Source organism: Gemmiger sp. (genome assembly GCF_057431175.1).
Window position 1 is genome coordinate 113,302 of record NZ_DBMDDV010000001.1, and the last position, 57,671, is coordinate 170,972.

A 57,671-nucleotide genomic window follows, 5' to 3' on the forward strand; every position below is an offset into this window, starting at 1 on the left:
TAGGCGCCGCCCAGCAGCGTGCCGGTGACAAACAGCCAGCTGGCGGGTTTGTCCTTGTAGCGGTAGAGCAGCTGTGTGACCAGCGCGATGGCGAGGCCCCACACGATAGAAAACGGGCCCCACACCACACTGGAACGGCTCATCCACTCGCCGCCCGTGACGCGGCAGAAAATGGTCTCGGTGATATCGCCCAAGAACGCGCCGATGAAGAACAGCAGAATGATTTTATAGGGGCTGCACCCGGCGGCAAAGGTGCCACTTTGCTGCCGTTCGGGGCGGGCAAAGGTCAGGGCCGGGTGGGCTTTGGCCATACGGCGCTCCACACGATCCAGGATCCACATACCGCCGCGCACCGTCATGTTGGCAAGGCGGTTTTCGATGGCCTTGGCGGCGGGCCACTTGTAGCGCAGGCCCGCCATAGCCAGCAGTGTGCCGACCAGATCAATGCCCAGCACCACCAGCGATGCCCACAGCACTACGGCGGCCAGGCCATGGGGAATCAGGCTGAACAGCGCCAGCAAAAGCGGGTTGCCCCACTTGAGCAGCACAACGCCCAGCACGCCCCAGGTGGCCGATGCACCCAGGCAGATGTAACCGTCCAGGCTGAACGGCATAGTGCTGTAATCCCACCAGCGGGTGTGGGAGGTGCGCTCCAAAATGTGCCCGCCGATCCACTCAATGACGGTGGCGTAGACGGCGCTGAACACAAAGAGGAAGAACCAGCCGTCGCGGCTCATATCCCCCAAAGCAAACGTGATGACCAGACCGCCGATGCCGTACAAAATGCACAGCGGGCCGCTCAGAACGCCCCGGTCCTGGTACTTGCGGCGGACCGCCGCCGTAAAGACGACCTCTCCCACCCAGCCCAGAAACGAGTAAGTGAAAAATAGAAATGCGATTTGGTAGAATGTCATAAAGGTAACTCCTGTTTAGGGGATAACGTTTGCAGGGGCGGAGGGACGTTCTCTTTCTTTTTTGCTGAATACACACCCGCAGTAATCCTGCCGGTACAACCCATACGCGGCGCTCAACTGTAAACTGCGCTTGTAGCCGTCCTTTTTGCGGAACTCACTGGGCAAAAACGGCACGCCGTACTGCTTGCCCAGTTCGGTGCCCAGGTCGTTCAGGCGGATGGGGTCCTTCATGGGCGAGATGGACAGCGTCGTGCAGTACCAGTCAAAGCCGTGCGCGGCGGCATAGCGGGCGGCCTGTTCCAGCCGAAGCCGGTAGCAGACCGTGCAGCGTGCGCCCTTCTCCGGCTCGCTCTCCAGCCCCTTCACGGCGGTGTAAAACTCCTGCGGGTCGTAGGGCAGCTCCACCACCGGGTAGTGGTAGCCCGCCTCCTCCACAAAGCGTTCCAGCTCGGCCTCCCGGCGGTGGTACTCCTCCGGCGGGTAGATGTTGGGGTTGTAGTATAAGATCGTGATGTCGAAATGCGCGGCCAGGCGTTCCAACGTTGCGCTGGAACAGGGCGCACAGCAGGCGTGCAGCAAGAGCTTTGGCCGCGTGCCGTCCAGTGTGCGCAGGACCTTTTCCATTTCCAGCTGATAGTTGATGCGGTTTGGCATGAAGAAACCTCGTTTTTACACGGTGACGGCCACGCGGCGCTTGCGGCGGGCGAACACACTGTACCCCACCGTGCCCAGCAGGCTCAAGGCGGAAATGACCTCGAACACGCGCCAGAAGCCGGGGGCCTGGTACCAGACACGCACAGTGCCGGTGTAGTTGGCGGGGATCGTAAGCACAATACGCTCGTTCTCGCCGCTGGTGATGGTAAAGGGTTGGCCGTTTTCGTCGGCCGCGTAGTAGTTGCCGTAGTTAAAGATAGGCAGCGAAATGGTTGCCTCGCCGCCGTCGTTCTGTACGCTTACGTAGGCGACGCCTTGCTTTTTCTCATAGCTGACCAGGTGCAGCTCATCGCTGCCCGGCTTGGGCTGCGCCCAGATCGTCTCGTAGGAGCTGGTGCCGTCGATGAGGTACTCCCCCACGCCGATGCAGCTCGTCGGGTTTTCGTAGCTGAACACATTGTAGCTGACCTCGCGTTGGCCGTTGAGCATCTGCGCCTGCATGGCCCCGGTCATAAACAGGGCGGCAGCGGCCAGCACTACGGTGGCGGTCAGCCCCAGGCGGCGGTCACGCGCCGTCAGCAGCTTGACGGCCATAATGACCGCCAGGCAGAGCAGCACCGTCGCCAGCGAGAGGAAACGCCACGGATACTGGAACAGCCCGGCCAGCTTGCCCGCCGTGCGGCCCAGCGTGGTCTGCACGTAATCCCAGGGGAAGATGTGCAGCGCCAAAAACACCGTCAGCGCAAAGAACCCGGCGGCCGTCGTCAGGATGGACGCGGCCTGGCCCTGGGCGTCGCGGCGGCGCAGCAGGCAGAACACGACCAGCCCCAGCCCCAGAATCAGCGGCAGCCCCAGCGAGAGCATCATGTCGGGGTTCGTGCCCGCATCCGCGCCCGCAAAGCCGTTATAGAAGGGGTTGAACAGCTGTATCAGGTAGAGGCCCTGGAACTGAATTTTGCCGATCAGAGGGCCATTGACCATGAAGGGAATCGACGAAGTGGAGAGGAAGAACGGCACCAGATACCACGCGCTCAACCCCACGGCCAGCAGTGCGGCCTTGACCCAGGCCAGCAGCCGCGCGGGGCGCAGCGTCTCCCGCAGGCGCAGCAGGCAGAAGAGGATGAGCAGCAGCGCCGTCAACTCGCAGGAGAGCAGATGGCTCTGCACCATGGCCGCCATGCCCAGCGACATGGGCAGCCAATCGGCAAAGCGGGGCTTGTCCCTGGTGTAGATGCCGTACAGGCCCGCCAGCACCAGCGGGAAGAAGGCCATGGCCGTGAATTCGCCCGCAGCGGCGCGGGTGTAGACGCAGACGAGCCGGTAGCAGGACAGGGTGTAAAGCAGTGCCCCCAGCAGGCCCAGGCGGCGGCTGGCCGCGATTTTGGCAAAGCTGTAATAGGCAATGGCGCAGGTGACCAGCGTCACAGCAAACAGGTAGATTTGGTAGCAGGTGCGCAGCGGCAGCCACAGGTTGTACAGCAGCGCGGGCAATAGCAAAAACAGCTCGCAGTAGCACAGCGGGTTCGCGTAGCCGTAGCCGTTCAGCGTCGTGGTGGTGAACCGCACCGGGAACTGGCCATAGGACAGCTCCGCCGCCATGGCAGAAATGCGCTGCAGGTGGTAGTCCATATCGTGGCCGAAGTAGAGATAATTGCTGAACAGCGGCAGGCAGGCAAACGCCGTGATGGCGATGAGCGCCAGCGGCAGCCGCAGGGCACGGCGGCTGGCAGCGCCCTCCTCCCCTGTTTTGGCAAACAGCAGCCAGAGCAGGAAGTCCACGACCGCGAAGAACAGCGCAAAGCCCAGCAGCCGGGTGACGCGGTAGATGGGCTGCTCGGTCAGGGTGATGGCGTAGAGATAGAGCTGGCCCTGGCCGTTGTAGTGCAGCGTGGCGGTCAAATCGTTGAGCCGTGCGCCGCTGCTGACCCACAGCCGGGTAGTCAGGGTGCGGTGGCAGTCATCCAGCCGCAGGGTGTCGGCGCTGACCGCCGAGGGAACCATGGCGCTGGAAAAGCTCAATGTACCGGCGGAGTTGAGCATATTGAAGGTGGGCGCGTCGGGCGTCTGGCAGGAGAAATACTGCACCGTCACCTCATACGCGCCGGACCGCACCGTCTGCCCGGCAGAAGGGAAATCCAGCGGGTCACTGGTCTGGAAGTTCGTCTGGTTCCACACCTGGAAGTGATCCCCCTCGTTGGAGGCAATGTCCGGGAAGGGGTTCTCGAACAGGTCGGGGGTCATCGTCAGCTTGTAAGGCGCACCGAACAGACCGGCCGCCAGCACGCAGAGCACGGCCAGCTCCACCGCCAACAGGGCAGCGAACAGCCGGTTGCGCTTGCAGAAAGCAAAGAAATGTTTCATCCGTAAATCCTCTTTTAGTTAGCCGTCCCAGATCATGAGCTTGGCATTCACGATACCGCTGTCCTCCACGGTGGCAAGGTAGTCGCCGTTGGCGTCCCGCGGGGTCTGGGTACAGTCCAGCAGGCAGATGGCGCGGGCTTCCTCGGTGCCGTCGGCCAGGCGGACTTTGTACTTGATGACTGCATTATCGGGCACGCAGGCGCTCTGCACATAAACCTGCACGCCGTCCATCAGGTCACTGTCGGCGCTTTGCAGCCTGCCGCACCAGGCCAGGTCGTACCCGCCGTACTTGCGGTAGGTCTGGTAGGCGTAGGTGTTCCCGGCGGGGGCATCGTAGGTCGTGCCCAGCACGGCAGCGTGCAAGTCGCGCCCGGTGAACCGGCTGAAAAAGGCCGTCTCGGCGTCGGCGTTGCTGTCCCAGACATTCTCATTGCAGAGAATGAGATCCCCGGGCTGGACGGCATCTGCCAGGCCGGATTGGATGGTGCGCACAAAGAACTGGTAGTTATCCAGATTCTCGGCGTGGTGAGTGCGCACGACGCCCCGCAGGTAGGAGCCGTTCAGGCAAAGCCCGGCGGCCAGCGCGGCGGTCAGGCCCAGCCGCGCCAGAATGGACAAAATTTGGGGCAGCTTGCGGCAGGCACCCGCCAGCGCAGCCAGCAGCACGGCCACCACCAGCGCAAAGCCGATGGAGCTCGCGGCGGCGGGGATGTAGCCCCACTTCCAGGTGATGGCCCCGGGAGCCTGGTAGCGGGCAGACAGCGCCAGCAGCAGTGCGGGCAGTGCCCAGACCGCCAGGCCAAACCCGGCGGCGGCGCCCAACATTTTGCGGTTCAGTTTTTCGCGCGGCACGGCGAAGAAAAGCAGCAGTCCGGCCAGCACGCCCAGCACCAGCGGCCACAGTCGGTCGCCGTTGGAGAGTACGCCGCAATCCTCCTGCAAAATGCGGGAGTTCAGCCCGGGGATGGACGCAGCCATCTGCTGCACCAGCACGCGCAGCACCTGGGGGATATCCAGTGAGACCTGATTGCCGGTGCCGCCGCTGCGACCGCACAGCATATGGAATATGAGCGCCACGCCCATGCCGCCCAGCGCGGGGGCGGTGTTGAACAGCCCGGCTTTGACGCTGCGGGCACGCAGGCACCAAACCACAAAGGCCAGCGCCGCGAACATATAGCCAATTTCATAAGTACCGCAGGCGACGAAGGAGAGCAGCGCTGCCGCTGCAGCCCAGCCGCGGCGGTGGGAATTCTCCCACCCAAACAGGCAGAGCCAGGCCGCCATGGCCCAGAACAGCGCCCGCTGGGGCACGGCGTAGTAGCTGTACATACCCTCGTTCCAGATGGGGGCCGCCGCCATGGCCAGCGTAAAGCCGCCCAGCGCCAGGGCATCCCCGCTGCCGAACCGCGCGGCCACCCGGCTGACCAGGAACGCCGCCGCCCCGGTCCAGGCAATGATGTAGAGCCGGTAATGGCTCAAACTGCCGTAAAACAGCAGCGCTACCGCGTTGGGGTAGTGGAACGGAAAGAACCGAACCTCCTGCAGGGTGAAATACCGCAGCCGCCCCTGCAAGTCCTGCAATAGGTATTGCCAGAAGGGCATCCGCTGGAAGTCGTACATCCAACGGTTCAGCGTTAATTTGTCGTCCCCTTCCGGCGGGATGCTGATGGTGACGCGCAGATACAGCACGCCCACCGCAAACACCAGCAGATAGGCCGCCGCTAAAAATAACCAGCGGTACCGCCGGTAAAACGTCTTGACCTGTTCCATGGGGGTAAAGGCCTCCTCTTTTTGACACACATATATTCATAGTATAGCATAAACCCCCGCTGCACGCAACGCACAGCGGGGGTGGAAAGCGGATATTCTGCGGCAGGAACGAAGAAAACGAAAATTTACGACTTCACAGGCTTCTTCAGCATACCGACCAACAATGTGGTCAGCAGACTGCCAGCCGCCAGGGCAGCCAAAAAGCCCAGCGGATTGCCTATGACGGCAAGCAGGAACAATCCGCCGTGGGGCGCAGGGCAGCCGCAGCCAAACAGTACGGTCAGGAACCCGGCCAGCGCACTGCCTGCCATGCAGGAGGGTACGACCCGCAGCGGGTCGCGCAGGGCAAAGGGCAGCGCACCCTCGGTCACAAAGGACGCGCCCATCACAAGGTTCTGCGGCACGGTGCGGCGCTCGGCCTTGGTGAACCGCGTCGGGAACAGCAGGCAGGCCAGTGCCAGCCCCAGCGGGGGGGATCATACCGCCCGCCATGACGGCGGCCATGAGGTCATATTGGCTGTTGGTCATAGCCAGCGTGCCGGTGACGTAGGCCGCCTTGTTGATGGGCCCGCCGTAGTCGGTGGCCATCAGCGCACCCAGCACGGCACCCAGCACCAGGCGGCTGCCGCCCTGCAGCTTGGCAAGCGCCAGCGACATCCAGCGGTTGAACCGCCCCAGCGGCGGGTTGACGACCATAAGCATCAGCCAGCCGACAAAAAGCAAGCTCAACAGCGGCACCAGCAGCCCGGTCTTGATGTGGTCCAGATCCTGGGGGATGCGGCGGAACAGTCGGTTCAGCAGGCGTACCACCAGCCCGGCGGCAAAGCCCGCAATGAGGCCCCCCCAGAACCCGCTGGGGATCCAGCTGAGTTTGGTGGCCGTTGTCATGCCGGTCTGGGCCAGGTAGCCGCCCATCAGGCCGGGCATCAGGCCGGGCCGGTCGGCAATGCTGTACGCGATGAACGCGGACAGAATCGGGTACATCATGGCGAGCGCGGCGTTGCCGACGTTCGTCATCATCGTGGACCAGTTCGCCGGGCCGCCAAGGTGCTGCAAAAGCAGCGAGAGCGCCAGCATCACGCCACCCGCCACCACAAAGGGCAGCATATGGGAGATGCCGCTCATCAGGTGGCCGTAGTACTCGCGGCCCAGCTCCTTCCAGTCGTTGGTGCGGAAAGCGTGGCCGCCGCGGTAGATGGATGCTTTGCCGGAGACGGCCTTTTCCAGCAGGGCATCCGCGTTGCGCACGGCCTCCCCTGCCGAGGTGTAGACCAGCCGCTTGCCCACAAACCGCGCCAGTGAGATCGAGCGGTCTACCGCCACGATGATGCAGTCGGCGGCCTGGATCTCGTCCTCGGTCAGTTCATTGCCCACGCCGCCCGCGCCGTTCGTCTCCACTTTGATGGTCAGGCCCCGGGTCTGGGCGGCCTGCTGTAAGGCCTCGGCCGCCAGGTAGGTGTGGGCAATGCCGGTGGGGCAGGCCGTCACACCCAGCAGCCGGTAGCCCGGCTCGTTGGTGGGCGTCGGCGGGGGCGCGGCCGGGTCGTCCTGGGCTTCGCGCCGGGCAATGGCACGGCAGAAGGCCTCGGGCGTCTCACTCTGGCGCAGACTGGCGCAGAAATCGGTATCCAAAAACAGCGTTGCCAGCTCGGCCAACACCTGCACATGCAGGTCGTTGGCCTCGGCGGGGGCAGCGATGAGGAACAGCATCTCCAACGGCTGGCCGTCGGGCGTATCGCAGGGCAGCGGCGGATCCAGCGTCAATGCGGCCAGCTGCAATTTTTCCACCGCGGTGCTCTTGGCGTGGGGGATCGCCAGTCCATTGCCCACGCAGACGCCGCCCAGTTCCAGCCGGGCGCGGACATCTGCCGCAAAGACTGCCGTGTCCGTCAGGACTTTGGCCCCATCCAGCAGCGCCACAAGCTGCTGCACCGCGCCCTGCAGGGAATCCGCCCGCTGGCGCAGTGCGACACAATCCGGCCGCAGGTAGTTGGCAATGCGCATCGTCGTTCCTCCGTTTACTAAAAAAGCGGTTCCGCCGCAACGGAACCGCTATGAGAGCTTGAAGAATTAGTTGAGCAGGGTCTTCTCGGTCTCGGGATCGAACAGATGGATCTTGTGGGTGTCCATGGCAACGGTGATCTTGTCGCCGCGGCGAGACTTGGAAGTGGGGGCAACACGAGCCATCAGGTTCTGGCCCTGATAGGTCAGGTACAGGTAGATCTCAGCGCCCATCAGCTCGGAAACCTCAACCTCAGCGCCAATGTGGCTGTTGGGATGCTTGTCCAGGAATTCCTCATCGTCCTTGATATCCTCGGGACGGATGCCAACCTTCAGGGTCTTGCCAACGTAAGCGTCCAGCTTGCCGTCAGCGGTCTTTTCCTTCGGCAGAGGAATGTCGGTGCCAGCCAGATCAACGGTGAACTGGTCGCCGTTCTTCTTCAGGGTGCCGTCCAGGAAGTTCATCTGGGGGCTGCCGATGAAGCCTGCGACGAAGATGTTGCAGGGATAATCGTACAGGTTCTGCGGGGTATCGACCTGCTGGATCATGCCGTCCTTCATGACGACGATGCGGTCGCCCATGGTCATGGCCTCGGTCTGGTCATGGGTAACATAGATGAAGGTGGTAGCCAGCTTCTTGTGCAGCTTGATGATCTCGGTACGCATGCTGGTACGCAGCTTAGCATCCAGGTTGGACAGAGGCTCGTCGAGCAGGAAGACCGCCGGGTTACGGACCATTGCACGGCCCAGGGCAACACGCTGGCGCTGACCACCAGACAGAGCCTTCGGCTTACGGTCGAGCAGGTGCTCGATCTCCAGGATCTTAGCAGCCTCGCGGACGCGCTTGTCGATCTCGTCCTTGGGCATCTTGCGCAGCTCCAGACCGAAAGCCATGTTCTTGTAAACGGTCATGTGCGGGTACAGAGCGTAGTTCTGGAAGACCATCGCGATGTCGCGGTCTTTCGGGGGAACGTCGTTGATCAGACGGTCGCCGATGTACATCTCGCCGCCAGAGATCTCCTCCAGGCCAGCGATCATACGCAGGGTGGTGGACTTACCACAGCCGGAAGGACCGACGAAAACGATAAACTCCTTATCCGCGATTTCCAGGCTGAAATCGGGAACAGCGGTAACATTGCCGGGGTAAACTTTCTTGACGTGACGGCAGCTAATGGAAGCCATAATGCTCATCCTCCATAAAATTCAGTGGTATTCAGCCCATGTAGAGGGGGCTGTTTCTGTTGACATGATTATAATAACAGGTTATAATCTATTTGAAAATAGCATTTTATTGATATCGAGGTGCCGAAATTGATATTTGACCCAGAAATTTACTGCAATGCTGCCGAGAACGCCGAGCTGGACGGCAGTACCCCCCTGACCCTGGCCGGGAACGGCTTGTGGGTGGGGGTACTCTCCCGCGGGGAATGCCTGCTGGACGGCTTTGACCGCCCAGGCCAGAGCGGCGATATCCTGCTGGGGCCTGCCCCCCTGACGCTGACGCCCCAAGCGGACTGCCACCTGCTGGCTGTGCGGCTGACCGGCCACTGCACGGACGCCTACCTATTACAGTCGGGTGCGGCCCGCTGGGCTGACGGCGCGGCCTGCCCCGGCGCGGCCGAGCTGATTGCCCAGCTGCACGGTATCCACACGGCGGCGATGGCCTATGCGCTGCTCTGCGCCGTGGGCAAGGCTGACGAGACGGCCCGTCCCCTGCCCCCGCTGGTGGCCGAGGCTGTGGCGGCCATCCGGCAAAACTACATGGCCCTCTACGGCGTGGAGGAACTGAGCGAGCAGCTCGGCGTGACGAAGAGCCATCTGGTGCGGGTGTTCAAGCAGGAAATCGGTATCCCACCCGGAAAGTACATGACGAATGTGCGCATCGAGGCCGTGAAGGCGCTGCTGCTCAGCGATGAGTATAACCTGGATATGATTGCGGGCCTGACCGGGTTTTCCGGCGCAAACTACCTCTGCCGCGTGTTCAAGCGGGAGGTGGGCCTCTCCCCTGCCGCCTGGCGTGCCGCCGCTGCGCCGCTGCCCGCCGTGCCCAAACTGCCGCCGCGCAGTCAGGAAATGTATGTGTAAAAGAATATGGCAGGAGCAGTAGGGGCCGGACATGTCCGGCCCGCAGTCTTCCCGCAAGCTTCCGTTTGCCATACACACCCGGGCCGGGCATGCCCGGCCCCTACTGCGCGATGACATAAAAAACCTCCCGATGCAAGAGCATCAGGAGGCTTTTTTATGCAGTTTTATTTCGCGGTCTTATACCCATCGGGGTTGTGGCTCTGCCAGTTCCAGCTGTGGGCGCACATTTCCTCAATGCCGTACTGGGCCTCCCAGCCCAGCTCGCGCTTGGCCTTGCTGGGGTCGCACCAGCACTCGGCAATGTCGCCGGGGCGGCGCGGGTCGATGACGTAGGGAATCTCCTTGCCGCAGGCCTTGCAGAAGGCGTGGATGACGTCCAGCACGCTGTAACCGTGGCCGGTGCCCAGGTTGCAGATGAACAGGCCGGGCTTCTCTTCCAGCTTCTTGATGGCTGCCACATGACCGCGGGCCAGGTCAACGACATGGATGTAGTCACGCACGCCGGTGCCGTCGGGCGTCGGGTAGTCGTTGCCAAAGACATGGACCTTCTCGAGCTTGCCGACAGCGACCTTGGCGATGTAAGGCACCAGGTTGTTGGGGATGCCGTTGGGATCCTCGCCAATCAGGCCGGACGGATGGGCACCGATGGGGTTGAAGTAACGCAGCAGCGCAACATTCAACTCGGGATCCGCCTTGCAGCAGTCGGTCAGGATCTGCTCGGTGAACACCTTGGTTGTGCCGTAGGGGTTCGTGGTGCCGCCCACGGGGAAATCCTCGCGGATGGGCACGCTGGCGGGGTCGCCGTAGACCGTGGCAGAGGAAGAGAAGATGATGTTGTGGCAGTTGTGGCGGCGCATGACATCCAGGATGTTCAGCGTGCAGGCCAGGTTGTTGGAGTAGTACTCGATGGGCTTGGAAACGCTCTCGCCCACGGCCTTGTAGGCGGCGAACTGGATGACGCAGTCAATGTCCTCGTTCTCAGCAAAAATCTTCTCCACGGCGGCCTTGTCGGTCATGTCGGCCTCGACAAAGCGGAAGTCCTTGCCGGCAATCTTCTTGACGCGGGCCAGGGCCTCGGGGCAGGAGTTGTAGTAGTTATCGGCCACGACGATGTCGTACCCTGCGGCCAGAAGTTCCACACAGGTGTGGCTGCCGATGTAACCGGCGCCACCGCTAACCAAAATTGCCATAACAGTCGTCTCCTTATATTTATGCTTTTGTTGCCTGTGGGCGGGCGCTCTGCCTGCCCTTTGTCACTATTTTACTTTTTCTGCGGTGATTCTGCAATAGAGGTTTTAGATTCTGCTTTATCTTTTTGTTGCCTGTTTTGCCGCTTAGCGGGCAGCCCCTGCTGGATGCGCCGGTAGGCCGACGGTGTGTGGCCTGTGGCTGCGCGGAATTTCTGGCTGAAATACGCGCCCGAGCAGTAGCCCATCTGGGCCGCGACCTCGCCGGGGGATGCCCCGCGTGCCAGCAGCTGGGCCGCATACTCGATGCGCATGGCGGAAAATTCCTCCATGGCCGTGCGGCGCAGCCGGGCGCGGAAGGCCTGCTGCAGCTGGGGCCGGGTGCAGCCCAGGGCCTCGCAGACCTCGTCCACTTTCAACTCCCGTTCCAGGTTTTCGACAAAATAGGCGCGGGCATCCTCCACCAGGGCATTCTGGCGGCGCTCCCGCCGGACGCGGGCCACGGGGCGGCGCAGGCGGCGGCAGCGCCGGGCCAGCAGGATCAACAGGTTTTCCAGGTGGATGATGAACTGCTGCATCGCGCCGAAGGGCAGCTCCTCTTTTACGACGGGCCGCCCGCCCGGTATGGGCGCGGCGTCGAACAGCTCGTTGGCGGCGTTGGCCAGCCAGTTCAAATCGTGCTGCTCGGCGGGCTCGGCATGGAGCATCGCACCCCGGAACCGATCCATGGCCGCGCCGGTGCAGTAAAAATCGATGCGCAGCGTCTCGGGCGGGACCTCCCCCACCGTCGTCATGGCGAACACCTCGCCGGGCTGGTGGAACAGAAGCCCGCCCGCCCGCAGCAGCACATGGCGGTCGTCGCAGCGTTCCTCAATGGTGCCGCTGCGCACAAAAATCAGCTGCCAGGCCTCGGTCTCGCTAGGCAGAAAGGAGTCGTCGGCGCGCCATTCGGTGGTGTGGGCGGCGGGGACCGCCTCGACCCGCAGCGGAAAATCATCGTTCAGCATGGGGCCTCCTTATGCCGCCACGGCTCCCGGCCAGGCGTCGGCGGTTTCATCAGATGTGTCTGCCGTCAATTCACGCCGGAACACCCCCGGCTCGACCTGGGTCAGCAGCGGGAACTGTTCCAGCTCCGGGCAGGTGTCGGTCAGGCCCAGGCAGTAGGCCGTCAGCGGGCTGATCTCCTTCGTGATTACGTCAAACCGGCTCGTGCCGTCGTCCTCGTAGGTGCTTACCATGATGTCGTCGGGGTAAGTCTCGGCCACGTAGTCTATCAATGCGCGGTCCACATAGGGGTCGCCGCTGCCCTCGTAGAGGTCAGGTGCTCCGAACAGGTGCAGGATCTCGTGGGCGTAGGTCGCCGGGCTTTCCCGCTCACCGTCGGTGTAGGCGTCGTGGCGGTACAGGCAGCTGTACTCGTAGTAGAAATACTCGCCGTCGTCGGCATAGTGTGCCATTGTGAAGGACGTGCCGCTGATGGGTAGGTAGAACAGAAACCCGATGTGCCGCGTGCCGTAGACCGCCAGGCGGCTGTCCGCGGCCAGCGACTCACACAGGGCGTCCATTTCCTCAATGAAGGCGGTGCTCTCGTCGGAATCCTCGCCCCCGCGCATGGCAGACTGCACAAGATAGCTGCGGGTCAGGGCGGCGTTGCTGCCATCCTCGGTGCGGTCACAGATTAAATCCGGCATCACGCCGTAGCTTTCGGCTTGGGCTGTGATCCAATCCACGGCCATCCGGGTTTGCTGCACGGCGGCGGTGCGGTCGGCCTCGTCCCAGGTCAGGCCGTGGGCGGCGTCGTTCAAAAAGACACTGATCAGCACCGTCGGCTCACTCAATAGGGACGCGCTGCCGTATTTTTTTTGCTCCTCGGTAAAGGTGGGCGTCGGTTCCGGCGTCGGCGTGGCGGCGGGGCTTTCGGCCTTCGGCAGCTCGGCCGGGATGCGCTGCACCGTCACTTGGGCCGCGCAGCCGCAGAGCAGCGCCACGGCCAGCAGCAGGGCGGCCATTTTTTTGTACATGGCGGGCCTCAAATTTCCAGAACGGCCTTACCGTCGTGGTCGGCCAGTTCCAGCGTGACCTCGCGGCCATCCAGTCGGCCATCCACCAGCGCCTCGGAGACCGGGTCCTCGATGGTCTTGCGGATGGTGCGGCGCAGTTCACGCGCACCGTACTTGGTGGAGCTTTCGGCTACGATGTCCGCCAACGCGGGCTGGCCGTAGTGCAGCGTGATACCGTGGGCGGCCAGGCCGGGCTTGTACTCGTCCAGCATCAGCGCGGTGATTTTTTCAAGGTTTTCTTCGCTCAGTGGGTGGAAGGTGATGATCTCGTCCACGCGGCCGATGAACTCGGGGCGCAGGAACTCCTGCAGCGCCTTCATGCTGCGGTCCGCGCTGGCGACCTCTGCCTTTTTGCCAAAGCCTGTTGCCCCGGCTGTGTCGGTGGAGCCTGCGTTGGACGTCATGCAGATGACCGTGTTGGAAAAGTCCACCGTGCGGCCCTGGGCGTCGTTGATCTTGCCCTCGTCCAAAATTTGCAGCAAGATATTCATGACGTCAGGATGCGCTTTTTCGATTTCGTCAAACAGCACGACGCTGTACGGATGGCGGCGCACCTTCTCGGTCAGCTGCCCGGCCTCGTCGTAGCCGACATAGCCCGGAGGCGAGCCGATCAGGCGGGACACCGCGTACTTTTCCATATACTCGCTCATGTCGATAGAGATAAGCGGGTCAACCGTGTCAAACAGCTGGTTTGCCAGCTGCTTGACCAGCTCGGTTTTGCCGACGCCGGTGGGGCCGACGAAGATGAAACTTGCCGGGCGGTGGCGGCCGGACAGGTCCGCCCGGGCGCGTTTGATGGCCCCGGCCACGGCATGGACGGCCTCGTCCTGGCCGATGATGTGGGCTTTCAGGGCATCTTCCAGCCCTTGCAGGCGGCCGTACTCGGTCTCCTTGATCTTCACGGCAGGCACACCGGTCCACAGCTCAATGACCTGGGCCACGTCGTCCATCGTGACTTCAATTTCAGCCACTTTCAGCTGCAGGGCGGGGAGCTTTTCGCGCTGCTTCGCCAAATCGGTCTTGACCTGGGCCAGCGCCTCGTAGTCGATGGCGGCGTCCTGGCCGTTCTGCGGCTCGGGGTTTTCCAGCTCGTGCTCGCGGGCTTCCAGGTCGGCCACGGTGCGCTGCGTCTCGATCAGTTCGGTGATTTCGGGGTGGCGCAGGTTGCAGCAGGCGCAGGCCTCGTCCAACAGGTCAATGGCCTTGTCGGGCAGGAAACGGTCGGTGATGTACCGCTCGGACAGCTTGACGATGCTCGTCACGATGGGATCCGGCACGCGGACGCAATGGTGCTTCTCGTAGTAAACGCGGATGCCCTTGATGACCTCGATGGTGTCCAGCAGCGACGGCTCCTCGACCTTGACGGGCTGAAAACGGCGTTCCAGCGCGGAGTCTTTCTCGATATATTTGCGGTACTCGGCAAAGGTCGTCGCGCCGATGACTTGCATCTGCCCGCGGGAGAGCGCGGGCTTCATGATGTTGGCAGCATTCATCGAGCCGTCCGAATCACCGGCACCCACGATGGAGTGAATCTCATCGATGAACAAAATGATGTTGCCGGCGGCCTTGACCTCGCTGATAAGGCCCTTGACGCGCTGTTCAAACTGGCCGCGGAACTGGGTGCCTGCGACGAGGGAGGTCATATCCAGCAGGAAAATCTCCTTGTCCTGCAAACGCGCAGGGACTTTGCCCTCGGCAATGCGCTGGGCAATGCCCTCGGCAATGGCAGTCTTGCCGACACCGGCCTCGCCGATGAGGCAGGGGTTGTTCTTCTGGCGGCGGCAAAGAATTTGGATCGTGCGGTAAATTTCGCGGTCGCGGCCAATGATGCGGTCGGTTTTGCCGTCGCGGGCCTTCTGGGTCAAGTTCTCGCAGTAGGTATCCAGGAACTTGCGGCGGGGAGCCTTGTCCTTCTTGCCGTTTTTGCCCTTGGCGTCGTCAGTTTTCTGCTGGCGCGCACCAAAGCCGAAGGGAAAAACCGGGCTGCCGCCGGGGACAAAATCGTCCTGCGGGGCGTTCTCGTCGCCGCCGTCGGTCATATCGCCGCCCATCATGGGGGCCATCATGCCGGAGTCGGCGGCCTCCTGCAAAAAGCTGGACATACGCTCTTCCATGCTCTCCAGGTCCTGGTCGGACATACCGAACTGTTTCATCAGGTCATCCACCGGCTGGATGTGCATAGCACGCGCGCAGGTCAGGCAGTAGCCCTCCTGGATGGCCTTGCCGTTTTCCAGCCGCTGCACAAAGACGACGGCCGGGCGTTTCTGGCATTTAACACAAAGCATATACTTCACCTCTATGGAAAGTGCCGCATGGGCACGTGGGATTGCTGAAAATTTGTGGGGCGTCCTCGACGCCCTGCGGCGGCATATGGGCATGACCACCCCGCCGTACCACCTTATTACTATTATCAAGCAAACCCTGCCAAAATGCAAGTTTTGGCGGGGTTTGTTCAAAAAATGTTTAATAATGGACTAAAAACGGATTGAACGCGCCAAAAAAGCTGTACCCGACGCTGCGCTGCAATACGGCGGTGTTCAGCCAGTCCAGCCCGCCCGCGGTGACGCTGACGAGGAACCAGAGCACCAGAGCCAGCAGCCAGCAGTCCAGCGCGCCGGTGCACAAGCCCAGTGCCAGGCCCAGCAGGCGGTTGACGCCGCCTACCAGCGGCACGCCGTTGATGCCGCGCAGCAGACGTACCAGCAGGGCGAACACCCACCGTACCACGACGCAGAGCAGCACGAACAGAACGACCTGCACCAGCGGCAGGAAAAGCGGCTCCAGCAGTGCGGTGATTTTTTCCGGCAGCTGGTCGCCTGCGGTTTGCAGCCCGGCGGCCACGGCAGTGCGCAGGCTTTCCGGTAAAAAGTCCAGCCCCTGCACGGCAGCGGCCATGTCCCCGCCCGACTGTGCCACGGCCTGGTCCACCTTGTTGGCGATGGCGTCGCTGAAGAAGCGCTGGTAAATTTCCGGGGCCAGCGTGCGGCTGCCCCATACGGCAATGCCCACGCCAAGCACCGCGCCAATCAGCTCAGCCAGCCCGGCAAGAAATCCCTTCTGCCAGCTTTTGACCGCGGCGAAGGAAAACACGATAAGGAAGAGAATATCATAGAGAATAGCGGGAGAAAATGACATAGATGGGTACTTCTTTCTGTGTAAATGTTTTGGGGTGCGAATGGCTTCCCCCAAGGGGGAAGGCTTTTAGTTCGGTGCCTCCAGCACGCTGGCCCTGCTCCCGGTAAACACCAGCGTCTGGGCGGCGTCCAGCACGGCCAGAGGGCGGGCATCGAGGCTGCTCTGCACCCACTTTTGCACGCCGTCGTAGCCGAAGCACTCCACAGCGTTGGGGCACAGTAAATAGATATCCGTGTCGGTGGCCGACACGCCAAACGCCTGCCGGGCGGGAATTTCCGCCATGGCAGCCAGGTTTTCATCCAGCGTGACCAGGCTGTTGCCGCCGCGCACATTCAGCAGCAGCGCGGTCTGGCGGCGGCCCGGTGCGGCACTTTGCAGCGTGGCACCGCCAAAATCATACCGCGCGGTCTCGGTGCCGGTGCGGGGGTCCAGCACGGCAATGTAGGTGTCAAACACCGCCATGACGCGGCTCTCGCTCTGCCAGTCCAGCCGCAGCAGCATACTCCCCTGCTGGGCCGTGTAGACCGGACCTTCGGTGTCGGCGTCGGTGTTCATAAAATAGACCGAACAGCTCAACTGGCCATCGCGGGCGGCCAGCATCCCGGCGGCGAATTTGCGGCTGTCGGGGGCAAAATCCACCGCGATGGGGGTGCCGTCGGACTGGGTCATCTCCCAGCTGTACGTCTGCCGCATCGAGGGGTCATAGATGCGTACCTGGGCGGCGTAGCGGCCCGACTCGGTCACAACGGCCAGAGAGTTATTGTTGGACATGGCGCAGAGCAGGATGCCGCTGTCAAAATTCTGGGAGTAGAGCGTGCGGGTGCGGCTGCACACGGTCAGCTCGTTGCCCGCGCGGTTGTACACGGCAAAGCGGGTACCGCCCACGGCCAGCACCGGCCGCGCGTAGGATGGCTGCAAGCTGAGGATTTTGGATCCGTAGGCCGAGTAGACGAGCACGTCCTCGGCCCCCAGCTCCACAAAGCCCCCGGCCAGCGGCTCGATTTGCAGCGGGTCGGTGATACCGGTGGTGGCGGGCCAGCCGCCGTCGGTGCGGTCGATGTACAAAATGGCGCTGTCGATGGTATCGCCCAGCAGCGCCAGCGACGCGGAGAGCGTACCGGTCATGACCACGACGGCCACGGCCAGCGCGGCGATAACGACAGCGAAAAACACCCGCCGCCGATGCTGCCGCTGCTTGTAGAGCGGTGTCAGGGACTTGAGCCGCGCGGCGGTCTCCCCTGCTGCGGGGTCAGGCGTTTTGGGCGGGGGCGCACCGCGCCGCACCGGCTTAGGCACGCGCAGGCTAATATCCCCGCTGGTGCCGCGGATACCGGCTTCGGGGGCTTGCCCCTGTTCCCGCGCCAGCATCCGCTGCCGCCGCGCCAACCGTTCTTTTTCCGATTTGTTCATAGGGCGGGCCTCCTTTCGTTACGGTATCGCATTGTAGGGCAAGCAGGAGCTTGCGGGAAAGCTGCGGGCGGGGCACGCCCCGCCCCTGCATACAGAATCCGTGGGGGCGCATTCCATAGGCGCCCGCGGGGCGTCGAAGACGCCGCCCCTACAAAACGGCGTTCAGCCTCGGATACTCTACCTTCTCCAAAAATAGCCCCTTTGCGGGCAGCGTCGGCCCGGCCTGGCGGCGGTCGCGGCTTTCCAGCAGGGGCGGGATGCTTTCCGGCGTGCGCTTGTGCAGCCCGGCGTCCACCAGCGTGCCCGCCAGGATGCGCACCATATTATACAGGTAGCCGTCCGCCGTGACGGAAATGACAATTTGGCTGCCACTTTGTATAACAGTACAATCTGTAATTGTCCGCACTGTGTCGCCGTGGGCGGCGGCGCTGGAACCTGACGCACAGAGCGCTGAGAAATCATGCGTGCCTACGAACTGTTTTGCGGCAGCCTGCATGGCGGTCACGTCCAGCGGCGGGCCGACCCGGTAACAGGTGTCGAAGGTGAAGGGGTCATCGACCCGCGCATTTAAAATATAGTAGTGGTAGGTCTTGGCGTGGGCGGCGTACCGCGCGTGGAAGTCGTCCGGCACAGGCTGGATGTCTACCGCGCGGATATCCGGCGGCAGATGCGCGTTGAGCGCGGGCACCAGCTTTGCCATGGGCACCTTGCCAGTATAGCAGAAGCTGAGCGCGAAACGCCGCGCATGGACGCCGGAATCGGTGCGGGAGCAGCCTTTTACATCGGGCCGCTGGCCCAGCACCGCCTGCATGGCGTCCTGCAAGACCGCGCACACCGTCGGTGCGTTGGGCTGCACCTGGAAACCGGCGTAGCGGGTGCCTTTGTAGCTTATCCAGAGTAGATAATTCATAGTAAGAACTGTGTAGGGGCCGGGTATGCCCGGCCCGGTCGTGTAAGAAAAGCAGGTACTTGCGGGAAAGCTGCGGGCCGGACATATCCGGCCCCTACAGGGCGGCAAAATCTTACGCCAACCCCGGCACAAACAACCGTGTGCAGGCAATGACTACCAACGCCACCGCGATTACCACCAGGCAGCGGAAATCCTCGCTCGTGAATTTCAGCTGCTTCAGCCGGGTGCGGCCCTCGCCGCCGTGGTAGCAGCGGCATTCCATAGCCATGGCCAGCTCGTCCGCGCGGCGGAACGCCGAGATGAACAGCGGAATCAGAATGGGCACCAGCGCCTTGATGCGCTGGGTGAAGGTGCCGCTGTCCAGCATGGCACCGCGGGCCTTCTGGGCGTTCATGATTTTTTCCGTCTCTTCGATCAAAGTCGGGATGAACCGCAGCGCGATCGTCATCATCATCGCCAGCTCATGCACGGGAAAATGCAGTTTCGCCAGCGGGCGCAGCAGGCTCTCGATGGCATCGGTCAGCACAATCGGGCTGGTCGTGTAGGTCAACAGGCTCGTGCCCGCGATCAGTGCGCAGACGCGTACCGCCAGCAGGATCGCGTACTTGACACCCTCAATATAAATGTTCAAAACCCAGAAGTGTACCAGCGGCTCCCCCTGCCCCGTGACGAAGAACAGGTTCAGCACCGCCGTAAAAATAACGATGGGCACGATGGGCTTTAAGCTCTTCAAAATCATCTTGCCGGGAATCTGCGCGATTTTGTACAGCGCCGCCAAAAGCGCAATGGACAGCGCCAGCCCCAGCGGATTCGGCGCAACAAACAGCACGACGATGTAGGCAATCGTGGCGACCAGCTTTAACCGCGGGTCGCAGCGGTGCAGCACAGAATGCCCGGGAAAATGCTGACCGATCGTGATATCTTTAAGCATTTACTGCACCTCCCCTGCCTGCTTGGCGGCCAGCGCCTTTTGGATGGTCTTGACCGCATAGGGTATCGTGTAGACGTCTGCGGGGATGTCAAGCCCCATCTGGCGCAGCTTTAAGAAAATCTGCGTGACCTGCGGCACAGACAGCCCCAGCTCCAGCAATTCCTGTGCGCGGGCAAAGACGTTTTCTACCGTGTCATACATGGCGATTTTGGCGCGGTGCATGACCAGCACGCGGTTGGCGTACTTGGCAATATCTTCCATCGAGTGGCTGACCAGCAAAACCGTGATGCCGGTTTTTTTGTGGTAGTCCTTGATCTGGCTCAAAATCGTGTCGCGGCCCTCGGGGTCCAGGCCCGCGGCGGGTTCGTCCAGCACCAGCACGCGGGGGTGCATGGCCATAACGCCCGCAATCGCAACGCGGCGCTTCTGCCCACCCGAAAGCTCGAAGGGGCTTTTTTCCAGCAGCTCATCCGATAAACCGACGAAGGCGGCGGCCTCCTTGATACGGCGCTGGATCTCGGCCTCGTCAAGGCCCATGTTGCGCGGGCCGTAGGCGATATCCTTGGCGCAGGTTTCCTCGAACAGCTGGTACTCAGGGTACTGCATGACCAGACCGACGAGAAAACGGAAGCTGCGCAGGTCAGCGCCCTGTTCCCACAGGTCTTTGCCGTCCACAAGGACGCGGCCCGACGTGGGGCGGTTCAGGCCGTTGAAATGGCTGATCAGCGTAGACTTGCCGCTGCCGGTGGAGCCGATGATGCCGACAAAATCGCCTTCCTCGACGGTGAAAGACACGTCGTCCAGCGCCTTGGTAGCGTCGGGCATCCCCAGGTTGTAGATGTAGCTTAAGTTTTCTACACGAATGATTTCGGACATAGTGATTCCTTTCCCGCCGGATACAGCCCGGGTGTGGTGCCGTTCCGGCATACGTGGGATGTTTCTGAACGAAAGGCTTCCCCCATCGGGGGAAGCAGTCAGCGGCTTGCCCGCTGACTGATGAGGGGCAGGTATGCGGATATTGCCCGTGAGCGGGATATCTCCGTGAGGCCGCCCCCCATCCGACCTCGCTTCGCTCGGCCACCTTCCCCCTCGGGGGAAGGCAGGGGTTACTTCAGCAGCTTAAACAGTTCCTCCGCGCACGCCTCCGGCGTAATCACGTTCTCCGGCATCGGGATCCCGGCCTTGACCAGCTCGTCGCGCAGTTCGGCGGCCTGGGGTACATCCAGATGGTAACTGTGCAGCTTCTCGGTCTGGCTGAACACCTGCTCGGGCGTGCCCTCCATTACGATGCGGCCCCGGCTCATGACCAGCACGCGGTCAGCCTGGGCGGCTTCCTCCATATAGTGGGTGATGGACACGATGGTGATGCCCGCCGCCCGCAGCTGGTGGATGGTTTTCATGACCTGGGCGCGGCCGTGGGGATCCAGCATGGCGGTGGACTCATCCAGCACCAGGCAGTCGGGCCGCATGGCGATAACGCCCGCGATGGCGACGCGCTGCTTTTGGCCGCCGCTCAACTTATACGGCGCAGCATCGCGTTTTTCGTAGATGCCGGCCAGCTTCATGGCCTCGTCGATGCGGGTGCGGATCTCCTCCGGCGGTACGCCGAGGTTTTCCGGCGCAAAGGCCACGTCCTCTTCAACGATGGTCGCTACGATCTGGTTGTCGGGGTTCTGGAACACCATGCCGACCTTCTGACGTACATCGTAGAGGTGGTCCTCGTTGCGGGTGTCCATGCCCTCCACGAGGACAGTTCCGGCCTCGGGCAGCAGAATCGCGTTGAAATGCTTTGCCAGCGTGGATTTGCCGCAGCCGTTCGCGCCCAGCACGGCCACGAACTCACCGCGGCGGATGTCCAGTGTCACGCCGTCCACAGCGTACTTGGGCTGCTCCGGATCATAGCGGAAGTGTACGTTCTGCGCCTGTAAAATCGATTCCTGATTTGGCATAATTACTTCTCCCAAATAGCCGTTGCGCCGCAGGGCACGACGCCGCCGGTGGCGGAGACCGGCAGGCCAATCTCATCACAGTGGGTGTGGCCGCCCTGGATGGGGCAGAGCGTCGTCTTGACGATGTACTCCATGACCGCCGGGCTAAGTCCTTCGGTGTAGGAGTTGATGGCGAAAAACAGCGGGTCGTCGCTCAGCACCTGCTCGGTCAGGGTGATGAGGTCGTAGACGTTGTCCTCCAGCTTCCAGATTTCGCCGCCCGGGCCGCGGCCATAGCTCGGCGGGTCCATGATGACGGCATCGTACCTGCTGCCGCGGCGGATTTCCCGCTGTACGAACTTGACGCAGTCGTCAACGATCCAGCGGCAGGGGCGGTCAGCCAGGTTACTGGCGGCAGCATTCTCACGCGCCCAGGCCACCATGCCTTTGCTGGCATCCACATGGGTGACGGAGGCACCCGCAGCCAGACAGGCCAGCGTCGCACCGCCCGTGTAGCCGAAGAGGTTCAGCACACGGATAGGGCGGCCAGCGGCCTTGATCTTTTCCTGGTACCAGGCCCAGTTCACGGCCTGCTCCGGGAAAACGCCGGTGTGCTTGAAGCCGGTGGGGCTGACGATGAGGGTCAGGTCATTCCAATGGATCTGCCATTTCTGGGGCAGCTTTTTGTGGTAATTCCACTGGCCGCCGCCCTTGGCGGAGCGGTAGTAGACGGCATCGGCCTTGGCCCACAGCGGGCTGGTCTCGTCGTTTTTCCAGATGACCTGCGGGTCGGGACGAATGAGCAGGGTCTGGCCCCAGCGCTCCAATCGGTTGTGGTTGGTGGCATCCAGCAGCTCATAATCCCGCCAGGTATCAGCAGGGCGCATAAGCAAATCTCCTTTATCTATTCAACAGGTTAAAACATACTCGTCTGGCCGCTGTCCTCTTCGTCGAAGCGCTTGGGCACGGCCATATGCAGGTGTTCGTAGGCAAGGCGGGTCACGCAGCGGCCGCGCGGGGTGCGGGTCAGCATGCCCATCTGCATCAGGTAGGGTTCGCAGACATCGTAGAGCGTGACGCTCTCCTCGCCCAGCACGGCGGCCAGGGTATCCAGGCCAACCGGTCCGCCGTTGTACATTTCGATGATGGCGCGGAGCAGGCTGCGGTCCAGCTCGTCCAGGCCCAACTCGTCAATGTCCATCCATTTGCGGGCGGCAATGGCGGTCTCCCCGTCGATGGTGCCGTCGCCCTGCACGGTGGCAAAGTCGCGGGCACGCTTGAGCATACGGTTGGCGATGCGCGGCGTGCCGCGGGCGCAGCGGGCCAGTTCCAGTGCACCTTCCTCGGTGATGGGCACGCCCAGGATGCCGGCGCTGCGCATGATGATACGGCCCAGCTCCTTCGGGCTGTACAGCTCGAGCTTGAGCAGGATGCCGAATCGGTCACGCAAGGGCCCTGTCAGCTGGCCCGCGCGGGTCGTGGCACCCACCAGCGTAAAGCGCGGCAGATTGATACGGATGCTTTGTGCGCTCGGGCCTTTGCCAATCATGATATCCAGCGCGAAATCTTCCAGCGCCGGGTACAAAACTTCCTCAACCTGGCGGGATAGGCGGTGAATCTCGTCGATGAAGAGAATGTCGCCCTCCTGCAGGTTCGTCAGCAGGGCGGCCAGGTCGCCGGGTTTCTCGATGGCGGGGCCGGAGGTAATGCGAATCTGCACGCCCATCTCCTGTGCCACGATGCCGGCCAGCGTGGTTTTGCCCAGACCCGGCGGGCCGTAGAGCAGGATGTGGTCCATCGGCTCGCCGCGCTGCTGCGCCGCCCGCAGGTAGACTTTCAGGTTGCCCTTGGCCTTCTCCTGGCCGACGTAATCGTCCAACGTTTTCGGGCGCAGGCTGATTTCCTCGGCGTCGGCGGCGCTCATATCGGGGCTGACGAGGCGGCTGGGGTCAACGGTATATTCCTGGTTCAATTCGGCACTCCCCTTCTGTTACACGCGCGACAGGCTGCGCAGCGCAATGGTGATGATCTCCTGCACGGAGAGCGTTTCGTCCACGCGGGCCACAGCGGCAGCGGCGTCGCTGGCCGAGTAGCCCAGGCTGACGAGGGCGGCCACGGCCTGGGCCGGGGCGCTGGAGGGCGCGGGGGTCGCAATATTGCCGGAGAAGCCGGTACCGGCAGCCAGCCCCTTGCCAACCTTGTCTTTCAGCTCCAGGGCGATGCGCTGGGCCAGCTTCGGCCCGACGCCGGACGCCTTGGTGAAGGCCTTGTGGTCGCCGCTGGACGCCGCGAGGGCGACTTTTTCCGGCGTCATGATGGACAAAATCGACAGCCCGGCCTTGGGGCCGACGCCGGTGACGCCGGTCAGCATCTTGAAACAGTCGCGCTGTTCCTCGGTGGCAAAGCCGTAAAGCGAGACGTCATTCTCGGTCACGTTCATGATGGTGTAAACGGTGCCCTCCTGCCCGGCGGGGGGCATGGCTTCGCCGGTGGTGGCGGGTATCTGGACAAAATAGCCGACCCCGGCGCAGCTTATGACGACGGAATCCAGCGATTTTTTAATGATTTTTCCAGTCAGACAGTAAATCATGGTTGATCCTTCTTTTATAGGGGGATTTGTTACCGCACGGGTGTGCCCATCAGGCGGCTGCGGCTGCAATGGCAGTGGGCAATCGCCATGCCCAGGGCGTCGGCGGTGTCGTCGGGCTTGGGGATGGTTTCCAGATGGAGCATCATGCGGGTCATTTCCTGAATCTGCTTTTTCACAGCCTTGCCATACCCGGTGATAGCCTGCTTGACCTGCATGGGGGTGTACTCATAGATCGGCACGCCGCACTGGGCAGCCGCCAGCAGAATGACGCCGCGGGCCTCAGCCACGCCGATGACGGTGGTCTGGTTGTGCTGGTAGTACAGCTTTTCGATAGAGAGGGCTTCGGGCTGGTAGCGCTTGCAGATATCCAGCACACCCTCGTAAATTTCGACGAGCCGCTGTTCAAAGGGTGTGTCTTTTTCGGTGATGACCGCGCCGTACCCGATGGGGGCAAAGCGGTTGCCGATGTATTCCACAACGCCCCAGCCCACAATAGCATACCCAGGGTCGATGCCTAAAACGCGCATGGTCCTATACCTCCCCACTATAACTGATATAGTATAGCATAAAATCGGGGGTACGTCCACTGCCTGCAAATAAAAAAGGCTTCCCCTTTGGGGAAGCTGTCCGCAGCGCGGACTGATAAAGGGCGACTAACGCTATTGCCTCTTCACGGGTTACTGTGGCACACGCGCCCCTCATCCGGCCCTGCGGGGCCACCTTCCCCCAAGGGGGAAGGCAAAGAACTACCACCCAATCTGCCTTTTCGCCGCCCTCAGCGCTTTCCGCAGCGGGCGGTACAGCACCAGCATGATGGCAAAATTGCCGACGCCGTGCATGGCGTCGTAGCTTAACCGACTCAGCCACCAGCTCAAGGCAAAGGCGGGGGCTTTACTGCCTTACTCCTTCATTTGCTCCTTATGATATTGCAGCGTATACAGCTGGTAATACCGCCCATGCTTTGCCAGCAGCGCCTGGTGGCTGCCCTGCTCCAGAATCTTGCCGTGGGACAATACAATGATATTGTCCGCGTGCTGGATGGTGGAAAGCCGGTGCGCCACGATCAGCATCGTGCCGACAGAACGCATTTTTTCCAAACTATCCTGAATCAACAGCTCGGTCTCGGTGTCGATATTCGCCGTGGCTTCGTCCAATATCATGACGCTGGGTTTGTGGATGATGGTCCGCGCAAAGCTCAGCAGCTGCCGCTGACCAGCCGAGAAATTGTTGCCGCGCTCGCGGACCTCCTCGTCGAGGCCGTGGTCCAGCTTGTCAATGAACTTGTCGGCGTTGACATAACGGCAGACCTGCATGATCTCCTCGTCGGGGATGCCTTCTTCCCGTAGGACGATATTGCTGCGGATCGTGCCCGAGAAGAGGAACACATCCTGCAGCATCTGGCCGAAGTGGCGGCGCAGCGACGAAATTTTGATTTTGCGGATGTCGATGCCGTCAATTAAAATCTCGCCCTTCTGGAACTCATAGTTGCGGCAGATCAGCGACAAAATCGTGCTCTTGCCCGAGCCGGTGGAGCCGACAAAGGCCACCGTCTCCCGGGGGTTCACGTGGAACGACACGCCCTGCAAGACCCACTCGCCGGGGATGTAGCTGAACCAGACGTCGCGGAACTCAATGTCGCCCTTCACCTCGTCCAACTCAACGGCGTCGGGTGCGTCCACCATCTTGGGCTGAATGTCCATGATGGAGAACACCTTCTCCGACGAGGCCAGCGCCGATTGCAGCCAGTTGAACTGCTCGGCCAGATTCTGGATGGGGGTGAAGAACTTGGAGATATACATATAAAAGGTAACGATGGTTCCGCCGGAAATCGTCTGCCCCAAAAACGTCGCGCCGGTCAGGTGGCCCATGCCGCCCAGGTAAAACAGACACAGGATCGAGCAGATGTACAGCATATACACCAGCGGCCGGAACACGCCGAAGACAAAAATCTGCTCCTGGTTGGCCTTGGCAAGCCGCTGGCTTTTCTCGCGGAACTCCGCCATTTTTTCATCCTCGCGGCCGAAAATCTGCGTGACCTTGATACCGGAAAGATTCTCCGACAGGTAGGTGTTGATATCCGTCGTCGCGTCCTTGACCTTGCGGTAGGCGCGGCGGGAAAATTTGCGGAAAATCACCGTGAAAATCACGATGAACGGCACAAAGCACAGCACCATCAGCGTCAGCTCATAGTTGAGGGACAGCATGGCGATGAGAATGCCGAGGATGACGAAGATGTTCTTGGCCAGCGTGACCAGCAGGTTCGTGAACATCATCGAGATAGCGTTCGTGTCGTTGGTCACGCGGGTGACGAGCTTGCCGACCGGGATTTCGTTCAGCTGCTCGTGGGCCAGCGACTCAATGTGGGTGAACAGATCTTCGCGCAGGTCGGAGATAATGCGCTGGCCGACGCGCTGCAAAATGACGGCCTGGAAGTAGGTGCTTGCCATCGAAAACACCAGCACGCCCGCATAGACGGCCACGCCCGCAAAGAGGCGCGGCAGCGCAAACTCCCCGGCCACCAGTTCTTCCAGCGCACCGACGATGAGGGGCGAGATAATGTCGTAGGCAATCGAGAACAGCATCAGGAACAGCACAACGACAAATTTTGCCCAGTAAGGCTTGGCGTACCCGGCCAGGCGGCGCAGGATTTCGCCGTCCTTCATCGTACGCTCAAAGCCCATCGTCTCCTTTTTGTCCTTGACAAGGGCGTAGGCAAAAATCAAAATGGCCGTGACCGTGCCGATGACGCCCCCGACGAGAAGCAGCGGATTCAGGTTAGTCATTGCCGTCACCTCCCACTTCATCTTCCAGCTTTTGCAGGTCTACCATGCGGCGGTATTCGTTGCAGGTACGGTACAATTCGTCGTGCGGGCCTACGGCCTCCACCCTGCCGTCCTCGATAAAGATGATTTTGTCCAGCTGCTCCACCGTGGAAATACGGTGGGCAATCAGCAGGGTGGTCTTGCCAGTGCGGCTCGTTTTCAGGTTGTCGAGGATGATGCGCTCGGTGCGGGTATCGACTGCCGAGACCGAGTCGTCCAGAATCAAAATCGGCGCGTTTTTCAGCAGTGCCCGGGCAATCGAAATGCGCTGCTTCTGCCCGCCGGAAACGGTCACGCCGCGCTCGCCGAGGACGGTTTCGTAGCCATCTTTAAAGTCCACGATGTTGTCCCGCACATCGGCCAGCGCGGCGGCGCGGTCAATGTCCTCCCGGCTGGCGTCGTCCACGCCGAAGCCGATGTTGTGGGCAATCGTGTCCGAGAACAGGAAGTTATCCTGCGGCACATAGGCGCAGGCGTTGCGCACCGAATGGATGGACACGGTGTTCACGTCCTGCCCATCCACAAACAGCGTGCCGTCGGGCACATTGTAGGTGCGCAGCAGCAGATCTACCAGCGCGGTTTTGCCCGCGCCGGTCTTGCCCACGATACCGACGCTCTCCCCTGGTGCGATGGTAAAGGAAATATCCTTCAAAACATCGTACTCGCCGTCCGGGTAGCGGAAGTTCAGATGGCGGAACTCGATGCCGCCGCGGGGATTTTTCAAATCGGCCACGCCGTCACGGTCGGCCACATCGATGGGCGCGTCCAGCAGCTCGGTAATGCGGTTCAGCGATGCTTTGCCGCGGGCGGTCTTTTCAATCAGCATCGAAATCGCCATGATGGGCCAGACGATGGCCTCAAAGTAGCCGATGTACTCCACCAGCTGGCCCGCGTTGAACTGGCCCCGGTAGACGAGCCAGCCGCCGTAACCGAGGATAACGCAGATGACCGATTCAACAAACAGGGTGACGAGGACCTCCAACAGTGTGGCAATTTTTGTATAGGTAACGTTGATTTCCTCGTTTTCCTTGTTTAACTTGCGGAACGCCATCAGCTCTTTCAGCTCTTTGACAAACGCCTTGATGACCGCAATGCCGGAGAAATTTTCCTGCGCAAAGTCCGATAGGTCGGAAAATGCCTGCTGGCGTTCCTCCCAACGCTTGGTCATGACCTGGCTCATCACGGTGCCAATGGCGAACATGACCGCCGCCGGGATCAGGGCCAGCAGCGTGAGTTTGATGTCCATGCGCCACATTTTGACCAGCGCCAGAATGCCCAGCACCGACGCATCAAAGAACATGAGGATACCGTCGCCGAAGCACTCTTGGATGGTGTCCAGGTCGTTGGTATACAGGCTCATCAGGTTGCCCACTTTGTTGACCTGGTAATACTGCTGGGACAGCTGGCGGCTGTGGTCAAACATCTGCTCCCGCAGGTCGGCCGCCACCCGGACCGCCGAGCCGAAGAAACAAACGCGCCACAGAAAACGCCCGATGACCATGAGCACCACAATGTAGATCATGGGCAGGCAGATGTGTTGGAACAGCACTTCTTTGGTGAAGGCCATCGTCTGGCCGTCCACCACCACCTGCCCCAGGTTTACACCGTTGATGACCAGCCGGTACAGCTCCGGGATGAGAAGCTGGATATAATCCACCGTCAGCAGCGACAGAATACCCAAAAGCAGTACAGGCGCGTGCTTGAGGTAGTAGCGGTTGATATACTTGCCGAAAATCACGGCGGTTCTCCCTCCTTTTATACACACATTGCGGCCAGAGCCGTAAATACTTAGTATATCGTACCAGCGCGGATTCGTCAAGCGTCGCACAAAGAAAAGCGCCCTGTGCCGAACAATGGCACAGAGCGCGGAGAAGGCAGCGTGTTTTACGCGCCGAACACCTTGGTGTAGTCGGCCTTAAACTTCTCAATGCCGGCATCCGTCAGCGGGTGGTGGAGCATCTGCTCGATAACTTTGTAAGGCACCGTGGCAATGTCCGCCCCGGCCAGGGCGCAGTCCGTCACATGGATGGGGTTGCGCACGCTGGCGGCAATGATCTGAGTCTCGATATCGGGATAGTTGAGGAACATATCGTGGATCGTCTCGACCAGCTCGATGCCCGGCTGGCCGATATCGTCAAGACGGCCCAGGAAGGGGCTGACGTAAGCTGCCCCCGCGCGGGCGGCCAGCAATGCCTGGTTGGCACTGAAAATCAGCGTACAGTTGGTGGGGATGCCCTCGGCGGACAGCACCTTGATGGCCTTTAACCCCTCGGCAGTCATGGGGATTTTTACCACCATGTGCTTCGGGTCCAGCGCGTAGATGGCGCGGCCCTCGGCGATCATGCCTTCGGCGTCGGTGGTGGTAGCCTTGACCTCGCCGGAGATGGGGCCGTCCACGATGGTGGCAATCTCCTTCAGCGTCTCGGCGTAGTCGCGGCCCTCCTTGGCAATCAGGCTCGGGTTGGTGGTGACACCGGCGATAATGCCCATGTCGTTGGCCTTGCGAATCTCGTCCACATTGGCGGTATCAATGTAGAATTTCATAAGACAAACCTCCTTATTCCTGCCCATAATAGGCATTCGGCCCATGCTTGCGCATAAAATGCTTGTCCAACACGTGCTGCGGTGCGGGATGGGCGTTGGGGTCGATGGTCAGGGTCAGGATCGCCATCTTTGCCACTTCTTCCAACACAACCGCGTGATAGACGGCCTGGGCCGCATCCTTGCCCCAGGTGAACGGCCCATGGCTGGCGCAGAGCACGCCGGGCACGTGTACCGGGTCGATGCCGCGCTCTGTAAACGTCTCGATGATGACCTTGCCGGTGTTCTTCTCGTAGTCCTCGTCGATTTCCTCCGGCGTCAGCTCCCGCGTGCAGGGCACCGGGCCGTAAAAGTAGTCAGCATGGGTCGTGCCAAAGGCAGGCAGGTCGCGCCGCGCCTGGGCAAAGGCCACCGCGTGGGTGGAATGGGTGTGTACGATGCCGCCCAGCTGCGGGAAAGCTTTGTACAGTTCCAAATGTGTTTTCGTGTCGCTGCTGGGGTTCAGATCGCCCTCGACCTTGTTGCCGTCCAGGTCCATGACAACGAGCATTTCCGACGTAAGCTCGTCATATTCAACGCCGGAGGGCTTGATGACGAACAGGCCGCGCTCCCGGTCAATGCCCGAGACATTCCCCCAGGTGTAGGTCACAAGGCTCCTGCGGGGCAGTTCCATATTGGCTTCATAAACTTGCTGCTTTAATGCTTCCAGCATAGGTTATCCTTTCAATTTCCACGCTAAATCGTTCAAGAACAGCTGCTGTTCCAGACTTTCCACCGTGGTATCTTTTGTGATATGGACAAATTCAATACCCATCATGTTGGCCCAGTCCTTCATCTGGTCGGCGGTCACATCGTAGGTCAGTGTCGTGTGGTGTGCGCCGCCCGCCGTGATCCAGCATTCCAGCCCGGTGGTCAGATCAGGCATAGCCTGCCACATGACGCGGGCCACCGGCAGGTTGGGCATGGGTAGAATCGGCTTGACGCAGTGGATGTCCTGGCAAATCAGCCGCAGGCGGCCGCCCATGTCGATGAGGCTCACGACGATGGCGTCACCCTCGTGGCCCTCAAACACCAGGCGGGCAGGCGGCTCACGGTCGCCGATGCCCAGGGGGTGAACCTCCACGCGGGGCCTGGCGGCGGCCACGGACGGGCAGACTTCCAGCATATGGGCACCCAGGCTGTACATGGCCCCGGGCACGAGGTTGTAGGTGTAATCCTCCATAAAGGCGGTGCCGCCGGTCTTGCCCTCGGCCATTGCCTTTATTATAGCAGTCATTGCGGCAACTTTCCAGTCCCCTTCGCCGCCGTAGCCATAGCCCCGAGCCATCAGATGCTGGCTGGCGATGCCCGGCAGCTGGCGCATACCGTACAAGTCCTGGAAAGTATTGGAAAATGCCTTGCACCCTTCGGCGTCCAGCATTTTCTTCATGGCGATTTCCTCGCGGGCCTGGTAGCGCACGGTCTCGATAAAGTCCGTGTCCTCGCTGGCAAAATCGTAGGCGGCGCGGTATTCATCCATCAGGGCGTCAATTTCCGCATCGGTCACGGCGTTCATCGTGTCCACCAGCTGTCCCACGGGCCAAGTGTTGACCTGCCAGCCGAGCTTTGCCTGCACTTCGACCTTGTCGCCCTCGGTCACAGCGACCTCGCGCATATTGTCACCGAAACGCATGACCTTCAATTCTCTCGAGACCGCCACACCCACGGCGGCACGCATCCAATCACCCAGGCGCTTCTGCACGTCCTCGTCCTGCCAGTAGCCCGCAATGACCTTGCGGGGCATCCGCAGGCGGGCGGCGATAAAGCCGTGCTCGCGGTCGCCGTGGGCGGCCTGGTTCAGATTCATGAAGTCCATGTCGATCTCTTCATTGGGGATCTCGCGGTTGTACTGGGTGGCAAAGTGGCAGTAGGGCTTTTGCAGGTTGGCAAAGCCGTTGATCCACATTTTGCTGGGGCTGAAGGTGTGGCACCAGGTGATGATGCCCGCGCAGTGCTTGTCGTAGTTGGCCTCGCGCACCACGTCGGAGATCTCGGTGTTGGTCTTGGCGGTAACTTTGTAGACGATTTTGCAGGGCAGATTGCCGGAGGCGTTCAGCTTATCGGCCATCTCCGCCGCGCGGGCGGCGACGGTCTCGAGGACTTCAGGGCCGTACAAAAACTGACTGCCCACGACGAACCAAAATTCATAGGTATGCAACATAAAAGTTTCCTCCTTCTTTTAAATAACCAGTGCCTGCAGTACTCGGTAGGGGCCGGATATGTCCGGCCCGCAACTTTCCCGGAAGCGCACACTTGCCTTACACGACCGGGCCGGGCATGCCCGGCCCCTACGGCAGGAAAATTTTTCAGGACACCACCGCCCGCTCGGCGTTCAGCGCATTTTTATATTCGATCAGGAACTTCGCGAACCCATCCGTATCGTCGGCATCCGGGGCCAGCGTTACGCTTCTGGCACCGGCGAACACGCAGCGGTTCAGATACGCCGCCAGCGTCTCTCCTGCCCTGCGGTACAGGCGGTAGGCCGCCAACAGCGCCATGCCGTAAGGGCCGCCCTCGCCCGCGGTTTCCATGCAGGTGACGGGCGCGCCTGCTGCAGCGGCCAGATACCGCTGCGCCACACCCGGCGTTTTGAAAATGCCGCCGTGGCCCAGCAGTGTATCCAACGCCACGTGCTCCTGCTTCAAAATGTTTAGCCCCAACGCCAGTGTGGCAAAGGCCGAATAGATATTGGCCCGCATAAAGTTCGCCAGCGTAAAATCACTGTTTGGGCGGCGCAGCAGCAGCGGCAGACCCGCATCAAAGTGGGTCACGCTCTCACCGGAGATATAGTTGATGGGCACCACGCCGCCGCAGTCGGGCGCACCCTTCAAAGACTCGTTGAACAGCCGGGTGAACAACGCGCCCTTGTCGATGCCAGCCCCGCAGAGCGCCGCGCTCTCGGCCAGCAGATCGACCCAGGCGTTCAGGTCGCTGGTGCAGTTGTTGCAGTGAACCATGGCCACCGCCGCACCGTCGGGGGTCGTGACCATGTCGATTTCCGGGTAGACCTTGGAAAGTGGCTTTTCCAGCACGACCATGGCAAAAATACTCGTGCCTGCGCTGACATTTCCGGCGCGCGGGGCCACACTGTTCGTGGCGGCCATGCCGGTGCCTGCGTCGCCTTCGGGTGGGCAGAACGGCACGCCGGGCTGCAAAACGCCGGTGGGGTCCAGCAGCTTCGCGCCCTCGGCGGTCAGCGTGCCCGCGTCCTCACCTGCGGGCAAAACGGTGGGCAGCAGACTGGCAAGGTCCATAGGATAGCCCTGCTTTGCCGCCAACGCGTTGAATTTTTCCAGCATGGCAGCGTTATACCCGCCGGTGGCGCTGTCAATCGGGAACATACCGCTGGCGTCGCCAACGCCCAGCACCTTGCGCCCGGTCAGCTGCCAGTGTACATACCCGGCCAGCGTTGTGAAGAAATCCAGCTGCGTCAGGTGCGGCTCGCGGTTCAGCATGGCCTGGTACAGGTGCGCTACGCTCCACCGCTGGGGGATGTTGAACCCGAACGCCGCGGTCAGCGCTTCCGCCGCTTGGCCAGTCATCGTGTTGCGCCAGGTGCGGAACGGCACGAGCAGATTGCCCGCCGCGTCAAAAGGCAGATAGCCGTGCATCATGGCCGAAATGCCGATGCAGCCCACCGTGGTCAGCGGCTGGCCGTACCGGGCCTGCACATCAGCGGCTAGGGCGGCGTAGGCGGCCTGCACACCACGCCAGACTTCGTCCAGCGGGTAGGTCCAGACACCGTTTTCCAGCCGATTCTCCCAGGTAAAGTCACCCTGAGCGACCGGCTTGCAGGCATCGTCCACCAGCACCGCTTTAATGCGGGTGGAGCCGAACTCAATGCCGAGGGTACAATTTCGTAAGGTAAGCATGGATTTCCTCCTTGACAAGTGGAGCTTTGTTTTCTATGATGAAACTGTCTGGATGTTCAAAATGAAGGGGGCGACCTATGGGAACGGTTTTCAATAAGGAAGAAATGCTGGTTTTGTTGCAGGATTTCCACCGCCTGACCGGGCTGCGCACCGTGGTGTTTGACACCTACGGCATGGATATCCTCTCTTACCCGCCGGAGCTGCCTGCCTACTGCAAGCTGGTGCGCGGCGTGCCGGAAGGGGTCATCGGCTGCCATCTGTGCGACCAAAACGCCTGCCGCAACGCCACGCGGCGGAAAGAGACGGTCATCTACACCTGCCACGCCGGGCTGATCGAGGTCATCACGCCGATTTTGATAGACGGCGCGGCGGTGGGATTTCTGCTGCTAAGCCATATCGTGCAAGGCGCGGACGAGGCGGCCGAGTGGGCCGTGGCCAAGGAGCGCTGCGCACCCTACGGCATCGACGAAGCGGCACTGCACAGCGCCTACGATGCCCTGCCCCGCACGCCCTACCCGACGCTGAAATCGGCATCGGACCTGCTGGCGCTGGCGGCGTCCGCGCTGTACCAACAGGGTTTGGCGCGGCTGAACCCCGGCAGCAGCGAGGCACGGCTGGGCCAATATCTGAGCGACCACCTGGCAGAGGAACTGACCAGCGAAAAGATCTGCCGGGCGCTGTCCTTGAGCCGCACCGGGCTGTATTATCTCTCCCGCCAGACCTACGGCTGCGGCATCAATGAGCAGATCACCCGGCTGCGGGTGCAGCGGGCCATGGAACTGCTGGCCACAACGTCCCTGTCCAACGTGGAGATCAGCCGCCTGACCGGGTTTTCGGACTATAACTATTTTTACCGTGTGTTCCGCCGCCAGACCGGCCTGACCCCGCGCCGCTACCGTACCTCTATGGTAGCAGATACCTAGCCGCCAGAATAGGAACATCTGTTTTAAAAATTGGATTTTTGTTCAAAAAAATGCCCGGCTGCACCTTGCAGCCGGGCGTTTATAATGGCGGGACTCGAAGCGTTCACCCGCCGTAATTGCACTCTAAAAGAAAAATCCCCACCGTAAATCGGTGGGGATTTTTAGAGTGCGCGGTACAGGACTCGAACCTGTGACCTCCTGCACGTCAAGCAGATGCTCTACCAGCTGAGCTAACCGCGCATAGTTGCGCCGCCTGTTGGCGACGCATATTAGTATAGCAGATTGCTTTACAAATTGCAAGCCCTTTTGGCAAAAAAATTCAACTTTTTCAGTCCAGAATGCGCCCATCGGTGGAAATCGTCACGACCTGCCATGGAATGAACTTGCCGGACGCCTGCAACGCACGCTTGGCGGCGTTTTCCAGCCCGCCGCAGCAGGGCACTTCCATCCGCACGATGGTGACTTCCTTAATATCGTTGTTGCGGATGATGGCGGTCAGCTTTTCGCTGTAATCCACATCGTCCAGCTTGGGGCAACCCACCAGCGTGATGTGCCCGCGGATGAACCGTTCGTGGAACGCGGCGTAGGCGTAGGCCGTGCAGTCGGCGGCAATCAGCAGCTTGGCACCGGCAAAGTAGGGCGCGTTGATGGGCACCAGCCTGATCTGTACCGGCCACTGGCGCAGCTGGCTTGGGGCCATCGTGGGGGCGGTGCTCTCCCCTGCCGCGTCGGCGGGGTGCAGGGCCTTGGCCATGCTGCCCGGGCAGACGTGCATTGTTTTGGGGGCACTGCCGGGGCAGCTGTGGGGCGCGTGGGCGGCCTTGTGTGCCTTGGCGGCCTGGACGGCGGCCTCGTTGTAGGGCGCAGCCTCGCGCTGCTCAAACGTGATGGCCCCGGTCGGACAGTGGGGCAGGCAGTCGCCCATGCCGTCGCAGTAATCGTCGCGCATCAGTGTGGCCTTGCCCCCGACCATTGCAATAGCGCCTTCGTGGCAGGCGGCGGCGCAGGCCCCGCAGCCGTTGCATTTTTCCTGGTCGATATGAATGATCTGTCGTTTCATAGTCAGCCTCCTTGACTTTATGCTGCTATTTTACTACAATGGCAGAAAAGAATCTGTTGTAGTAACAACATACGAGGTGCAAAAAATGGAAAGCTGCAAACTGCCCGATGTGCCGCTGTTCCGCGGCCTGACCGAGACGGAGGCCGCCGCGGCCATAGAGGCCCTGCGGATGCGCCGCCGCCCCTTTGCCAAGGGCGAAGTCCTGTTGGAGGCCGGCTGCACCGCGCCGCCATTGGGCGTGGTACTGGCGGGCCGCGTGCATATGGAGCATCTGGACGTCTGGGGCAGCAAAACGCTGTTGGGTCAGGCTGGGCCGGGCGATCTGTTTGCCGAGACTTACGCCTGCCTGCCCGAGGAACCGCTGCTGGTCAGCGTGGTGGCAGCCGAAAGCGGCGAGGTGCTGCTTTTGGACACCGATCAACTATTGCGGTGCGGCTGCGAACCGTGGCGCTGGAAGATGACCCAAAACCTGCTGCGTATTGCTGCCCGCAAAAACCTGGGGCTGGCCCAGCGCAGCCTGTACACGGCTCCCAAGACGATACGCGGGCGCATCACGGCGTATTTTTCAGTGCTGGCGCGGCGCAGCGGCAGTATGCAGTTCAACCTGCCCTTTGACCGTCAGCAGCTGGCCGACCACCTGGGCGTTGACCGCAGCGCCCTGAGCAATGCCCTCTCCCAGATGCAGCGCGAGGGCCTGCTGACCCTCGACCGCCGCAAGGTGGAGCTGAGACAGGTGGACGAGCTGTAAACGGGCAGCAAGCAGTAAAATGCCATTACAGCCCATATTTTTCGTATGTTTCCATCAAAACATCGGCAAGCGGACGGCCTGCCGATGTTTGTATTTATGTGCACAGTGAAAGTGAGTGTGTACCAAAAGAAAAAGACACATGAATCTTAACGATTCCATGTGTCTTTTAGAGTGCGCGGTACAGGACTCGAACCTGTGACCTCCTGCACGTCAAGCAGATGCTCTACCAGCTGAGCTAACCGCGCATATTGCGTCACCACTTGGCGACGCAGATTATTATAGCAGATGCCAATGCAAATTGCAAGGGGTTTTTGAAAAAAGTTTGGATTTTTTCAACTTTTTTCTGTGCCTGGTCACTGCACCGTGGTTTCCACCTGGGGCGCACCACCTGCCAGCTGTTCGGCGGTCAGGGGCGCGGGGGCTGCGGCGGGCTGTTCCAGCTTTTCGCGGGCCACGGCCAGCATCAGTTTGATGCGGTTCTCCTGGTTGACGCGGGTCGCGCTGGGGTCGTAGTCTACCGGCGTGATGTTCGCATCGGGGTGCAGGGCGCGGATCTTGTTGATCATGCCCTTGCCCACGATGTGGTTGGGCAGGCAGCCGAAGGGCTGGGCACAGACGATGTTGCCATAGCCGCCCTCGACCAACTCGATCATCTCGGCGGTCAGCAGCCAGCCCTCGCCCATCTTGGCACCCAGAGAGATAATACCCTCTGGTTTTTTCATCAGCTCGCGGAAGGAGCCGGGCGCGTAGAAGCCGTACTTGCGCATGGCGTCGTAGCTGGCGCAGCCGATGCTGTCCAGCCAGCTCAGGAACGCATCCGCGCCGCCTGCGACCAGCTTGTTGCCGCCGTACAGGTCGATGTCCAGCTTGTAGTTGGCCACGCAGTACTCTACAAAGCCCATCAGACCGGGCAGGTTGACCTCGCAGTCCTGGCTCTCAAGAAATTTTTCCAAATCGTTATTGCCCAGCGGCGAATACTTGACGTAAATTTCGCCGACAACGCCGACCTTGACCTTCGGTACGCGGGTGATGGGGATGGTGGCGTAGTCCTTCGCGATGTCGTAGAAGCGGCGTTTCATATCGTGGGCGGAGTAGTTCCTGTCGCCGCGAATCCAGCTCTGGATGGTGGCGATCCACTTTTCGGTCATGGCGTCGGCGTCGCCCTTGTGATCCTCATAGGCGTGGGTCTGGCTGCGCAGGGCCACCAGCATATCACCGTAGAAAATCGATGCAATGACTTTGCGCAGCAGCGGCACAGTCAGCGGCAGGCCGCTGCCCTTTTCCAGACCGGAGAAGTTCAGCGACGCGACCGGGATATTGCCGTAGCCCGCCTTGACGAGGGCCTTGCGCAGCAGCTTGATGTAGTTTGACGCGCGGCAGCCGCCGCCGGTCTGGGTGATGAGCAGCGCCGTGTGATCCAGGTCGTACTTGCCGCTGTTCAGCGCGTCCAAGAACTGACCGATGACCAGCAGCGCCGGGTAACAGGTGTCGTTATGGACGTATTTCAGGCCCAGCTGGGCGACCTCGCTGCCGCAGTTGCCCAGCACCTCGGTCTGGTAGCCCTCGCTGGCCAGCGCCGCCTGCATGAGCCGGAACTGGGTGACCGCCATGTTGGGAATCAGGATTTTATGGGTCTTTACCATATCCTTGGTAAAATTGGGAGTCATGTATTCCATGGGTTGCCTCTTACTTATGGTCTTCTTTCCGTTCTTCCAGTGCTGCAAACAGGCTGCGCAGGCGGATGTTCACCGCGCCCAGGTTCGTGATCTCGTCGATCTTCAGCTGGGTGTACAGCTTGCCGCCCGCCTGCAAAATCTCGCGGGTCTCGTCGGTGGTCACGGCGTCCAGGCCGCAGCCGAAGGACACCAGCTGCACCAGATCCATGTCGGGCTGTTCGGTGCAGTACTTGGCGGCGGCATACAGGCGGCTGTGGTAGGTCCACTGGTTCAGCACGGCGGTTTGGAACTTCTGCTCGTGCCAGCTGACGGAATCCTCACTGACGACGGCCGCGCCCTGGCGGATAATAAGCTGGTTGATGCCGTGGTTGACCTCGGGGTCAACGTGGTAGGGGCGGCCCGCCAGCACGACGATATGCTTGCCTTCCTTGCGGGCAGCGGCGATGATCTCGGTACCCTTGTCGCGCAGCTGCTGCATATGGCGGGCGTACTCGTCGTAAGCCGCATCGATGGCCTCATGCACGGCCTTTTTGTCCAGCCCCGGGAAATATTTGTCCAGCGCCTGCTGGAATTTCTTGTAGAAATCCTTGCGGCGCTCGAGGTTGAAGTAGTCGTAGATGAACTTCGTCGCGTTCAGCTCGGGACAGTTGCCCTCCAAAACCTCGGGGTAATAGGCGACGACCGGGCAGTTATAATGGTTGTCACCCAGGTGCTCGTCCAGGTTATAGCTCATGCAGGGGTAGAAAATCGCATCCACGCCCTGCTCACACAGCCAGCGGATGTGGCCGTGGGTCAGCTTGGCCGGGAAGCAGGCCGTGTCGCTGGGTATGGTCGCCTGGCCGCTCTGGTACAGCTTGCGGTTGGAGAAGGGGCTGACGACGACCTCAAAGCCCAACTTGGTGAACAGTGTGTGCCAGAACGGCAGCAGCTCGTACATATTCAGGCAGAGCGGGATGCCGATTTTGGCGCGGGGGCTGGCCGGGGCGGCTGCCTTGCGGTAGTCGTCCAGCAGCTTCAGCTTGTAGGCGTAGAGGTCCAGATCCTCATTGTTGGCCTTGCCGGTCACGGGTTTATCGCACCGGTTGCCGGAGATAAACCGCTTGCCATCGGCAAAAACGTTGACGGTCAGCTGGCAGTGGTTGCCGCAGCCGTTGCACTGCACGGTGTTGACCTTCTGGCTGAACGCTTCCAGCTCGGCCTCGGTCAGGACGGTGCTGTGGGCGTTCTCGCCCGCGCGGCTCTTGCCGTACAAGGCTGCGCCGTAAGCGCCCATCAGGCCCGCAATGTCGGGGCGGATGACGTTGACGCCCATCTCTTTTTCAAAGGCGCGGAGGACAGCTTCATTATAGAAAGTACCGCCCTGCACGACGATGTTGCGGCCCAGCTCTTCCGGGCTGGACGCGCGGATGACCTTGTACAGCGCATTCTTGACGACGGAAATCGACAATCCGGCGCTGATATTTTCAATCGATGCACCGTCCTTTTGCGCTTGCTTGACAGACGAGTTCATGAACACAGTGCAGCGGGAACCCAAATCGACCGGTTTGTCGGCAAACAGGCCCAGCGCGGCGAACTCCTTGACATCGTAGCCCAGCGCCTGGGCAAACGTCTGTAAAAAGCTGCCGCAGCCGGAGGAACAGGCCTCGTTCAGGAAGATGTTGCTGATGGCACCATCCTCGATCTTGAAGCACTTCATGTCCTGGCCGCCGATGTCGATGATGAAATCGACATCGGGCAAAAAGTGCTTGGCGGCGGTGAAGTGGGCCACCGTCTCCACCAGTCCGCGGTCACAGTGGAACGCATTCTTGACGAGTTCCTCGCCGTAGCCGGTGGTGGTCACGCTGGCAATTTGCAGGCCCGGGTGCCCCTGATAGAGTTTGAGCAGCGTCTCTTTGACCAGCGGGATGGGGTTGCCCAGGTTCGGACGGTAGCTCTCGAACAGAATGTTGGCGTCGTTGTCGATGACCACCAGCTTGATGGTGGTGGAGCCGGAGTCAATGCCGATATGTACCGGCCCACAGTCTGCACCAAAGGGCAGGCAGGGCACGGTGGCTTTCAGGTGGCGGGCGTGGAATTCCTCGTACGCCTGCTTATTGGCAAACAGCGGCGGCAGGCTGACGTAAGTGGCCGTGGCACTGTAATCGTCCAGGCGCTTGGCAACCTCGCGCAAATCGGATTCCTCGTCGGCGTAGAACGCAGCGCCCATGGCGACGAAGAGAAGGCTGTTCTCCGGCAGAGTGCCGGTGACGCCCAGCGTGCGGTCAAAGCTCTCGCGCAGGGTCTTGGCGAAAGTCAGCGGACCGCCGAGGTACAGAATGTTGCCCTTGATGGGGCGGCCCTGGGCCAGGCCCGCAATGGTCTGGTTGACGACGGCCTGATAGATGGAGGCCGCGATGTCGCCCGCCTGCGCACCCTGGTTGATGAGGGGCTGGATGTCGCTTTTGGCAAACACGCCGCAGCGGCTGGCGATGGTGTAGGTGCGGGTCGCGCCCTGGGCGGCCTTGTCCATCTCGTCGGCACCCATCTTCAGCAGGGTAGCCATCTGGTCAATGAACGCGCCGGTGCCGCCGGCACAGCTGCCGTTCATGCGGACCTCGGTGCCGTTGGTCAGGAACAGGATTTTTGCGTCCTCGCCGCCCAGCTCAATGATGCAGTCGGTGCCGGGGGCCAGGCGGTTGGCTGCCACGCGGGTGGCGAAAACCTCCTGCACAAAGGGCACCTTACAGCTGTCGGCCAGGCCCATGCCGGCCGAGCCGGAGATAGCCAAATATGCGCGGCCGTCGGGCAGATACTCTGCTGCGACCTTTTCCAAAAGGGCCTTGCCCTTCTCTAAAATATGGCTGAAATGACGTTCGTAGGTAGAATAGATGATTTGATCGGCGTCGTTCAGCACGACACATTTAATCGTGGTGGAACCAATGTCCAGACCAACTCTCATAGGATTTTGCCTCCTGCGGGTATGAGTGTCTGCGGGATACCGTAGGCCGGGTCTGCCCCATGGCGATACAATATCAGCTTATATTATACAGGTTTCGGCGGCATTCGGCAAGGGGCGCGGCGCCGAAAAAACGTTGTCAAATGCGAAAATTTGTACAAAAAAAACACGAAAGCGGTGCGGAGACGATCCGCACCGCTTTCGCGTCAAAAGAAAAGAGGAGTATGGATGAAAAACTTGGGGTCCTGTTCTGGGGGCCGGGTCCCTGCTCCCTTCCCGGAGAACACTTATAGTATATCCGGCAAATGTGTCAAAGTCGTGAAGGAAAATTCAACAAATTAAGAAGGGTTTGTGAACAAACGGGAGGTTCTTACAGCAAAAACCACCTGGCTTTACGCCAGGTGGTCATGTACTTTATTTACTGATCGTCCCCATTCAGCCGATCAATCTGATCCTGCAACAGCTGCGACACAGGCCGCCGGGTGTTGCGCAGGCGGTGAATCGGGGCGGGGGCAGCGGGCTTATGCTGCACCGGTTGGGCCTTCGCCTTCACGCGCAGGCGCTCAGCGGGTTTGTCCCCTGCCGGGGCGGCAGCCTTGGCAGCCGGGCGCGGGGCGCTGACGGGGATATCCGTCTCCGGGGTGCCCTGGGCAAAGCTGCGCATATCGGTGCCCAGCTCTTTCAGTTCGGCCTCGGTCTGATCCAGTGCCTGGTAGATGGCCTGGGTCAGACCGTCCAGGTCCAGCGTGGCAGCGCTCAAACGCTCGTCCACGCGGGCCAGACGCTCCCGCACAAGCATGACGCCCGACGCAATGCTGCGGGCGTTCTCGGCCATGCGGCTTTTCTGCAAATCGGCCTGCTGCTTCAGTTCTTTTTCGGCGCTGTCCGCATACAGGCGGGCGTCGGCCAGAATCTTACCGGCTTCCAGCTTGGCTTCCCGCACCAAATCGGACGTGGGCGCAGCGGGGGCAACGGTAGTGTTCAGCTGCCGGGCCGAAGCCAGCTGCTTTTGCAGCTCGTCCACCTGCTGCTGCAAGTCGTGGCATTTCAGCTGCCAGATGTTGGCGTTCTTCTGGTTTTCGCGCTGGGTGGACTGGAACGACGCGGTCTTTTTCTTGATGGTCTCCAGCTGCTCGTCCGCCTCGCGGCGCTTGGCCTCGGCGGCGTCGGCACGCTGGGTGGCGGCGGCCAATTCGGCTTTCAGGGCTTCAATGCGGCTGTCGCCGGCACTGCGCTCATTGCGCAGGTCGTCCAACTTGGACTGCATCTGCTGCAGCTGTCGGTTATATTCCAGTTCGTGCTGCTGGGCCTCGTTTGCCAGGGCGTTCATGTAAGCCAGCACATCATTTTTATCAAAGCCGAACAAGCTGGAACGGAAACCCTGTTCCTGAATGTTCATCGGTTCAGACGGCATGGCTTTTTACATCCTCTCGCAGCAAAATTTATCAGGAACGCTTGTTCAAGATGCTGAGCAGGTCGTCAAAGTAATCGCCGTCATCCTCTTCCTCGGCGGGGGCAGCGGGCTGGGCGGCCACGGGAGTATCCATGCCGGTGCTGAAGGACTGGGTGAAGATGGGGTTGGGCATAACCGGGTTGATCTGCTGCTGGGCAGGCTGCACCGGGCGGGCCGGAGCGTCGGACTGCTGGACCGGCTGCTGCGCAGCGGGCTGGGTGGCAGCGGCGCGCTTGGCGTCCACATGGGCCTGGATGGGCTCGTCCACCTCGGGCGTGCTCTCGAAGCCGGTGGCGACAACGGTAATGCTCATCTCGTCGCTCAGGCGCTCGTCGAACGCAGTACCCCAAATGATGTTGGCATCGGGATGTGCGCTCTGGGTGATCATGCTGGCAGCGGTCTCGACATCCTCCAGGCCGATATCCGGGCTGGACGTGATGTTGATGATGACGCCGCGCGCACCGGCAATGCTGGTCTCCAGCAGCGGGCTGGAAATGGCAGCCTTGGCGGCGTTCTCGGCCTTGCCGGCACCCTTGGCGACGCCGACGCCCATGTGGGCGAAGCCGGCGTCCTTCATGATGGAGCGCACGTCGGCAAAGTCCAGGTTGATGAAGGCCGGGATGTTGATCAGGCTGGAAATGCTCTCAACGCCCTGGCGCAGCACGTTGTCAGCGGCCTCAAAGGCGTTCATCAGGGTAATCTTCTCCTGGCTGATGAGCTTCAGGCGCTCGTTGGGAATGACGATCAGAGAGTCGACGTGCATCATCAGGGAAGCGATGCCCTGCTCGGCCTGGGCCATCTTGCGCTTGCCCTCAAAGGCGAAGGGCTTGGTGACGATGCCGACGGTCAGGATGCCTAGGTCATGGGCCGTCTCAGCCACGACAGGGGCAGCGCCCGTGCCAGTGCCGCCGCCCATGCCGGCGGTGATAAAGACCATCTGCGCACCCTTCAGGGAGTTGGTGATCTCGTCCTTGCTCTCCTCGGCAGCGCGCTGGCCGATCTCCGGGTCAGCACCGGCGCCGCGGCCCTTGGTCAGCTTGGCACCAAGCTGGACCTTCTGGGTGGCCTTGGAGTTGAGCAGGGCCTGCTGGTCAGTGTTCATCGCAACGAACTCGACACCAGACAGACCTGCCTCCACCATACGGTTGACGGCGTTGCCGCCGCCGCCACCTACGCCGATAACCTTGATATTGGTTACATTTTGCATTTCTTCATCGAGAACGAATGCCATGAGTGTATCCCCCTAAAAGTGAAGTTGTTTAACCGGATCCTATGGGTTTGGCCCGCATATGGGCACACTGATCCGCGATTTTTTACATATAACTGATTATTAGAATATCAAATTTTACAGACAATTTCAATACCCCAAGGGCAAATTCATAAAAAAAGTGGTAGGGATACGGCATACGCTGCTCTTTTTTCTCTTATCTCTTATCCAATTTCCGCCCCCAGTCGCCTTATCTCCCCCGGCAAATCGGCATACCCCCTGCGGATATGCCCCGGGTCGCGCAGGGTGGTCGTGCCGTCTGCGCCGAGGGCGGCCACCAGCAGGGCGGCCCCGCCGCGCAGGTCGGGGGCGGTCACGGCGGCACCGCGCAGCCGTGACCCGCCTGCAATCATCAGCCGCCGCCCTTTGGCCGTTACCTCCGCGCCCATAGCGGCAAAACCTGCGGCGCAGGCAAAGCGGTTGGGGAACAGGCGGTCAAAAATTTCGCTCTTCCCTTCTGCCGCCAGCAGTACGGCGGCGGCCAGGGGCGCGGTGTCGGTGGCAAAGGCGGGCCAGGCGTCGGCACAAAGCTGCACCCCGCCCCGCAGCGGCACGGCGGGGTCGTGGACCAGTCCGGCCCAGTCCGGTCCCTTCTCGATCTGCACGCCGGTCTGCGCCAAAAATTGCAGAAATGCGCCGTACAGGGCTGGGTCACAGCTGGTAATGCGTATGTCTCCGCCCGCGGCCGCCAGCGCGGCGGCGTAGGTGGCGGCGGCAATGCGGTCGGGCAGCGGGGCGTGCACCGCCCCGCCCAGGGGCCGCCCGCCCTGCACCGTCAAAATCGGCGTGCCGTAGCCGGAAATGTCAGCCCCGCAGGCGCACAGAAAGGCAATCATATCGCCGATTTCCGGCTCCCGCGCCGCGCCTCGCAGTACGGTACGGCCCTGGGCGCAGCAGGCGGCCATCAGCAGTGTCATTGTAGCACCGACGCTGGGCAGCCGCAGCGTGAAATCCACCCCATGCAGCGGCCCTTTGCGCCGCAGCGTCACGGCGATGCCTTCTAATTCTACCTCGGCCCCCATGGAGGCCAACCCGGCCAGGTGGATATCCACAGGACGCGGCCCCAGGCGGCAGCCGCCCGGCAGGGGCAGCCGCACATACCCCGCCCGGCAGAGCAGCGGCGCCAAATAGAACACCGAGCTGCGCATGGCCCCGGCCAGGTAATCGGGAATCTCGCCGCAGAGCGCATCGGCGGGGCGGGTGCAGATATCCGCGCCGCAGCGCTGCGCGTCGGCCCCCACAGCCTGCAAAAGGGCCAGGCTGGTGTCCACATCGGCCAGGGCGGGCACGCCGCGCAGACGGCACGGCCCGCCGCAGAGCAGTGACGCCGCCAGCAGCGGCAGGGCGCTGTTTTTGGCCGCCGCCGGGCGGATGCTGCCGTGCAGGGGCTGCCTGCCGTGAATCGTGATCGTCTGCATGAGCGGGCCTCCCTGAATGTGTTCTACCTTGTTATATGCCGCCTGCCCGGCCACATATTACAACAGCATCGGTTGTATCTGCACGCCGCGCAGGGCGGCTTCCAGGGTGTCGGGCAGAAGGGTAAAATCGCTCTTTAAGCTGCACGGCTTTTTGTAGCTGTCGTCCTGGCCGAAGGGCACAAAATAGTAGTGCCGCCGCTGCAAAAGCTGGCCCAGCGCCGGGGCACTGCCCGAAAGCCCATCGTTCGTGGACGGTGCGATGACGATGGGCCGCCCGCCGCGCAAAAGGCTCTTGGCGGCCAGTGTGACCGGGGTCGAACTGATCCCTGCCGCCAGCAGGGCCATCGTTGTGCCGGTGGCCGGGGCAATGACGAGGGCGTCGGCCAATTTCTGCGGGCCCAGCGGCTCGACGCCCTGCAAGGTGGTCAGCGGTTTGTGGCCGGTGACTTCGTACAAGGTCTGCCGCAGGGCGGCGGCCGTGCCGAAGCGGGTGTCCTGCCCGGCAGCGCTGGCGCTTAAAATGGGTAGGACATCCCACCCCCGCGCGGCCAGCAGCCGCACCTGGGGCAGCACGGCGGAAAAGCTGCAAAAGCTGCCGCACAGCGCAAAGGCAACCGTGCGTTTCGGTTGGGTGGTCATGGGGTGCTCCTTTCCGCGTATTCGCCGCGTTCCTCTAAAATTGTCAGAACGGTCTGCGCAATCAGTGCCCCGGCTGTTTGGGGCGCACAGCGGCCCGGCAGGGCCAGGGCGTGCTCAGCGTGCAGACCCAGTTCCTCGGCGGCGGCAAAATCGGTGCCGCCCGGCAGGCTGGCAAGATCGATGATCAGCGCCCCGCCCGGCAGTCTTTGCAGCAGTGCCCGGGGCAGCACCGGCGCGGGGATCGTGTTGATGACGGCGTCAAACTCCGGCAGCAGCCCGGGCAGAGCGGTCAGCGGCGCGGCGCGGCAGCCCGCACACCGGGCGTTGGCGCGCTGCTCGGCACTGCGGGCAGCCACAGTGACGCGCCCGCCCAGAAGTCCCAGCCGCCGGGCCACGGCGCGGCCTACCCGGCCATAGCCCAGCACAAGGAAGTCACTCTCCCAAATCGTGCGCTGACGCAGGCGCAGCAGCAGTTCCAGGCAGCCTTCGGCGGTGGGCACGGCGTTCAGAGATTCCAGCTCGGGCCGCAGGAAGTAATCCACCAGCGGCAGATTGGCCTGCCGCACGGCGGTGCGCACCGGCATACCGGGACGGCCCGCAAAAATCCATGTGCCCTGCCCGGCCCCCTGCAAGGCGCGGGCAACTTCGTCGCTGACGCGGCCCTGGGACATGGGCAATAAGATGTAATCGGCTGCGGCGGCATTGTCGGCTGCGGTCACGCCGTAGCCCGCACGGCGCAGCACATGGGCCGCCGCCTGCTGGCGGGCATCGTGCCCCACTACGCAAAATGTTTTCGGCATAAGCGCTCACCTCGGTTGGTTTTGGGATATAGTATGCCGGGGCGGCGGGAGGTGTGAATTGACTAAGCCTTCCCTCCTCGGGGGAAGCCTTGTACAACAAAAAAACAGCACCCGCCGTTTTCAGCGGGTGCCGTTATACAATATCAATAATTCTTCAACCCATCGCATTGCCCGCGCCAGACAAGCAGCGGGTTGATGGGTACGGTGCCGATGCGCATTTCGGCGACGACGATCTTGCTGCAAACGCCCAAAAGCTGGCCTTGCTTGACGTTCTCGCCAGCCTTGACGTTCAGCGCACCCAGGCCGTAGAAGATGCTCTTGAGGCCGGCGCCGTGCTCGATAACGACGGTATTGCCGTAGATGCCGCCCAGGTCCTCGGCCAGCAGCACGCGGCCGCTGGCGGGCACGATCATCGAATCGTTGGACTTCTTCGGCTTGATGACGACATTTGTCGCGGTGCGGCCGCCGTAGCCGTAGTTGGTGCTGCGTTCGCTGCGGGCGCGGCCTGCGTACTCGGTCATGCCGTAAATCAGCGGTGTATCGAAGGAATCCAGGAACGGCTGCACAAAACCGCCCACGGCCCACTCGATGCTGTCATCCGTGGTGGCAAGCACCTTGGTGACGGCGGCGGGGGCGTCGCTCTCGCCGATGTAGGGCGAGATCATCTGGGACGTTTTGCTGTAATCCTTATAGGTGTAGGACGCCGCGCGGATGGACAGCGTCATATCCTCGGTGTAGCCGTCGGCGGTGACGGTCAGGGTCACGTTGCCGGTGCTCTCGTTCCAGGGAATGGGCAGATAGCAGATCCAGCCGTTGGCCGCCTGGACAAAGCCGGGGGTCTGCAAGGCCGTTTTGATGGCGGGGGCTTCGCCGCTCAGCGTCGGGCCGACGCGCACCGCCGCCACGCTGCCCTGTTGCACGGACGGCGTGCAGAGCTGCATGGTGGGCTTGATGTTGACCGTGAACTGGAATTGCCAGGTCTCGGTACCGGTGACGCTGGAATCGCGGTCGGACGAGCTTCCATCGACCTTGACGACGAGCTTGGCGTCGTAGGTGCCGTTTTCTTCAAACAGATAGCTGCGGAAGCCGGTGACGCCGCCGTCGTACAGGGTGTTCTTGTCGGCATCGGTGACAGTCAGCGTGGCCGTGTAGCCGGACGGAGTGACGACCACATCGGGCGACGCGCCGGAGACCGGCGTGTCCAGCACATAGGGTGCGGAACTCAAGGTTTCGGCGTAGGTGCGCTTAAACAGGTTGCCCACAACCGGGACGTGCCAGCTGTACGCCGTGGGGTTTATCTCCTGTCCGTCGAAGGTCGCCTTGATGGTGGGGAGCATATCGGGCGTGGCGCTGCGGTAGAGCCAGGCTACGCCCGCCCCTGCGATGATGAGCACAAAGATGATGACCAGCAGCAGCCATTTGATCATGCCGAACCCGGCGCGGCCCAGCTTTTGCGGGATGGTGTCGTCGGGCTCGTCGTCCTCGTCGGCGGTGTCGTCAGCGTCCGGCGCGGGGGCTGCGTTTTCCTCTGCCGGGACGTCGGGAATGTTCTCCTCCAACCCGGCCATGATCTGGGAAATCGAGAGCTGAGCCGTGCGGGAAATGGTGGCAGCACGCGCTTTTTCTTCGGGGGTGTCGTCGGGGTCGATGTCGTCCGCAGGGGTGTCCTTGGCCTCGTCGGCGGGGGTGTCACCGCTCACGTTCTCGTCGGCAGGAGCATCGTCAGCGTCTGGGACGCTGGCAGATTCTTCTTCGGTGGGAGCATCGTCCGGTTCGGCAGGGGCGGATTCGGCTTCGGCTGGATCGGCAGACTTCGCAGATGCCTCGGGCGTATCTTCGGGGGCATCCGCAGGTGCAGCTTCTTCCGCCGGGGCGTCGGCAGGCTGCGGCGGAATGGGGACATCCCGCCCTACGGTCTCCGGGGCAGCGGGGGTCTCCGCCGGTTCGGCGGGTTCGGGCTGCTCGGGGGTATCGGATGCCGTGTCAGGTTCGGCAGCCGGGGCCGAGTCAGCCGCAGGAACAGCCGTCTCGGCGGGCCTGGGGGCATTGGCAGCCGGTTCCTTTTTGCGGCTGCGTTTGCGGTGCTTCGGGTTGGGTGCTTCCTCCCAATCCACGGCAGCCGCGGTGTTCTTCTCTTCTTCCATGGTTTCTCCCACTCTTCTAATAACTCGATTCCCTAGGATGTAGGGGGCGGTATCCTCGACGCCCCGCAGCTTTTGGGCGGGCGGTCGTTTGCCCTTCGTGTGGGGCCCGCCGTATAATATTTATTCCGACTCTCTGAATTGCAGACCACTGTTGCCGTTCAGGGCGATCTGCGGGTCGGTGGATTTGCTGCCAATGCGCAGCTCATAAATCAAATTGTGGGTCGTCCCGGCAGTGCCCAGCGGGTCGCCGGTGGAAACCGACTGCCCGCGCTCCACATCCACGGTTTCCAGGCCGTAGAGGTAGCTCTTGACGCCGCAGCCGTGATCGATGACCACCGTGCCGCCGGTCAGGGTCAGCGTGCCCGCAAAGACCACGTTGCCCGCCTGGGGCGCGGTGACGGTCTCGCCGTCTGGGGCGTCGTAGGTCAGGCCGGTGGCCTGGCCGCTGCGCTGGCCGTCCACCATCTGGGTCGTGCCGTATTCCATCGTGACAGCGCCCGCGCTGGGGGCCTCAAAGCGACCGTTCCACAGCTTGGCAGAACTGCCGGTGGTGTACAGCGGCCAGATGGCATTGCGGAATTCCTCGCCGCCGCCCACGTCCTCCTCGGCAGGGACAGCCTGGGTATCGTACATCGTGCGGGTCACGGTGAGGGCGATATCTTTTTCCAGCGTGCCGCAGGTCAGGTGCAGCGTGTGGTCACCGCCCTCGGCGTTGTAGGTCACGGGCAGGTAGCCCATGTACCCGCTGGACGTCTTGCGGAACCAGACCGTGCCCAGGTCGCTTTCGACGCTGGGCTCGCCGTCCAGAATGCCGGACAGCTGGATGGCAACGATGCTGCCCTGGGCCGCACGCTCGGTGCTCAGGGTCACTTTGGGGTTCATGGCCATCGTGAACCCGGCGCGGTAGGCGTACCAGCCCGCCGGGTCGCCGGGGGCGTCGGCGTCGTTGTGGTAAGCCGTTACGATGATCTGATAATCACCGTTCTGGGCATAGGTATAGGTGTTGCAGCTGGATTTATCGCTGCTCCAGGCTGTGCCGTCGGGCGCGGTAATCTGCACCGTGGCCGATGTGACCCATGCGGGCAGCGTCAGCTGGGGGATGGTATCGGTGAAAGTGCCCAGCTTCTGCACGGTCAAATTTGTGGGGCTTTCGTATGTTTTTGTGACTTTGTCACCCAGCACCGGGACAGCCCAGTCCCAGCCGTTGGATTCCAGCGTGATATCGCCGAATTGCACAGGCTCCTGCGGGAGGGCGTCCTCGCCGGTGCGGCTGTACAGGAATGCCGCTGTTCCGCCCAGGATCGCGGCAACCATCACGGCGACCATCACCAGCCAAAGCAGCAGTTTACGCATAATTCATATTCTCCATTGCCAAAAGACCGGACGCCGCCAGCGCCCGGCCGGAAGGTGTTTTGCGCGGGAAGGAAATTACTCCTCCGTCGGTGCGTCGGGGATCTTCTCGTAGGTGGTGGTGTCCTCGTCGTCCTCGTCGTCAAAATCATCGTAATCGTCGCTGAACAGCAGGCGCTCGTACTCGTCCAGCTCCTTCTCGCGGTGGTACAGGTACAGCGCGGCGGCGGTCAGCGCACCGGCAGCGGCAAACAGGAAGGCCAGAACGGCACCGAAGGTAGATTTCTTCATCATAATGGGTTCTCCTTTACATAAAAACTGCACAGATGCGCGAGTTTTGGAAACGCATACAGAAATGGATGATTTGCTGATTCTATTATACCCGACGCGGCGGGCAAATACAACACTGCAATTTGTAAAATATTCCTGGATTTTTGCGCCGCTTTTTGCCGGAAATGTGATGCCGCCCGGCTCTGCCCCGCCTTGACAAGCGGCCCCGAATGCGTTTTACTATATTAGCACTTTAAATCGGAAAAGAGGATGATCCCCTATGCAAAACACCTTTGCCAGGGAGAGCGTACTAAAAAATGTACTGCGGTTCTCGCTGCCGTACCTGCTCTCCTACTTTTTGCAGACGCTTTACGGCATGGCGGACCTGCTCATCATCGGCCAATTTGACGGTGTGGCGGGCACGACGGCGGTGTCCATCGGCAGCCAGGTCATGCACATGGTCACGGTCATGCTGGTGGGGCTGGCTATGGGTATCACGGTGGGCATCGGCCACGCCGTCGGTGCGGGCGAAAACCGCCGCGCGGGCAGCACCATCGGCAACGGCGCAGTGCTGTTTCTGGTGCTCTCGGCGGCGCTGGCGGCGCTGCTGGCGGGGCTGGTGGGACCCATCACGGCCATCATGTCCACCCCGGCCGAGGCCGTTGCGGGCACCCGGGCGTACCTGACCATCTGTTTTATCGGCATCCCCTGCATCACGGCGTACAACATCATTGCGGCCATCTACCGCGGGCTGGGAGACTCTAAAAGCCCGATGTACTTTATCGCGGTGGCCTGCGCGGCCAACATCGTGCTCGACCTCGTCTTTATGGGGGCGCTGGGCATGGGGCCTGGGGGCGCGGCGCTGGGCACAACGCTGTCCCAGGCCATCAGCGTCGTGGTCTCGCTGGCGGCAATCTTAAAGCGCGGGCTGGACGGCGTGCAGCTGCAGAAAAGCGACTTCCGCCCCCGGCGTGCCATCATCGGGCGCATCCTGCGCGTCGGCGTACCGGTGGCCATGCAGGATGGCTTGATCCAGATTTCGTTTTTGATCATTACCGTCATTGCCAACCGGCGCGGCCTGACGGACGCAGCTGCTGTGGGCGTGGTGGAAAAGTTCATCAGCTTTGTGTTCCTGGTGCCGTCGTCGATGCTCTCCACCGTGTCGGCGCTGGGCGCACAGGAAGTCGGCGCAGGCCGCCACGACCGTGCATCGGCTACGCTGCGGTACGGCATCGGCATTACGCTGGGCTTTGGTGCGGTGGCGGCCGTGCTGGTGCAGTTCATCGCGCCGAATGTCGTGGGGCTGTTCACCGCCGACGCCGCCGTCATTGCGGCGGGCGCGTGGTATCTGCGCGGGTATATTTTCGACTGCTTCTTTGCCGGGGTGCATTTCAGTTTCAGCGGGTATTTCTGTGCCTATGGCCGCAGCGAGCTGTCGTTCATCCATAACATTTTGTCCATCGTGCTCGTTCGCGTGCCGGGGGCGTACCTGACGTCGAAGCTCTTCCCGGACAACCTGCTGCCCATGGGCCTGGCGACGGCCTGCGGCTCGCTGCTGTCGGTTATCGTTTGCCTGGTGATGTATACGGTGCTGAAGCGCAAAGGCTCGTTTGGGGGAAAGGGATAATGCCGTGGGGGAAAATTTATCCCGCCCCTGCAACACAAAAATGCGGTCTCCGCGCGGGAGGCCGCATTTTTGTGTCATTTTAGAACAATTTATCCACCGGGTACAGCCCGTCCTCGCTCATCTTTTTCAGCGCGGCTACCAGCTCGGGTTTATCCTCGCGGTAGGTTATGCCGTGCCATTTGTCGGCGCTGGTCAGGACGTGGACGTCCGCCTCACCGCGCTCCAATGCGCCGGTCACGACGGTGGGCAGGTAATATTCGCACTTCATCGGGTTGACAGGAAGGCTTTCCTTCAAAAACGCCGCAAACCCGGCCTTGGCCTCCTGCACATAGGCGGGGGTGAAGCCCCACAGGTTCATTGATACAACGCTGTCGGCAGGCAGGTCGGTCCAGGTGCTGCCGCCGTCCTCGCTGTAATGGATGCCGCCGTCGTAGGGGGCGATGCAGGTGCGCTCGGTCACGCTGACCAGATTGTGGCCGGCATCGGTCACGCAGACGCCGCGGCTGACGCTGCCGTTGGCGCTGACCGTGTTGCCCAGCAGAAAGCCCACCATGGCCCAGGCGTAGCGGTCGCCGTCGGCGTGGGTGCTCAAGTAGTCATAGATGAGCTTAAAGCCCTGCGGACCGTAGTAGTCGTCGGCGTTGATGACCGCGAACGGCGCGTCGCCGATGGCTTCCTCGGCCACCAGGATGGCGTGGGCCGTGCCCCAGGGCTTGACGCGGCCTTCCGGCACGGTGAAGCCGGCGGGCAGTTTGTCCAGCTGCTGGTAGGCATAGCGGACCTCGAACCCGGCGCGCAGGGCGCGGGCACCGACGGCCTCCTTGAAGGCCTGCTCGATCTCATGCTTGATGATGAACACGACGGTCTTGAACCCGGCGCGGCGGGCATCGTACAGGCTGTAATCCAGGATGGCCTCGCCCGACGGCCCGACCGGGTCGATCTGCTTCAATCCGCCGTAGCGGCTGCCCATTCCGGCAGCCATGACAACTAAGATGGGTTTGGTAGACATAGAAATTTGCTCCTCTTGTTTTGTAGGGGAGGGATTTATCCCTCCCGGGGACTTGGCGGGTAGATGCCCGAAAAAACAGCGCTGCCATGTAGGGGCGGCATATATGCCGCCCGCGGCTTTCCGGCAGAGGGCCGATAATGGGAAACTTGCGGGCCGCATATATGCGGCCCCTGCATCTCTGCCGTGGTTTGGCGCCGCAGCAGCGGCAAACGAGCCGGGAGGGATAAATCCTTCCCCTACGAACTTACTTTTCAGTTTACTCCTTTTCCCCTTCCGTTGCAACCCCTGGCAAAACACAAAAATTCCATACAAAAACCGCAGATTGTGACGCGGTTTGCTATGGCAACTTTGCACAGAAGATGCTATAATGAGGAAAAACCATGACCGGGAGGGAAAAACAAGATGGAACATACCGGAAAACGCGCCCTGGTGCTGGCTGGCGGCGGGGCCAAGGGCAGCTACCAGATCGGCGTCTGGCGTGCCTTGCAGGCGCTGGACTGGACGCCCGATATCATCACCGGTGCCAGCGTCGGTACGCTGAACGGCTGTCTTTTCACAATGGGCAAAATTCAGGAGGCCGAGGATCTGTGGCGCGGGCTGGAGATTCATGACGTGCTGGAAATTCCTGAAACGCTCAAGCCGGACGAACTGCGCCCTTTCTTCCTGGATATCATCCGCAGCGGCGGGCTGAACGTGGAACCGCTGACCGAGACCATTGACCGCCTGATCGACGAGGATGCCGTGCGCACATCCCCCATCCACTTTGGCCTTGTCATGACCGAACTGGGCAGCCTGCGCAGCGTGCAGTGCCCCATTGAGGATATCCCCCTGGGCCAGCTGAAAGACTATATGCTGGCGTCCAGCGCCTGCTTCCCTGCCCTGCGCCCGCGGGAAATCGACGGCGTGAAGTACATTGACGGCGGCTGGCGCGACAATATGCCGCTGGACCTGGCTGCCAAGATGGGCGCGGCGGAACTGCTGGGCGTCGATGTGGACGGCATCGGCATCGTAAAGCCCAACACCACCGGCCTGCCCACCCGCATTGTGCGCAGCCATTGGAACTTAGGCCCGACGCTGGACTTTGCACCGGCCCGCGCGGCGCGGAACATTGCCCTGGGCTACTTTGACACGATGCGGCTGTTTGGCCGCTGCGGCGGTACGGCCTACGCCATCCTGCCCGACAATGAGGAATACCTGGCGCACTTTGCCGAATGCTACCAGAAAAAGCTCGCTGAGGTCTGCGCCCGCGCCCCGGAAATCGATCTGGTCGAGAAGAACGCCCGCCAGCGAGCCAACTACCCTGCGCCCTACGCGCCGAACCCCAGCGCCCCCACCCGCGGTGCGCTGGCCCCGCTGGAGCTGGCTGCCGAGCGCGTCGGTGTGCCCGAGGACATAGCCTACACGCCCAAGCTGCTGGCCGCAACGTTTATGGGCAGCTTTGACAAGGACCCGGCAGACCGCTTCCCCGCCCTGCTGGATGGTAATGAGAACACCCTTGTGACCGAACGTGCCATCGCCGCCGCCGTGCCCGAGGAGTTTGTGACCGCCCTCGTCAGCAAAGTGCTGGGCGAGATGCCGATTTTGTAAGGGCAGTACCGCATAATTCTAAGTGCCGATACGGCGAGCGAGGTGCGGCAGCTGCTAAGCCAAAAGCGCAGATAATACTGGATGTCTTATCGAGCATTTTGGCAACGCAGATGCCGTGCCGCAGCCGCCGGAGCGGTGCTTAAGCCGTCAGGCGGGAATTGTGCGGTATGGCCTAAGGAAATTCAATAAAGGAGGCCTACTCTATGCACACCTACACCGGCGTGCCGGCGTCGCCCGGCATTGTGGCCGGCCCGGTCGAACAGATCGACCACGGAACCACCGGCCTGCACCGCATCGTATGCGACCCCTTCCGGGAACGCGCACTCTACGATGTGGCCGTTGTGCTGGCCAAGGACGAACTGCGCCGTTTGAGCCAGCGCGCCAAAGGCCCCGACGCGGATATCCTGCTTTTCCAAATCGCGCTGTTGGAGGATGAATCCTTTACCAACGAAATCGGCGATTACATAGCCGCCGGTGCAGGCGGTGCCGCCGCCGTGGAACGCGCCGAGCAGATTTTCGCCAACCGCTTAAAAAATGTCGATGATGAGTACATCCGGGAGCGCAGCGTCGATGTCTGCGATGTCTGCCGCCGCGTGGTAGATATCCTGGATGGCCGCCCGCGCCGCCGCCTGCATTTAAAGCGGCCCAGCATTCTGGTGGCTGACCGGTTCTTCCCCAGCGATTTGTTCAGCCTGGATCGCCGCATGGTGCTGGGCCTTGCCAGCGACAAGGACAGCACGGTCAGCCACGCCGCCATTATGGCGCGCAGCATGGGCATCCCCGCTGTGGTGCAGCTGGGCGAGGGTGCTTCTGCCATGGCGGCCGGGCGGCGGGCTATTCTGGACGCCGACAGCGGCACGCTGGTCGTGGAGCCGGACGGCGCACAGATCGCCCAGGCTGACTGTAAAATCGCCCTGAGCCGCCTGCACGGCGCACCGCCCGACCCGGCGGATACCCTGCCCTGCCTGACGAAAAACGGCACGGCGTTCCGCTTAATGCCCACCTGCAACCTGAGCGATAACGACCTGCCCCACACCCACAGCGCGGCGGGCGTGGGCATTGTGCGCACCGAGACGGCGCTTCTGTATGACCAGAGCACGGCCACACAGACCACCCGCCTGCGCGAGCTGCTGAAAAACGCCGAGGGGGTCCCCCTGCTGGTGCGCAGCTGCGATACCCGCGCCGACGACGACGCCCCCTGGACCGGGGAGATGCAGGCTTGTATGAAAGGCCACCGGCTGTTCAAGCCGCAGATCAAGGCCATGCTGCAGGCTGCCCCGGACGGCGATCTGCGGGTGGTATTCCCGATGATCACCGACGTGAGCGACTGGGACGACTGTCTGCGCGAGGTGCAGGACTGCCGCGATGAGCTGCTGGAAGCGGGCTGCGAGACCGGCCCACTGACGATGGGCTGCGTGGTGGATATGCCTAGTGCCGCCCTGATGGCGGGCGACCTGATGGACCACGGTGCGCAGCTGCTGGCCGTGGATATCGAGGACCTGACCCGCTACACGCTGGGCCTTGTGCAGGACCCCACCGCTGCCATCAGGCAGCTGGCAAACCCCGCCGTACTGCGGCTGGTGCAGCATATTCTGGAGGAGGCCCAGGCCCGCGGGATGCAGGTGTACTTATGTGGCATCACCGTGGCCGCCGTCAGCGCCATGCCCGCGTATTTGAAGCTCGGTGTGCGCACCTTCAGCGCCGAACCGGCGGCCATTATGCCGCTGAAACGACTGCTGATGGAGCAGGAAGTATGACCACAAAAAAGTAGGGGAAGGATTTGTCCCTCCCACAGCGTGCGCCATGATTACGATGTTAAATCGCAGCAGAGTTGTAGGGGCCGCATATATGCGGCCCGCGCGTGTGCGGCAGATGGCCGCCTGCGGGCGGCATATATGCCGCCCCTACCCAGTGGCGTTGTTTTTGCCGCGTGCCTGCAACAAGGTCCCCGGGAGGGATAAATCTCTCCCCTACACACATTTAATAAATGAAAATGCCCGCCGTATTTCTACGGCGGGCATTGTTCATGCGATCAATCACTGAGCGGCAGCCTTGTTGGCGCGCTTAGCCATGCGGCTGATCTTGCGGGCAGCGGTGTTCTTATGGATGACACCCTTGCTCTTAGCAGAGTCGATGGCAGAGACAGCGACCTTAACGACGGTCTCCTTGTCAGCAGCATTGCTGTCGATGGCAGCGTTTGCCTTCTTGACCACTGTTTTCAGGTTGGACTTGATGGTCTTGTTGTGCAGAGCCTCTTTCTTGGCCTGAACAACGCGATCCTTCTGAGATTTAATATTAGGCATTCGTTCCACCTCCTTGGTTCCCCATAACAGTACAAGTTATCCTACCATACTTTTCCGAAAGTTGCAAGTGTTTTTTGAAAAAAACTTCATAGAAAGCAAAAATTCCGCATAAATTTCTGGTACAGAGGGGGTGTGTGCCATGGGAAAGCTGCGCCGTTGGGCCGCTGCGGCCCTGTGCGGGGCTGTGTTTGCGGGCGGTGTGCTGGCCGTGGCGGCGGCCTGTGCGGCTTGCCCCGGATGGGCATGGCTTATCCGCGGTGCACTTTTTTTGCAGGACCCCGGCGCGGCAGCTGCCGTCAGCTGGCCCGCCGACGCTGCCCAGACCGTCTACAAACCCCAGCGGCCCGATCGCCGACCGACGCCGTTGCCCACGGTGACGCCCTCCCCTGCCCCGACACAAGCTCCCACCGCAGAACCGACGCCCGGACCCACGGCCACGCCCCTGTCCAGCGCCGTGCCGGAGCTGCCGAAATCAGAATCTGCCGGGCGCATCCGCAGCGTGACCCTCAAACAGGGCAGCGGCGACGGCTATGTGCAGCTGGCGGCGGGCAGCATCAAAAACAGCACCGAGCACCCCGACGCCGACCTGCGCGCTGCCGTGACGACCCAGAGCCTGCCGTTTGCCATCGAGAAAAACAGCGGTGAGCCGCAAATTCTCATCGTGCACACCCACGCTACCGAGAGCTACCAGACCTGGCCCGACCCGGTGTTTGACGAAAATTACACGGCCCGCAGCAAAAATACCGCGCTGAACATGGTGGCCGTGGGGGCCGAGATGGCCCGGGTGCTGAACGCGGCAGGCATAAACACCCTGCACGATACAACGCTCTACGACGCGCCCGGCTACACCAGCAGCTACCAGCGCAGCCGCGCGGGCGTGCAGGACTATCTGGCGCGATATCCGTCCATCAAAATCGTGCTGGACGTCCACCGCGATGCCATTGAGGACAGCGACGGCACGCGGGTGAAGCCGGTGTGTGAAATTGACGGCGAGAGCACGGCGCAGGTCATGGTCATTGCCGGGTGCGACAACGGCGGCAGCGCCGCCCTGCCCAACTGGCGGCTGAACCTGCGATTTGCCGCCGCGTGGGAAGCGGCCATGGAGGGTGCGTATCCCGGGCTGACAAGGCCGGTGCTGTGCGGGTACAGGTTTTATAACCAAGACCTGACGACCGGCAGCCTTTTGATAGAAATAGGCGGCCACGCGAACACGCTGGACGAAGCGCTGCGAGCGGGAAGGTATGCAGCGGAA

The 57,671-nt window shown here is 61.7% G+C and carries 46 protein-coding genes and 2 tRNA genes (2 of these 48 only partly in view); 7 read left to right on the forward strand and 41 right to left on the reverse strand.

The genetic code is table 11. From position 1 onward, the window contains the following. The 6 genes from ACZO0A_RS00545 to ACZO0A_RS00570 form a co-directional block, all read right to left on the reverse strand. On the reverse strand, nucleotides 1-914 hold the 5' portion of the coding sequence (locus tag ACZO0A_RS00545) for a putative ABC transporter permease (protein WP_486845898.1). 385 nt of this gene lie to the left of the window's left edge; 914 of the gene's 1,299 nt are visible here — the first part of the coding sequence; it begins with the start codon at nucleotides 912-914; its stop codon lies beyond the left edge, outside the window. A gap of 15 nt (nucleotides 915-929) precedes the next feature. Further along, the gene (locus ACZO0A_RS00550) at nucleotides 930-1,568 is read right to left on the reverse strand and encodes an epoxyqueuosine reductase QueH (RefSeq protein ID WP_417066467.1); all 639 of its coding nucleotides are present in this window, start codon (nucleotides 1,566-1,568) and stop codon (nucleotides 930-932) included. A gap of 15 nt (nucleotides 1,569-1,583) precedes the next feature. Continuing rightward, entirely contained in the window at nucleotides 1,584-3,929 is a 2,346-nt protein-coding gene (locus tag ACZO0A_RS00555; RefSeq protein WP_486845899.1) for a hypothetical protein, read from the reverse strand. An 18-nt stretch (nucleotides 3,930-3,947) separates the two neighbouring features. After that, nucleotides 3,948-5,699: a hypothetical protein gene (locus tag ACZO0A_RS00560; protein ID WP_486845900.1), complete on the reverse strand. Its 1,752-nt coding sequence runs from the start codon at nucleotides 5,697-5,699 to the stop codon at nucleotides 3,948-3,950. Nucleotides 5,700-5,735: 36 nt separating this feature from the next. Next, nucleotides 5,736-7,703, reverse strand: a complete 1,968-nt coding sequence (locus ACZO0A_RS00565) for a PTS fructose transporter subunit IIABC (protein ID WP_486845901.1) — start codon at nucleotides 7,701-7,703, stop codon at nucleotides 5,736-5,738. Between the two features lie 66 nt (nucleotides 7,704-7,769). Next, nucleotides 7,770-8,882, reverse strand: a complete 1,113-nt coding sequence (locus tag ACZO0A_RS00570) for an ABC transporter ATP-binding protein (protein ID WP_291208430.1) — start codon at nucleotides 8,880-8,882, stop codon at nucleotides 7,770-7,772. 120 nt (nucleotides 8,883-9,002) lie between these two features. Here ACZO0A_RS00570 and ACZO0A_RS00575 point away from each other — a divergent pair, with 120 nt between their 5' ends. Further along, nucleotides 9,003-9,785: a helix-turn-helix domain-containing protein gene (locus ACZO0A_RS00575; RefSeq protein WP_483299748.1), complete on the forward strand. Its 783-nt coding sequence runs from the start codon at nucleotides 9,003-9,005 to the stop codon at nucleotides 9,783-9,785. A gap of 164 nt (nucleotides 9,786-9,949) precedes the next feature. Here ACZO0A_RS00575 and galE read toward each other — a convergent pair whose 3' ends face one another. The 20 genes from galE to ACZO0A_RS00675 all read right to left on the reverse strand — a co-directional run bounded on the left by galE (nucleotide 9,950) and on the right by ACZO0A_RS00675 (nucleotide 33,210). Next, nucleotides 9,950-10,975, reverse strand: coding sequence for a UDP-glucose 4-epimerase GalE (gene galE, locus ACZO0A_RS00580; RefSeq protein WP_486845903.1), 1,026 nt, complete (start codon nucleotides 10,973-10,975; stop codon nucleotides 9,950-9,952). Nucleotides 10,976-11,046: 71 nt separating this feature from the next. After that, nucleotides 11,047-11,979 carry a helix-turn-helix domain-containing protein gene (locus ACZO0A_RS00585; protein WP_291208440.1) on the reverse strand — a complete coding sequence of 311 codons (933 nt, stop codon included), beginning with the start codon at nucleotides 11,977-11,979 and terminating at the stop codon, nucleotides 11,047-11,049. A gap of 9 nt (nucleotides 11,980-11,988) precedes the next feature. Next, the gene (locus ACZO0A_RS00590; RefSeq protein ID WP_302375133.1) at nucleotides 11,989-12,993 is read right to left on the reverse strand and encodes a hypothetical protein; all 1,005 of its coding nucleotides are present in this window, start codon (nucleotides 12,991-12,993) and stop codon (nucleotides 11,989-11,991) included. Between the two features lie 8 nt (nucleotides 12,994-13,001). Beyond that, nucleotides 13,002-15,317 carry an ATP-dependent Clp protease ATP-binding subunit gene (locus tag ACZO0A_RS00595; RefSeq protein WP_291208446.1) on the reverse strand — a complete coding sequence of 772 codons (2,316 nt, stop codon included), beginning with the start codon at nucleotides 15,315-15,317 and terminating at the stop codon, nucleotides 13,002-13,004. Between the two features lie 178 nt (nucleotides 15,318-15,495). Further along, on the reverse strand, nucleotides 15,496-16,167 hold the full coding sequence (locus ACZO0A_RS00600; protein WP_302375135.1) for a CvpA family protein: 672 nt from the start codon (nucleotides 16,165-16,167) through the stop codon (nucleotides 15,496-15,498). A gap of 66 nt (nucleotides 16,168-16,233) precedes the next feature. After that, on the reverse strand, nucleotides 16,234-17,577 hold the full coding sequence (locus ACZO0A_RS00605; RefSeq protein WP_291208452.1) for a DUF5711 family protein: 1,344 nt from the start codon (nucleotides 17,575-17,577) through the stop codon (nucleotides 16,234-16,236). A 148-nt stretch (nucleotides 17,578-17,725) separates the two neighbouring features. Beyond that, nucleotides 17,726-18,487, reverse strand: a complete 762-nt coding sequence (gene truA, locus ACZO0A_RS00610; RefSeq protein WP_302375136.1) for a tRNA pseudouridine(38-40) synthase TruA — start codon at nucleotides 18,485-18,487, stop codon at nucleotides 17,726-17,728. 112 nt (nucleotides 18,488-18,599) lie between these two features. Continuing rightward, nucleotides 18,600-19,418 carry an energy-coupling factor transporter transmembrane component T family protein gene (locus ACZO0A_RS00615; RefSeq protein WP_215693868.1) on the reverse strand — a complete coding sequence of 273 codons (819 nt, stop codon included), beginning with the start codon at nucleotides 19,416-19,418 and terminating at the stop codon, nucleotides 18,600-18,602. Beyond that, nucleotides 19,419-20,294: an energy-coupling factor transporter ATPase gene (locus ACZO0A_RS00620; RefSeq protein WP_215693866.1), complete on the reverse strand. Its 876-nt coding sequence runs from the start codon at nucleotides 20,292-20,294 to the stop codon at nucleotides 19,419-19,421. Between the two features lie 230 nt (nucleotides 20,295-20,524). Next, nucleotides 20,525-21,367: an energy-coupling factor transporter ATPase gene (locus ACZO0A_RS00625; protein ID WP_215693864.1), complete on the reverse strand. Its 843-nt coding sequence runs from the start codon at nucleotides 21,365-21,367 to the stop codon at nucleotides 20,525-20,527. A gap of 2 nt (nucleotides 21,368-21,369) precedes the next feature. After that, a complete protein-coding gene (locus ACZO0A_RS00630) occupies nucleotides 21,370-22,233 on the reverse strand; it encodes a class I SAM-dependent methyltransferase (RefSeq protein WP_302375139.1) in 864 nt (287 codons plus the stop codon). A gap of 29 nt (nucleotides 22,234-22,262) precedes the next feature. Beyond that, nucleotides 22,263-23,270: a Holliday junction branch migration DNA helicase RuvB gene (gene ruvB / locus ACZO0A_RS00635; protein ID WP_291231222.1), complete on the reverse strand. Its 1,008-nt coding sequence runs from the start codon at nucleotides 23,268-23,270 to the stop codon at nucleotides 22,263-22,265. A gap of 66 nt (nucleotides 23,271-23,336) precedes the next feature. Next, complete coding sequence (gene ruvA, locus ACZO0A_RS00640; protein WP_486845907.1) at nucleotides 23,337-23,936, reverse strand: Holliday junction branch migration protein RuvA; 600 nt, start codon at nucleotides 23,934-23,936, stop codon at nucleotides 23,337-23,339. 29 nt (nucleotides 23,937-23,965) lie between these two features. After that, the gene (gene ruvC / locus ACZO0A_RS00645; RefSeq protein ID WP_215693856.1) at nucleotides 23,966-24,463 is read right to left on the reverse strand and encodes a crossover junction endodeoxyribonuclease RuvC; all 498 of its coding nucleotides are present in this window, start codon (nucleotides 24,461-24,463) and stop codon (nucleotides 23,966-23,968) included. 372 nt (nucleotides 24,464-24,835) lie between these two features. Then, nucleotides 24,836-26,719, reverse strand: coding sequence for an ABC transporter ATP-binding protein (locus tag ACZO0A_RS00650; RefSeq protein ID WP_486845908.1), 1,884 nt, complete (start codon nucleotides 26,717-26,719; stop codon nucleotides 24,836-24,838). Beyond that, complete coding sequence (locus tag ACZO0A_RS00655; protein WP_486845909.1) at nucleotides 26,712-28,496, reverse strand: ABC transporter ATP-binding protein; 1,785 nt, start codon at nucleotides 28,494-28,496, stop codon at nucleotides 26,712-26,714. Before ACZO0A_RS00655 ends, ACZO0A_RS00650 begins: the two co-directional genes overlap by 8 nt. A gap of 146 nt (nucleotides 28,497-28,642) precedes the next feature. Beyond that, entirely contained in the window at nucleotides 28,643-29,302 is a 660-nt protein-coding gene (fsa, locus tag ACZO0A_RS00660; RefSeq protein ID WP_302149514.1) for a fructose-6-phosphate aldolase, read from the reverse strand. A 13-nt stretch (nucleotides 29,303-29,315) separates the two neighbouring features. Beyond that, nucleotides 29,316-30,011, reverse strand: a complete 696-nt coding sequence (locus tag ACZO0A_RS00665; protein ID WP_486845910.1) for an L-ribulose-5-phosphate 4-epimerase — start codon at nucleotides 30,009-30,011, stop codon at nucleotides 29,316-29,318. 3 nt (nucleotides 30,012-30,014) lie between these two features. Continuing rightward, nucleotides 30,015-31,499 (reverse strand): L-arabinose isomerase, encoded by a 1,485-nt coding sequence (araA, locus tag ACZO0A_RS00670; RefSeq protein ID WP_302375145.1) that lies wholly within the window; start codon nucleotides 31,497-31,499, stop codon nucleotides 30,015-30,017. Between the two features lie 145 nt (nucleotides 31,500-31,644). Beyond that, nucleotides 31,645-33,210, reverse strand: coding sequence for a xylulokinase (locus tag ACZO0A_RS00675; RefSeq protein ID WP_302375146.1), 1,566 nt, complete (start codon nucleotides 33,208-33,210; stop codon nucleotides 31,645-31,647). Nucleotides 33,211-33,287: 77 nt separating this feature from the next. Here ACZO0A_RS00675 and ACZO0A_RS00680 point away from each other — a divergent pair, with 77 nt between their 5' ends. Further along, nucleotides 33,288-34,133, forward strand: coding sequence for a PocR ligand-binding domain-containing protein (locus ACZO0A_RS00680; RefSeq protein ID WP_215693844.1), 846 nt, complete (start codon nucleotides 33,288-33,290; stop codon nucleotides 34,131-34,133). 167 nt (nucleotides 34,134-34,300) lie between these two features. Here the strand turns inward: ACZO0A_RS00680 and ACZO0A_RS00685 are convergent. Beyond that, nucleotides 34,301-34,373 (reverse strand) — tRNA-Val (locus ACZO0A_RS00685). An 88-nt stretch (nucleotides 34,374-34,461) separates the two neighbouring features. Further along, entirely contained in the window at nucleotides 34,462-35,193 is a 732-nt protein-coding gene (locus tag ACZO0A_RS00690; protein ID WP_215693842.1) for an ATP-binding protein, read from the reverse strand. 85 nt (nucleotides 35,194-35,278) lie between these two features. On the opposite strand from ACZO0A_RS00690, the gene ACZO0A_RS00695 reads away from it, so the two are divergent. Continuing rightward, complete coding sequence (locus ACZO0A_RS00695) at nucleotides 35,279-35,941, forward strand: Crp/Fnr family transcriptional regulator (protein ID WP_215693840.1); 663 nt, start codon at nucleotides 35,279-35,281, stop codon at nucleotides 35,939-35,941. Nucleotides 35,942-36,113: 172 nt separating this feature from the next. On the opposite strand, the gene ACZO0A_RS00700 is transcribed toward ACZO0A_RS00695, so the two are convergent. From ACZO0A_RS00700 to ACZO0A_RS00750, 11 genes are all read right to left on the reverse strand, one after another. Next, a tRNA-Val gene (locus ACZO0A_RS00700) sits at nucleotides 36,114-36,186 on the reverse strand. A 108-nt stretch (nucleotides 36,187-36,294) separates the two neighbouring features. Continuing rightward, the gene (locus ACZO0A_RS00705; protein WP_302377463.1) at nucleotides 36,295-37,617 is read right to left on the reverse strand and encodes a 2-hydroxyacyl-CoA dehydratase; all 1,323 of its coding nucleotides are present in this window, start codon (nucleotides 37,615-37,617) and stop codon (nucleotides 36,295-36,297) included. A 10-nt stretch (nucleotides 37,618-37,627) separates the two neighbouring features. After that, the gene (locus ACZO0A_RS00710; RefSeq protein ID WP_302492637.1) at nucleotides 37,628-40,555 is read right to left on the reverse strand and encodes an acyl-CoA dehydratase activase; all 2,928 of its coding nucleotides are present in this window, start codon (nucleotides 40,553-40,555) and stop codon (nucleotides 37,628-37,630) included. A gap of 415 nt (nucleotides 40,556-40,970) precedes the next feature. Next, nucleotides 40,971-41,966: a hypothetical protein gene (locus ACZO0A_RS00715; protein ID WP_486845911.1), complete on the reverse strand. Its 996-nt coding sequence runs from the start codon at nucleotides 41,964-41,966 to the stop codon at nucleotides 40,971-40,973. 31 nt (nucleotides 41,967-41,997) lie between these two features. Continuing rightward, complete coding sequence (ftsZ, locus tag ACZO0A_RS00720; protein ID WP_215693832.1) at nucleotides 41,998-43,236, reverse strand: cell division protein FtsZ; 1,239 nt, start codon at nucleotides 43,234-43,236, stop codon at nucleotides 41,998-42,000. A gap of 200 nt (nucleotides 43,237-43,436) precedes the next feature. Continuing rightward, nucleotides 43,437-44,690 (reverse strand): UDP-N-acetylglucosamine 1-carboxyvinyltransferase, encoded by a 1,254-nt coding sequence (locus tag ACZO0A_RS00725; RefSeq protein WP_302377570.1) that lies wholly within the window; start codon nucleotides 44,688-44,690, stop codon nucleotides 43,437-43,439. A 57-nt stretch (nucleotides 44,691-44,747) separates the two neighbouring features. Beyond that, a complete protein-coding gene (locus tag ACZO0A_RS00730) occupies nucleotides 44,748-45,329 on the reverse strand; it encodes a dipicolinate synthase subunit B (RefSeq protein ID WP_294827097.1) in 582 nt (193 codons plus the stop codon). Then, nucleotides 45,326-46,129, reverse strand: a complete 804-nt coding sequence (locus tag ACZO0A_RS00735) for an NAD(P)-dependent oxidoreductase (RefSeq protein WP_302377567.1) — start codon at nucleotides 46,127-46,129, stop codon at nucleotides 45,326-45,328. Before ACZO0A_RS00735 ends, ACZO0A_RS00730 begins: the two co-directional genes overlap by 4 nt. A gap of 143 nt (nucleotides 46,130-46,272) precedes the next feature. After that, the gene (locus tag ACZO0A_RS00740) at nucleotides 46,273-48,273 is read right to left on the reverse strand and encodes a peptidoglycan DD-metalloendopeptidase family protein (RefSeq protein ID WP_302377566.1); all 2,001 of its coding nucleotides are present in this window, start codon (nucleotides 48,271-48,273) and stop codon (nucleotides 46,273-46,275) included. A gap of 120 nt (nucleotides 48,274-48,393) precedes the next feature. Beyond that, nucleotides 48,394-49,626, reverse strand: a complete 1,233-nt coding sequence (locus ACZO0A_RS00745; RefSeq protein ID WP_486845913.1) for a murein hydrolase activator EnvC family protein — start codon at nucleotides 49,624-49,626, stop codon at nucleotides 48,394-48,396. A gap of 75 nt (nucleotides 49,627-49,701) precedes the next feature. Continuing rightward, nucleotides 49,702-49,917, reverse strand: coding sequence for a phosphatase (locus ACZO0A_RS00750; RefSeq protein WP_252261668.1), 216 nt, complete (start codon nucleotides 49,915-49,917; stop codon nucleotides 49,702-49,704). Between the two features lie 256 nt (nucleotides 49,918-50,173). On the opposite strand from ACZO0A_RS00750, the gene ACZO0A_RS00755 reads away from it, so the two are divergent. Further along, complete coding sequence (locus tag ACZO0A_RS00755) at nucleotides 50,174-51,520, forward strand: MATE family efflux transporter (protein WP_302377563.1); 1,347 nt, start codon at nucleotides 50,174-50,176, stop codon at nucleotides 51,518-51,520. Between the two features lie 79 nt (nucleotides 51,521-51,599). Here the strand turns inward: ACZO0A_RS00755 and ACZO0A_RS00760 are convergent, their stop codons facing one another. Next, nucleotides 51,600-52,529, reverse strand: a complete 930-nt coding sequence (locus ACZO0A_RS00760; protein WP_291231532.1) for a nucleotidyltransferase family protein — start codon at nucleotides 52,527-52,529, stop codon at nucleotides 51,600-51,602. A 402-nt stretch (nucleotides 52,530-52,931) separates the two neighbouring features. Here ACZO0A_RS00760 and ACZO0A_RS00765 point away from each other — a divergent pair, with 402 nt between their 5' ends. Then, entirely contained in the window at nucleotides 52,932-54,116 is a 1,185-nt protein-coding gene (locus ACZO0A_RS00765) for a patatin-like phospholipase family protein (RefSeq protein ID WP_291212329.1), read from the forward strand. Between the two features lie 203 nt (nucleotides 54,117-54,319). Then, entirely contained in the window at nucleotides 54,320-55,873 is a 1,554-nt protein-coding gene (locus tag ACZO0A_RS00770) for a putative PEP-binding protein (RefSeq protein WP_302492632.1), read from the forward strand. Between the two features lie 279 nt (nucleotides 55,874-56,152). On the opposite strand, the gene rpsT is transcribed toward ACZO0A_RS00770, so the two are convergent. Further along, a complete protein-coding gene (gene rpsT, locus ACZO0A_RS00775) occupies nucleotides 56,153-56,419 on the reverse strand; it encodes a 30S ribosomal protein S20 (RefSeq protein ID WP_215693812.1) in 267 nt (88 codons plus the stop codon). A 139-nt stretch (nucleotides 56,420-56,558) separates the two neighbouring features. On the opposite strand from rpsT, the gene spoIIP reads away from it, so the two are divergent. Beyond that, nucleotides 56,559-57,671, forward strand: partial view of a stage II sporulation protein P gene (gene spoIIP, locus ACZO0A_RS00780; protein ID WP_302492631.1) — the 5' portion only. The gene runs 24 nt beyond the window's last position; the window shows 1,113 of its 1,137 coding nt (coding positions 1-1,113); it begins with the start codon at nucleotides 56,559-56,561; the stop codon falls past the right edge of the window.

Bases quoted from the DNA above. Each gene is read 5' to 3' on its own strand.
- ACZO0A_RS00550 (WP_417066467.1), bottom strand. From the start codon at position 1,568: ATGCCAAACCGCATCAACTATCAGCTGGAAATGGAAAAGGTCCTGCGC.
- ACZO0A_RS00555 (WP_486845899.1), bottom strand. From the start codon at position 3,929: ATGAAACATTTCTTTGCTTTCTGCAAGCGCAACCGGCTGTTCGCTGCC.
- ACZO0A_RS00560 (WP_486845900.1), bottom strand. From the start codon at position 5,699: ATGGAACAGGTCAAGACGTTTTACCGGCGGTACCGCTGGTTATTTTTA.
- ACZO0A_RS00565 (WP_486845901.1), bottom strand. From the start codon at position 7,703: ATGCGCATTGCCAACTACCTGCGGCCGGATTGTGTCGCACTGCGCCAG.
- ACZO0A_RS00570 (WP_291208430.1), bottom strand. From the start codon at position 8,882: ATGGCTTCCATTAGCTGCCGTCACGTCAAGAAAGTTTACCCCGGCAAT.
- galE (WP_486845903.1), bottom strand. From the start codon at position 10,975: ATGGCAATTTTGGTTAGCGGTGGCGCCGGTTACATCGGCAGCCACACC.
- ACZO0A_RS00585 (WP_291208440.1), bottom strand. From the start codon at position 11,979: ATGCTGAACGATGATTTTCCGCTGCGGGTCGAGGCGGTCCCCGCCGCC.
- ACZO0A_RS00590 (WP_302375133.1), bottom strand. From the start codon at position 12,993: ATGTACAAAAAAATGGCCGCCCTGCTGCTGGCCGTGGCGCTGCTCTGC.
- ACZO0A_RS00595 (WP_291208446.1), bottom strand. From the start codon at position 15,317: ATGCTTTGTGTTAAATGCCAGAAACGCCCGGCCGTCGTCTTTGTGCAG.
- ACZO0A_RS00600 (WP_302375135.1), bottom strand. From the start codon at position 16,167: ATGTCATTTTCTCCCGCTATTCTCTATGATATTCTCTTCCTTATCGTG.
- ACZO0A_RS00605 (WP_291208452.1), bottom strand. From the start codon at position 17,577: ATGAACAAATCGGAAAAAGAACGGTTGGCGCGGCGGCAGCGGATGCTG.
- truA (WP_302375136.1), bottom strand. From the start codon at position 18,487: ATGAATTATCTACTCTGGATAAGCTACAAAGGCACCCGCTACGCCGGT.
- ACZO0A_RS00615 (WP_215693868.1), bottom strand. From the start codon at position 19,418: ATGCTTAAAGATATCACGATCGGTCAGCATTTTCCCGGGCATTCTGTG.
- ACZO0A_RS00620 (WP_215693866.1), bottom strand. From the start codon at position 20,294: ATGTCCGAAATCATTCGTGTAGAAAACTTAAGCTACATCTACAACCTG.
- ACZO0A_RS00625 (WP_215693864.1), bottom strand. From the start codon at position 21,367: ATGCCAAATCAGGAATCGATTTTACAGGCGCAGAACGTACACTTCCGC.
- ACZO0A_RS00630 (WP_302375139.1), bottom strand. From the start codon at position 22,233: ATGCGCCCTGCTGATACCTGGCGGGATTATGAGCTGCTGGATGCCACC.
- ruvB (WP_291231222.1), bottom strand. From the start codon at position 23,270: ATGAGCGCCGCCGACGCCGAGGAAATCAGCCTGCGCCCGAAAACGTTG.
- ruvA (WP_486845907.1), bottom strand. From the start codon at position 23,936: ATGATTTACTGTCTGACTGGAAAAATCATTAAAAAATCGCTGGATTCC.
- ruvC (WP_215693856.1), bottom strand. From the start codon at position 24,463: ATGCGCGTTTTAGGCATCGACCCTGGGTATGCTATTGTGGGCTGGGGC.
- ACZO0A_RS00650 (WP_486845908.1), bottom strand. From the start codon at position 26,719: ATGACTAACCTGAATCCGCTGCTTCTCGTCGGGGGCGTCATCGGCACG.
- fsa (WP_302149514.1), bottom strand. From the start codon at position 29,302: ATGAAATTCTACATTGATACCGCCAATGTGGACGAGATTCGCAAGGCC.
- ACZO0A_RS00665 (WP_486845910.1), bottom strand. From the start codon at position 30,011: ATGCTGGAAGCATTAAAGCAGCAAGTTTATGAAGCCAATATGGAACTG.
- araA (WP_302375145.1), bottom strand. From the start codon at position 31,499: ATGTTGCATACCTATGAATTTTGGTTCGTCGTGGGCAGTCAGTTTTTG.
- ACZO0A_RS00675 (WP_302375146.1), bottom strand. From the start codon at position 33,210: ATGCTTACCTTACGAAATTGTACCCTCGGCATTGAGTTCGGCTCCACC.
- ACZO0A_RS00680 (WP_215693844.1), top strand. From the start codon at position 33,288: ATGGGAACGGTTTTCAATAAGGAAGAAATGCTGGTTTTGTTGCAGGAT.
- ACZO0A_RS00690 (WP_215693842.1), bottom strand. From the start codon at position 35,193: ATGAAACGACAGATCATTCATATCGACCAGGAAAAATGCAACGGCTGC.
- ACZO0A_RS00695 (WP_215693840.1), top strand. From the start codon at position 35,279: ATGGAAAGCTGCAAACTGCCCGATGTGCCGCTGTTCCGCGGCCTGACC.
- ACZO0A_RS00705 (WP_302377463.1), bottom strand. From the start codon at position 37,617: ATGGAATACATGACTCCCAATTTTACCAAGGATATGGTAAAGACCCAT.
- ACZO0A_RS00710 (WP_302492637.1), bottom strand. From the start codon at position 40,555: ATGAGAGTTGGTCTGGACATTGGTTCCACCACGATTAAATGTGTCGTG.
- ACZO0A_RS00715 (WP_486845911.1), bottom strand. From the start codon at position 41,966: ATGCCGTCTGAACCGATGAACATTCAGGAACAGGGTTTCCGTTCCAGC.
- ftsZ (WP_215693832.1), bottom strand. From the start codon at position 43,236: ATGGCATTCGTTCTCGATGAAGAAATGCAAAATGTAACCAATATCAAG.
- ACZO0A_RS00725 (WP_302377570.1), bottom strand. From the start codon at position 44,690: ATGCAGACGATCACGATTCACGGCAGGCAGCCCCTGCACGGCAGCATC.
- ACZO0A_RS00730 (WP_294827097.1), bottom strand. From the start codon at position 45,329: ATGACCACCCAACCGAAACGCACGGTTGCCTTTGCGCTGTGCGGCAGC.
- ACZO0A_RS00735 (WP_302377567.1), bottom strand. From the start codon at position 46,129: ATGCCGAAAACATTTTGCGTAGTGGGGCACGATGCCCGCCAGCAGGCG.
- ACZO0A_RS00740 (WP_302377566.1), bottom strand. From the start codon at position 48,273: ATGGAAGAAGAGAAGAACACCGCGGCTGCCGTGGATTGGGAGGAAGCA.
- ACZO0A_RS00745 (WP_486845913.1), bottom strand. From the start codon at position 49,626: ATGCGTAAACTGCTGCTTTGGCTGGTGATGGTCGCCGTGATGGTTGCC.
- ACZO0A_RS00750 (WP_252261668.1), bottom strand. From the start codon at position 49,917: ATGATGAAGAAATCTACCTTCGGTGCCGTTCTGGCCTTCCTGTTTGCC.
- ACZO0A_RS00755 (WP_302377563.1), top strand. From the start codon at position 50,174: ATGCAAAACACCTTTGCCAGGGAGAGCGTACTAAAAAATGTACTGCGG.
- ACZO0A_RS00760 (WP_291231532.1), bottom strand. From the start codon at position 52,529: ATGTCTACCAAACCCATCTTAGTTGTCATGGCTGCCGGAATGGGCAGC.
- ACZO0A_RS00765 (WP_291212329.1), top strand. From the start codon at position 52,932: ATGGAACATACCGGAAAACGCGCCCTGGTGCTGGCTGGCGGCGGGGCC.
- ACZO0A_RS00770 (WP_302492632.1), top strand. From the start codon at position 54,320: ATGCACACCTACACCGGCGTGCCGGCGTCGCCCGGCATTGTGGCCGGC.
- rpsT (WP_215693812.1), bottom strand. From the start codon at position 56,419: ATGCCTAATATTAAATCTCAGAAGGATCGCGTTGTTCAGGCCAAGAAA.